Origin of the sequence: Streptosporangium sp. NPDC051023, assembly GCF_040689595.1 — a bacterium.
GTDB lineage: Bacteria > Actinomycetota > Actinomycetes > Streptosporangiales > Streptosporangiaceae > Streptosporangium.
In genome coordinates, this window is sequence record NZ_JBFBCE010000016.1 from 1 (window position 1) to 56,789 (window position 56,789).

Below are 56,789 nucleotides of genomic sequence, written 5' to 3' on the forward strand. Positions count from 1 at the left end.
TTGCATGTGTTAAGCACGCCGCCAGCGTTCGTCCTGAGCCAGGATCAAACTCTCCAAACAATGTTTTTTGAGTTCACCCCGGCTGAAAGCACCCAATTCACATGTGGGCACATCAACCAAAGGAATCCATCCCCCACACATCGTGTGGTTGGGACGGGTTGTGCTTCATGCACTGGCTTTTAACACACTGTTGAGTTCTCAAGAAACGGACGCGTTCACCATCCGCCCGACCAGATCAACCGGTCGGAGCTTCCGGGGCGCACACTTCCGTGTTTCAATCTTATCAGATCCGCCTAGTCCGTGTCAAACTGTCGCTTTTCGCTTCAGCCAACCCAAACCTGCCGGACCCGCTAGGATCTCGACTGCCCCGTCTCCGGAGCAACCCTTCCAACTTACTCTGACATCTGGCTTCTGTCCAATCCCTTGGATCTGCCAGATCTTCAGTGATCTTTTGGAGGGGTGTGCGGGATCTCGTCCCGCTTGAAGAACTCTAGCAGCCCACTCGGGCTGTCATGACCCACTTGCCGGTAACAACTAAGTCTTCCCTGGGTCACCGGGTTCCAAACGTAGGAGCCCGGGGTCAACGGACCCCGGGCTCCAGACAAACCACACGCGCGACGAACGAACCCTCGTAGGCGACGAACGCCTGCTCAGCCCGCAGGCAGCGCGGCGAGCTGAGCCGACAGCCTGGCGATGTCCTGGTCGGCCTGAGCCGCGCGGGCACGCACCTTGGTCACCACGTCATCGGGTGCCTTCGACATGAACTGCTCGTTGCCGAGCTTGGCCGCCACCTGGGCGGCTTCCTTCTGCGCCACGGAGAGGTCCTTCTCCAGGCGCTTGCGCTCGGCGGCCACGTCGATGGTCCCGGCCGTATCGATCTCCACCAGGATCCCGCCCACGTCTAGGCGCGCGGTCGCGGCGAACGCATCAGACGGCTGGTCCAGACGAAGCAGCGACCTGATCGCCCCCTCGTGCGAGGCGAGAGCCGTACCGGTGAGCGAGAGGCGTGCCGCGACCCGCTGGCCCGGCTTGAGACCCTGGTCGGAACGGAACCTGCGAATCTCGGTCACCAGCCCTTGAAGGGCGAGGATCTCCTCCTCCGCCGAGCGGTCACGCAACGACTCCTGGGCCACCGGCCAGGGGGCGACGACGATCGACGGACCTCCGGTCACCGCCCGCCACAGCTCCTCGGTCACGAACGGCACCAGCGGATGGAGCAGCCGGAGCAGCGCGTCGAGGACGTGTCCCAACACGAGACGGGTGTGCTCCTGCCCTGAGGCGATCTGGATCTTGGCGAGCTCCAGATACCAGTCACAGACCTCGTCCCAGGCGAAGTGGTACAGCACATCGGAGATCTTGGCGAACTCGAACTCCTCGAAGGCCGCGTCGACCGACGTGACGACCTCCTGCAGGCGGGAGAGGATCCACCGGTCGGCCGCGGTCAGACTCTCGACCGGCAGCTCGCCGACCGCGGCGCCGTTCATGAGCGCGAAGCGGGTCGCGTTCCAGATCTTGTTGCAGAAGTTGCGGGAGCCTCCGGCCCACTCCTCGCTGATCGCCACGTCGGAGCCGGGGTTGGCGCCGCGCAGGAGCGTGAAGCGGGTGGCGTCCGCACCGAAACGCTCGACCCAGTCGAGCGGGTCGACCACGTTGCCGAACGACTTGGACATCTTCTTGCCGTATTGGTCGCGGACCATGCCGTGCAGCGCGACGGTCTGGAAGGGAGGACGGCCCTCCATCGCGTAGATGCCGAACATCATCATCCTGGCCACCCAGAAGAACAGGATGTCGTAGCCGGTGACCAGGACGGAGGTCGGGTAGAACTTGGCCAGCTCCGGCGTCTTGTCCGGCCAGCCGAGTGTCGAGAACGGCCACAGCCCCGAGGAGAACCAGGTGTCAAGGACGTCCGGGTCCTGAACGTAGCCGGCGGGCGGCTCCTCGTCGGGACCGACGCAGACGACCTCGCCCGCCGGGCCGTACCAGACCGGGATCCGGTGCCCCCACCACAGCTGCCGCGAGATGCACCAGTCGTGCATGTCGTCGACCCAGTCGAAGTAACGCTTGGCCAGCTCCGGCGGGTGGATCCTCGTACGGCCTTCGCGGACCGCGTCACCCGCGGCCTTGGCCAGGGGGGAGACGTCGACGAACCACTGGAGCGACAGCCTCGGCTCGACCACGGTCTTGCAGCGTGAGCAGTGGCCGACCGAGTGGAGGTAGGGCCGCTTCTCCGCGACGATCCGGCCCTCCTGACGCAGCGCGGCCACCACGGCCGGCCTCGCCTCGAAACGGTCGAGCCCCTGGAACGGGCCGTGTGCGGTGATCACACCGCGCTCGTCCATGACCGTGAGGGACGGCAGCGAGTGACGGCGGCCGATCTCGAAGTCGTTGGGGTCGTGCGCCGGGGTGACCTTGACCGCTCCGGTGCCGAAGGCGGGGTCGACGTGCTCGTCGGCCACGACCGGGATGCGGCGCCCGGTCAGCGGGAGCTCGACCTCCCTGCCGATCAGGTGGGCGTAGCGCTCGTCGGAGGGGTGCACGGCCACGGCGGTGTCGCCGAGCATGGTCTCGGCGCGGGTCGTGGCGACGACGATCTCGTCCTCGCCGGAGCCGTACCGGATCGAGACCAGCTCGCCCTCGTCCTCGCTGTGCTCGACCTCGATGTCCGACAACGCGGTCAGGCAGCGCGGGCACCAGTTGATGATGCGCTCCGCGCGGTAGATGAGCCCGTCGTCGAAGAGCCTCTTGAAGATGGTCTGGACGGCACGGGAGAGCCCGGGGTCCATGGTGAAGCGCTCGCGGGACCAGTCGACACCGTCGCCGAGCTTCCTCATCTGGCCGAGGATCCGGCCTCCGGACTCCTCCTTCCACTGCCAGACGCGCTCGACGAAGGCCTCACGGCCGAGGTCGTGACGGGAAAGGCCGTCCTTGGCGATCTCACGCTCGACGACGTTCTGAGTGGCGATGCCCGCGTGGTCCATGCCCGGCAGCCACAGCGTCTCCTGGCCGCGCATGCGGGCCCTGCGGGTCAGCGCGTCCTGGATCGAGTGGTCGAGGGCGTGGCCGATGTGCAGGACGCCGGTCACGTTCGGCGGGGGCAGGACGATGCTGTACGGCTCGCGCTCGCTGCTCGGGTCGGCGGTGAAGTGCCCCTCAGACACCCAGCGCTCGTAGCTCCGGGTCTCCACGTCGGCGGGGGTGTACTGGGTAGGCAGCTCTGGCGTCGTCACGATGTCCAATTCTAGGGACGTCCGGGTAGTCGATGTCCCCAACTCCCAGGCTCTTGCAAGGTGTCTATACATCTTCTAGCCTATTCATACATGTCGCCCCTTTATCGGCAGCTCGCCGACGAGCTGCGCGCCCGCATCGCGGACGGGACCTATCCGCCCGGTTCCCGGCTGCCATCGGAGAGCGAGCTGGCGGAGCGCCACGGCGCCTCGCGGGGAACCGTCAGGCAGGCGTTCACGGTGCTGGCCACCGACGGGCTGATCTCCTCGCGCAAGGGGACCAGACGGCTGGTCCTGCAACCGGCGCTGGTGCAGAGCTTCAGCCAGCTGCACAGCTTCTCCCAGTGGGCGGCGTCGATCGGTGAGACTCCGGGCGGACGGGTGGTCGCGCTGGTCCGGCGCGAGCCGACGGACCTGGAGGCGGAGCGCCTCGACCTCGATCCCGGCTCCCGGATCTACCATCTGACCCGGCTCAGGCTGCTGTCGGGACGGCCCGTGATGGTCGAGCGCACCGCGTACGTCGAGCGGGTCGGCGCGCTCATCGGCGGGATCGACACCGACAACGAGTCCATCACCGTCCGGCTCCAAGAGCTGGGTGTGCTGTTCGCCCACGCACAGCACACCGTCAGCGCGATTCCCGCGGAGGCGGAGGACGCCCGGCTGCTCGGCGTCCGCCCCCGCACCCCCCTGTTGCGTGAGCTGCGCCGTACCACCGACCCGGAGAACCGGCCGCTCGAGTGGTCCGACGACCGTTACCTCGGCGACGCCGTCGCCTTCACCGTGCACAACTCAGTGCAGGCCAACACCCTCATCCGCTCCGCCTCCTAGGAGACCCAGGTATGAACGCCTCCCCCGCAGCACCGTCCCCTTCGGCGTTCCCCGCCGTCTGGCTGCGTGACAACTGTCCCTGCCCCGAGTGCCGTGACCCCCGCAACGGCCAGAAGCTGTTCGGTGTCACAGACCTGGATCCACGAATCGAGGTCGTCGGGAGCGACGGCTTCCTGGTGACCTTCAGCGACGGCCACGCGGCTCGGTTCGACCCCGCCTGGCTGGCCTCCCACGCGCTGGACGGCACCGTCCCCGACGACAGGACCGAGGACGCCAAGGCGTTGTGGGCCACGCTCACCCCGCCGGAGGGGAACTGGTCCCGTTGTCTCGCGGACCCCGCCCACATGCGGGAGTGCCTCAACGCGGTGCTGCGCACCGGCTTCGTGCTGCTGCGTGAGGTTCCCGTGGAACCTGGAGCGGTGCTGGAGGTCGCCGGAGCCTTCGGCTACGTCAGGGAGACCAACTACGGCAGGCTGTTCGACGTGCGGGTCGAGGCCACCCCGGTGAACCTGGCCTTCACCGGGCTGCCGATCACCCCGCACACCGACAACCCCTACCGTGATCCGGTCCCGACGGTGCAGTTGCTGCACTGCCTGTCCAACGCCGTTGAGGGCGGCGAGTCCGGGCTGGTCGACGGGTTCAACGCGGCCGCGCTGCTGCGCGCGGAGAACCCGGCCGCGTTCGAGCTGCTGGCCTCGACCCCGGTCACCTTCCGGTACGGCGACGCGAACACGGAGTTGACGGCGAGCCGCCCGATGATCGGTCTCGACCCGCTCGGCAGGATCCGCGAGGTGAGGTTCAACAACCGGTCGATGCAGCCGGTGCGGCTGCCGTATGAGCGGACCGAGGCCTTCTACGCCGCCTATCGCGCGTTCGCGGAGATCCTCAACAGACCGGACCTCCAGGTGAGGCTCCGGCTCGCTCCGGGCGACTGCGTGATCTTCGACAACACCCGGATCCTGCACGCAAGGACCGGTTTTACCGAGAGCGGGGACCGGCACCTGCAGGGCTGCTATGCGGATCTGGACGGTCTGGCGGGAAACCTCGCCGTGCTGCGCCGCAGGGAGGCGGTCGTGGATCACCTGCGGGCGTTGTTCGAGGGGCCGGGGGCGGACGACTATCTCGGTGAAGAGGTCAGCCAGGCGGCCCACATGCTCCAGGCCGCAGCGTGCGCGCTCAGGGACGGGGCCGCGCCGGAGCTGGTGGCCGCTGCGCTGCTGCACGACGTGGGGCACTTCACCGGGGAGATCAGCGGGCACGACCTGATGGGCGGCACGGACAACCGGCACAGCCACGTCGGTGCCGACTGGCTCGCACGGTGGTTCGGCCCCGAGGTGACCGAGCCGATCCGGCTGCACGTGGCGGCCAAGCGTTACCTGTGCGCGGTCGAGAGCTCCTACCACGACCTCCTGTCCGAGGCCTCGCGCTACACGCTCAGCGTGCAGGGCGGGCCGATGGGACCGGAAGAGGTGGCCGAGTTCGAGTCCGATCCGTACGCGCGGGACGCGGTACGGCTGCGCCGCTGGGACGACGAGGCCAAGGAGCCTGAGCGCGAGGTCGCGGGCTTCGGCGAGTACGAGGCGCTGCTGCACCGGCTGGTCCGGTAGGGCGCGGCGTCCCAAGGTCTTCCAGGGCGATCCTCCCGGGGTTTCCCAAGCGCATCCTGGTCCGCCGGCTCCGCGGTCCCGAACTCCCTGGATGAGCTCCGAACCTCCACAACGAGCTCCGGGGCCCAGAGCGGCAGAGGTCCGGCCCCAGAGCGGGGCCCGGGTCTAAGGCGAGATACCAACCTTCAGGACGAGCTTCGACCCAGACCCGCCGGATCCAGGCCGAGGTCTGGCCTCAGGCCGGAGTCCGGGGCCAAGGCAGGCTCTGGATCTTCAGGGTGACAGCTCTGGAGCAGCCGTCCCGGGACGACGACCGGAAAAACACGGAAACGGCGACGCCCCCGCGGGTTACCACCGCGGGGGCGTCGCCGTACAGACCGATCTATGCGGACTTCTCCCGCGGCGTGCGCTGCTGCTTGTTGAGCTGGTCACGCGGCACGAGAGTCGGGTTAACGTGTTCGAGCACCGACTCGCGGGTGATGACGACGCGCGCCACATCCTGCCGGGAGGGCACCTCGTACATCACCGACAGCAGGACCTCCTCCAGGATGGCGCGCAGCCCCCTGGCCCCGGTGCCCCGCAGGATCGCCTGGTCGGCGATGGCCTCAAGGGCGTCGTCCGTGAACTCAAGCTCGACGTTGTCCAGCTCGAACAGGCGGCGGTACTGCTTCACCAGGGCGTTGCGCGGCTCGGTGAGGATCTGGATGAGCGCCTCACGGTCGAGGTTGTGCACGCTCGTGATGACCGGGAGGCGGCCGACGAACTCGGGGATCATGCCGAACTTCAGCAGGTCCTCCGGCATGACGTCCCCGAAGATGTCGGAGGAGTCGATGTCGTCCTTCGAGCGGATGATGGCGTTGAAGCCGATGCCCTTCCTGCCGACCCGAGACTCGATGATCTTCTCGAGGCCCGCGAAGGCGCCACCGCAGATGAACAACACATTGGTGGTGTCGATCTGGATGAACTCCTGGTGGGGGTGCTTGCGTCCGCCCTGGGGCGGCACGCTCGCCGTGGTGCCCTCCAGTATCTTCAGCAGGGCCTGCTGCACGCCCTCACCGGAGACGTCCCTGGTGATCGAGGGGTTCTCACTCTTGCGAGCGATCTTGTCGACCTCGTCGATGTAGATGATGCCGGTCTCGGCCTTCTTGACGTCGTAGTCAGCGGCCTGGATCAGCTTGAGCAGTATGTTCTCGACGTCCTCGCCCACATAACCCGCCTCCGTCAGGGCGGTGGCGTCGGCGATGGCGAACGGCACGTTCAGCATCTTCGCCAACGTCTGGGCGAGCAGTGTCTTGCCGGAACCGGTCGGGCCCAGCAGCAGAATGTTGGACTTGGACAGCTCGATGCCGTCGTCACGCCCGCGCTCGCCGGACTGCACCCGCTTGTAGTGGTTGTAGACCGCCACCGAGAGCGCCTTCTTCGCCTGGTCCTGACCGATGACGTAGGCGTCGAGGAACTCGTAGATCTCCCTCGGCTTCGGCAGACTGTCCCACTTGAGCTCGGAGGACTCGCTGAGCTCCTCTTCGATGATCTCGTTGCAGAGATCGATGCACTCATCGCAGATGTATACGCCGGGTCCGGCGATGAGCTTCTTGACTTGCTTCTGGCTCTTCCCACAGAAAGAGCACTTCAGCAGGTCTCCCCCGTCGCCGATGCGTGCCACCCCAGATACTCCTTTGCGTGGGACCGCCCTGGCTGTCGCGGTCCGTTTCTTCCGACCGGCCCGATACCCGGTACGAAAAGTCATCCCGCTCAGGTTTCGACGTTACCGTCTTCTGAGCCCTCAGTGAGCCCCCTAGCGGCGAGTCGCACCGGAAGGTGCCCAATTGGGCACCGTTCCGGTGCGATGGGCCTCATTAAGAGGCTATGGCCTTGGCGAGCTTCTTGCGTGACGGGATGATGTCGTCGATCAGCCCGTACGCCTTCGCTTCCTCGGCATCGAGGATCTTGTCGCGCTCGATGTCCTTGCGGACGTCGGCGGCGTTCCTGCCCGAATGCCTGGCCAGGATCGACTCCATCTGCGAGCGCATCCGCAGGATCTCGCGCGCCTGGATCTCGATGTCGCTTCCCTGGCCACCGCCCTCGGTCGAGGGCTGGTGAATCAGCATACGGGCGTTCGGCAGGGCGAACCGCTTGCCCGGAGTGCCTCCGGCCAGCAGGATCGCCGCGGCCGAGGCCGCCTGACCGAGGCAGACCGTCTGGATCTCAGGCCGGACGAACTGCATCGTGTCGTAGATCGCCATCATGGCGGTGAACGAGCCGCCCGGCGAGTTGATGTAGATGCTGATGTCGCGATCGGGGTCGATCGACTCCAGCGTCAGCAACTGTGCCATGACGTCGTTGGCCGACGTGTCGTCCACCTGCACGCCGAGGAAGATGATGCGGTCCTCGAACAGCTTGTTGTACGGGCTCATCTCCTTCACGCCATACGACGTGCGCTCGACGAAGGAGGGAACTACATAGCGGCCGTTGATGTCTCCCGGCCGGATCAACTCACTCACCTTTTGCCCCTTCAGGAGACGGCGCCCGTTGAGGGCACCTGCCGAGCGCTGCGCACGACCTGGTCGATGAACCCGTAGTCCTTGGCCTCCTCGGCCGTGAACCAGCGGTCACGGTCGGAGTCGGCCTCGATCTGGTCGAGCGGCTGGCCGGTGTGGAAGGCGATGCGCTCCGCAAGAGTCTTCTTGACGTAGAGCATCTGCTCCGCCTGGATGGCGATGTCGGCGGCGGTGCCGCCGATGCCTCCGGACGGCTGGTGCATCATGATGCGGGCGTGCGGGAGGGCGTAACGCTTGCCCCGCTCGCCGGCGCAGAGAAGGAACTGACCCATGGAAGCGGCCAGGCCCATCGCGACCGTGCACACATCGTTAGGCACATATTCCATCATGTCGTAAATCGCCATGCCGGCGGTCACCGATCCGCCTGGCGAGTTGATGTAGAGCCAGATGTCCCTCTCGGGATCGTCCGCGGCGAGCAACAGCAGCTCGGCGCAGATTCGGTTGGCGATCTCGTCGTTGACCTGGGTGCCCAGCACGATGATGCGCTCACGCAGCAGCCGCTGGTAGAGCTGGTCTTCGAGCCTGAACGAGCCGTTCGGCTGGCTCATCGACTCGGGCCCGGAGCCGGTCGGCTGGTAGAAGGTCGGCGGGCTGGTCACAGCGTCACCTTCCGATGCGTCGTAATCGATTGGCTTTGCTTGTGACCTTAACGCGCGCCGCCTACCGGACATGCCCCCTCCACGTGCTGTTCGCTGACGGCGCATGCTCCCCGGAATGCTCCGGACCTCTTCCGCCAAGCCCGGGACCCGCTTCCCAGTCCCTGTCCACACGGCGTTTCCACGTCCGATCCCGCCGCGCGCCGTGACATCGGCGTCACGGGAGAGAGGTCCCGGGGCACCCGGGAAGTGAGGAGGCGGATGGGGCGTGTCCCAGAACGTGCGCGCCGTACGACCGGAGCACCCGGGAGAGCACTCTCGGAGGACCGCAACGAGAAGTCCGGCCGGAAAGAACTCCCAGGCAGGCAGGAGGACTATGCCGAGAAAACATGGAGCTCTGCCCAGGGCCCTGCGAGCGGGAGACCTGCCGGACACCTCACAGACCGATCCCGCTCTTCCTGCCGCGAACCCGCCACAACGTGCCGGGGCCGGCGTCTGCCCGCGTTCACGTGGGCGCTCAGCTCCACGCGACCGCTCATGAGATCGGCTTTTCAGCTCGGCGGGATCCGCGGGCCCGGGAGGAGACTCCGGCCGCCGGGAAACCCATGAGAGGCCGGGAAAAGACGACGCCTCCGCGGTGCCGGGCACCGCGGAGGCGTCGTGTGCGTCGCGGCGTGCCTTACTTGGCGGCCTCGTCGTCGGCCTTCGCGGCCTCGTCACCGGCGGTCTCCTCGGCGGAGTCCGCACCCTCCTCGTCCTCCTCGACGAGAGGCGCACCGTTGATCTCGGTGTAGATGGCCTTGAGGTCCACCTCTTCGCCCGCCTCGTCGGTCACCTTGGCCGCGTCACCCACGACGCTCTTGGCCTTGTCACGGACGATCTCGACCATCGCCAGCGTGAGCTGGTCGTTGTCGGCCAGGTGCTGGGCGAGCGTGTTGGGGGCGACGTTCATCTGCATGGCGCGGCGCACGACGAAGTCGGTCAGCTCCTGCTCGCTGACGCCGAGCTCCTCGGACTTGACGATCTTGTCGAGCACGAAGCCGGTCTTGATCGCCTTGGCGGCGCCCTCGTCGAACTCGGCGTAACGCTCTTCCTCAGTGGTCTGGTAGAGGCGGAAGTACGCCTCCTTGCTCAGGCCACTCTCGGCGATCTGGTGCTCGAGGTTGTGCTTGCGGTTGTCGACCTCCGCCTTGAACGCGCTGTCCGGGATCGGAATGTCGATCTTGGCGAGGAGGGCCTCCAGGGCGTTCTCGCGAGCCTGGACGACCTGGTCGATCAGCTTGGTGCGGCGCACCTGCTCGCGGACGCTGTCCTTGAGCTCGTCGAGGGTGTCGAACTCGCTGGCCAGCTGGGCGAACTCGTCGTCCAGCTCGGGGAGGACCTTCTCCTTGACGTTCTTGATGGTGATGGTCACCACGGCGTCCTCACCGGCGTTCTGGCCGCCGACCAGGCTGGTGGTGAACTCCTTGACGTCACCGGCGGCCATGCCGGCCAGCGCGTCGTCCAGGCCCTGCAGCACCGAGCCCGCGCCGACCTCGTAGGAGACGTCGTTGGCCTGCTGCTCCTCGATGTTCACACCGTCGATCGCGGCGGCCAGGTCCATGACGACGTAGTCGCCGTTGGCCGCGGGGCGCTCGACGCCGGTCAGCGTGGCGAAACGCTGGCGCAGACCGTTGAGCTGGGCCTCGACGTCCTCGTCGGACACCTGGGCGACCGGGACGGTGACCTCGATGCCCGCGTAGTCGGGGACGTCGAAGTTCGGGCGGACGTCCACCTCGGCGGTGAACTCGACCTGCTCGCCGTCATCGATCTTGGTGACCTCGATGTTCGGCTGGCTGACCGGGAAGATGTCGCTCTCGTCGACGGCCTGGCCGTACAGCTTCGGCACCGCGTCGTTGAGGGTCTCCTCCAGCACCACCGCGCGGCCGAAGCGCTGCTCGATGATCCGGGCCGGAACCTTGCCGGGGCGGAAGCCGGGGACGCGCACCTGCTGCGCGACCTTCTTGTACGCCGCCTGCAGGCTCTCGCCGAGCTCCTCGAACGGCACCTCGACAGTGAGCTTGACCCGGGTCGGGCTGAGCTCCTCGACAGCGGTCTTCACGGGGTGGTCTCCTTGATCAAGCTTCGAGTGATCGCGGGCGCGTCAAGTCGTACGGCTACCGCGGCAAGCTCGCGCGCCGCGCCCACATGAGCGGTACCGGGCACAGCCATCCAGACATGCGAGATTAGGGCATGCTCCGCTGTGGCGGGTGTCCAGCGCCGCTGGCCAGTCTAGGGCAGACCTGCACCTCGGAGCGACCGGCGCTTGTTCAGTTCTCCTTGATGATTCGTCGCAGGATGTCAGTCGTCTCCCCCGGAGTGGTGCTGACCGCGCACAACCGCTCCATGACCTCGCTGTAGCGGTCGACCTCTTCGCGTTTGTCCAGGTAGAGGGCGCTGGCGAGCTGCTCCACGTAAACCACGTCAGGAAGCTCGTTGTCCTGAAAGCGCAGCACGCTGAAGGCTCCGCCCTCAGCGCTGTGGCCGCCGAAACTGAACGGCATGACCTGAATCGTGATGTTGGGCTGGCGCATGAGGTCAAGCAAATGCTCCAGTTGCGCGCGTGCTACGTCCGCGCCGCCGATGGGGCGCCGTAGCGCGGCCTCGTCGATGACAGCCCAGAAGAACGGCCCGTCCGACCGTTCGAGAACCTGCTGACGCTGCATCCGCAGGTCGACGCGGCGCGCGATCTCCTCGGGGGAGATGCCCGCGCTGCCCGCGGTGATGACGGCGCGGGCGTACTCCTTCGTCTGGAGCAGGCCGGGCACGAACTGCACCTCGTAGGTGCGGATCCGGGAGGCCGCCTCCTCCAGGCCGACGTAGGTCTGGAACCACGAGGGCAGCAGGTCGTTGAAGCGGTGCCACCAGCCGGGCTCGTTGGCCCTGAGCAGCAGCTCCATGATGGCGGCCCTGGCCTCCTCGTCCTCGACGCCGTAGAAGGTGAGCAGGTCCGTGACGTCGCGCTCCCTCAGGCCGACCCGGCCGAGCTCCATTCTGCTGATCTTGGACTCGGAGCCGCGGATCAGATGACCCGCCTCCTCACGCGACAGGCCCTTGGCCTCGCGAAGCCGACGCAGTTGGGAGCCCAAGAGAATACGCAGAGCTGTGGGACCCGAGCCCGGTTGAACCTGCGTCACTTCGCCTCCCTCTGTACTTGGGCCAGCGCACACAGTGTCACCACTTCCAGGCGCCATGACAAGGTCTCAACTCCGTGTCCGGTTCGACAATCTCTCGTGGTAACCGCCCATGCGGCTGCACATTGCAACTGCACGTGCATTTGGGTCTTGCAGCAGACGTTCCGGTGACCCATGATGGCCTAGTGCATATTGGGCTTATGGTGCACAAGCTCTGAAAACTCACAACCGGCACGGAGACTCACGATGACAGCGGGAGGTACCGGCAGGATGGTGGAGGAGCCAAAATCGGCTGCCGGCTACCTGCAGGCGACTCGCGAGGTGAGCTTCGACGAGCTTCTCGCGGCCGACCACTCTGACGCCACGGCGTGTCCGCTGCCGCGTCAGGCGGACTCCGTGAAGACGGCCCGGGATGTGACCAGATCGACACTGAACGACTGGGGCCTGTCCGAGCTGAGCGACGACGCGGCGCTGGTGGTCTCGGAGCTGGTGACCAACGCGGTCCGTTACGCGCTGTGCCCGCCCAGCAAGGTCGAGACCAACCCGATCACCCTGGTGCTCCTTCATCTGTCCCCCCATGTGCTCCTGGCCGTCGCCGACCCCAGCGACGAGGTCCCGACCCCCAAGGAGCCGGACTTCATCTCGGAGAACGGCCGCGGGCTCTACATCGTGGAGACCTACAGCAAGTGCTGGGGCTGGGACCACCTCAACCGCGGCGGCAAGGCCGTCTGGGCCCTTTTCAGCGGCACCCCCTGATCGCAGCGGCGCACCGAGCCGCCTCCCGGCGCCAAAGCACCGTGGAACCCCGAGTTCCCGAATGATCCGGATGCAGCCTCCCCTTCGTTGAAGCCCCGGATCCACCTGTCACCGCGGCATGTGTGTCGCCCCCGCCTCTCAGCGCGGGCCAGGCCCTGCTCTCGGCGCGCGCCCCCGGCATCGCCGAAGAACGCTCCCTTGACATCCTCCCGGCCCCGAAAGGACCGGGATTCCCGGCCGAAACCGGGAGGTTCGCGGTTCACAGCCCCGCCCAACGGCTGGAGGGCTCCCCGCGCTGCCACCCCATGCCCTGGGGCGGTCACACAACGCCAGCTTGGTTATCACTGACTCACTCAACGTAACAAGTCCCGCCGAGAAAAACCGGAGAACACCATGAGGGACCGTCCCGCATTTCCCCCCCGTCCTGAAGGACGGGGCATCCATGCTGGAGAAACGTGGTGAAACAGAGCCGAGAAGGAAAGAGGCCGATCCAGGATCGGATCGGCCTCTGACCAGCGTCGGGGTGACAGGATTTGAACCTGCGGCCCCCTGCTCCCAAAGCAGGTGCGCTACCAAACTGCGCCACACCCCGTCCGTCGGGTGCGCGCACGCTCCGGATCTCCGGTACGCTTACGCCCTGACGACCGGATGAAGTCTAGACCAGACTGACACCGGCTCGCGCGGACGTAGCTCAATGGTAGAGCCCCAGTCTTCCAAACTGGCTACGCGGGTTCGATTCCCGTCGTCCGCTCAGATGACGAAAGGCCAGGTCATCCCACTCGGGAGGACCTGGCCTTTCGATCTTCAGAAAGATTTTTCGATCTCCCGTGCCACCCGCGTGCCATCGGCTCTTTTCGTGTCCTTCGTCACACCGTTCTCGCGTGCCCTGCCAAACCGTGATCGGCGAGTTCGCGCCCGACCCGATCCACGCGGGCAGGCTGCGCTACCCCGGCATGTCGCCCCTGCTGTCGCACATGTACGAGCTTGGTCTGTTCGAGGCGGTCGCGATGGGTCCGGCCGAACGCTTCGAGACGACCGTGCGTTTCACCGGGACTGAGAGGGGCGTCCCGGCGCCGGAGTCCGCCCACGCGCTGTGGTGCGGGGAGGCCGGTGAGCCGAAAGTCCCGCCGACCGCGCTGTGCGGGCACGGCCATTTCGACCTGAACGCCTGCGACCGCTACCTGTCTGGAAGGATGAAGGACTTCGCGCCGCCCCGCGACCGGATCGAGGCGGCGGCGGCCGGGCTGACCTGCCGGCAGGCGTCCCCTCCCACGGGACGAGCGGCACGAGGGCGTGAGGGCGCGGGAATCCGGCGGATACCGAGTTCGGAAACTTCCGGCACTGGGCTTACGCTGCGGAGAAATATCAAGAAATCTATGTCAAACGCGGATGCTAGATATAGATCATTCTTTACGATTCTCCATGAACGGCAGTCAAGTCACACCGGAGGGAACGTGGCGGGGTTCGACGGCGTCATCATCGGCCGCGCGAGCGGCCATCCCGGCGGATCGGGTCCGGTGACCTTCCGCCGCGAGGGCGCCCGCGCCACCGTAGGGAACCCGGGAGCCGCCGCCCACGGTCTGCGAGGCCAAGAGCTGTGGTGGAGCGAGTGAACCGCCGTTTCGTCGCCAAGGACCCTGCGTCGTCGACGCCCCGGATGAGCAGCCCCGCGACCATGCACGAACAGCTCTCGCTGCTCAACGCGGCGAGCAAGCGGATCGGCAGCACGCTGGACATGTTCGAGACCGGCAGGGAGCTGATGGACGTCGCCGTACCGCGCTTCGCGGACGCGGCGGGCATCCTGGTGCAGGACCGGCTGCTGGCCGAAGGGGAGTTCGCGCAGCGCAGCATCGACGGCTCCGCGATGGTGCGCCGGATCGCCGTCGGCGTCTCCAGCACGACGCCGGATGACTACGCCGACGCGTTCCCGGTGGACGAGGTCGTCAGCTACGCGGCGTGGACGCCGTACGCCAGATGCATGGCCACCGGCAACCCGATCCTCTACCCCCGCCTCGGCCGCAGGACCTCGGAGGAGATCGGACGGTCCTGGAAGCGCGAGTCGGTCTCCAGGGTGCTGGAGGACAGCTCGTTCCTGGTGGTTCCGCTGAAGGCGAGAGGTCGGGTGCTCGGCTTCGTCATCTTCACCCGCAGGCCGGACAGCGAGCCCTTCGACGAACAGGATGTGAACCTCGCCGAGGAACTGGCGGCCAGGACCGCGGTCTGCCTCGACAACGCCAGGCTCTACAACCGCGAGCGCCGTACCGCGCTGACCCTGCAGAGCAGCCTGCTCCCCGCCGACCTCTACCAGCCGCTCGGCCTGACGATCGCCTCCCGCTACCTGCCCGCGAGCGACCTGGTTGGGGTCGGCGGCGACTGGTACGACGTGATCCCGCTGCCGGGGTGCCGGGTCGCCCTCGTGGTCGGCGACGTGATGGGGCACGGCATCAGGGCCGCCGCGACGATGGGCCAGCTCCGCACGGCCGCCCGCACGCTGGCCAGCCTCGACCTCTGCCCCGCCGAGGTGCTCTTCCGGCTCAACCGGATGAGCCAGGACCTGGACACCACCCAGATCGCGACCTGTGTCTACGCCACCTACGACCCGGTCACGCGGGCCTGTGTGATCTCCTGCGCGGGGCACGTGCCCCCCATCCTCGTACGGCCGGGCGGCGAGACCGAGCTGCTCGAGCTTCCCCCCGGTCTCCCCCTGGGCATCGGCAACGAACCGTTCGAGAGATGCGAGCTGGTGCTTCCGCACGACTCGGTCCTCGCCTTCTACACCGACGGCCTGGTCGAGAGCCGCGAACGGGACATCGACGAGGGCATCGGCATGCTGCGCGATCTGCTCACCGGGGGGCGGCGGGATCTGGAGGAGCTCTGCGACCTCACGATAGGCGCGCAGCGCCCCGGGCATGAGCGCGACGACATCGCGCTCCTGCTGGCCAGGGTGCGTGAGCTCGGTGAGAACGACGTCGTCGACCTCCTGCTTCCCTCAGAACCCCGCTCCGCGGGGCGGGCCCGCGCCTTCGTGCGCGCCACGCTCGCCGAATGGCGGCTCGACGCGATCGCAGACACCGTCGAGCTCATGGTCAGCGAGCTGGTCGCCAATGCCGTCGAGCACGGCTCGGGCGGCGTCGGGCTGCGCCTGCTGCGCGGCCCGACGCTCGTGTGCGAGGTGACCGACTCTTCCTCGGTGCTGCCGGTCATGCGTGATGCGGGCAGCGAGGACGACACGGGCCGGGGGCTCAGCCTTATCAACTGGCTCGCCCACCGGTGGGGCTCCCGCCCGACCGAGAAGGGCAAGGTCGTCTGGGTTGAGCAGCGGTTACCGTGAAGGTCAGGAAAGCGCTCTGCGCCTGAGGGCGGGCAGCCGCTGGGCCGCCCTCAGGGCCGTTCTGAAGCCGCCCCTGGCTAGACGGCTCTCGTTGACGAACTGCCTGGCCGCCATGAGCGATCTGCGCACGGCGGCGAAGCCGTACTCGCGCATCTCGGCCTCGTAGCCCGCGATGGCCGTGACCGGGTCCCCTTCGCCGCTCAGCGCGCGGGCGAGCAGGCAGGCGTCACGCAGGGCGATGTTGGCTCCGATGCCGCGCATCGGGGTCATGCTGTGCACGGCGTCGCCGAGCAGGGTGATGTTCGTCGCGGGCCAGGGGGCGATCGGCACCGAGGTGCGGATCGGCAGCAGGGAGACCGTCTCCGGGGTCGAGTCGGTGACCAGCCGCCGCAGGTCGGGGTGCCAGCCCGCGATCATCCGGGCCACGGTGTCCCTGAGGTGCTCGCCGGTCATGCCGGAAAGGCCGTCGGGGAAACGTCCGCCCGCCGCACCGAAGACCCACATGACGTAGTCGCCGGTGTTGTCGAACAGCGCGCCCGGCTGCTCGGTGCGCCCGATCCCCGAGGTCGGGACCGAGCCCCCGAGGTACTTGATCTCCTCGATGTCGTTGAATTCCTGGGGCGCGGTGAACATGCCGCATCCTTTGGGAGGGATGACCATGTTCGGCCCCCGCCAGAGCCGGGGGGCGACCAGGTCGCGTGTCTCGTCGGTGAGCGGGAACTTGCCGGCGACGGTGAGGATGCCGGTGTCGATCCGCGGGGCGTGTGGGAGATATTGCTTCCTGACTCGTGAGTTGCCGCCGTCCGCGGCCACCACGATGTCCGCGGTCTCGGCTGTCCCGTCGGCGAAGTGCAGGGTGATGGTGCCGTCCTGCTCACGGGTGTAGCGCTCGTAGATCCTGCCGAACCTGACGACGTCCGAGAGCCCGGACAGCAGCACCTGGCGGAGCGTGATCCGACTGACAGAGTGGTGGTTGTCCAGCGGGTCGGGCCTGTGCGGGGTTTCGAGCAGCAGCAGGCGTCCCATCTTCTCGGTGAGGAAGCCGAAATCCTGCCCGCTCTTGCCCGCTGTCGCCAGGAACGCCTCCCACAGTTCTCGTGGCAGACACTCGTGAAGCGCGCGGGCGCCCGCGGGGTCGATGTGGATGCGGTAGCCCTGGAGCCGGTCGGCGGGGGTGCGGTCTCGCTCATAGACCGTCACGTCCACGCCCGCCCCGCGCAGCCCCTGCGCGAGACAGAGGCCGCCGATGCCACCGCCGATGATCGCCACTCGCGAGTTCGTCATACCTCACTATCGACCACTGCCGACCGGACGGGCGGCGGTAGCACTCCGCTCCCCTCCCCCGCCGCCCGTCCGCACGATCCGCGCCGCGGGCCGTATCGCCAGAGGCAGATGTACGGCGGCGCCACCCCCCTGAGCCGTTCCCTGGACTCGCGAAGAGCCGTGAGAGGACCGGGTGCAGGCGGGCATGGAGCACACAGCCGCGCACGCAGCCGCGCACACAGCCGAGCACGCAGCCGCGCACGCGGCAAAGATTCGTTTAGGCTCCTGCTCCCGGCGGGATAGGGGGCGCCGGGTAGGAGCCGGGCAACGCATGGCATGGCGGTGCGTCGCATGACATGGTCTGGCCGGGGGGACATGTGGGGGCGGCGAACGCACCGGGAGCGCGGGCCCTGCTGTCGCTCGTCCTGCCCGCGCTGGTGGTCGGCACGGCCTGCAGCCTGCTCCTGCTGGTGATCGACCATCTGTCGGAGCGGCTGCAGGAGGCCCTCTGGCAGGGCCTGCCTGCCCTGCTGGGCGTGGACGGCTCCACGGGGTGGTGGACGGTAGGCGTCCTGACTCTCACCGGGGTGGCCGTCGGCCTGCTGCTGTGGAAAGTGCCCTCGGGCCCCGATCCCGCGACCGAGGAGCTGATCGGGCGGCCACTGCCACCGGTCGTGGTACCGGGGATGCTCGTGGCGGCGGTGCTGACCCTCGCCGGAGGGGTCAGTCTCGGTCCGGAGAACCCGGTCACCGCGACCAACGTCGCGCTTGCGATCGCCCTGGGCACCCGGCTGCTGCCGGATGTCACTCATCGCGTCTGGCTGGGACTGGCGGCGGCGGGAACCGTGGGAGCGCTGTTCGGCACCCCGGTCGCCGCCGCGCTGCTGTTGTCAGAGGCGATGACCTCACCGGGCGAGGGGGAACTCTGGGACCGGTTGTTCGCACCGTTGGTCTCGGCGGGGGCCGGTGCGGTGACGACGGTGGTCGTCGCCAGCCCGACGATGTCTCTCGGCCTTCCCGACTACGCGGGCGCGCGTCTGACCGACCTGGTCACCGGGGCGGTCGTCGCGGTCTGCGGGACGCTGCTCGGCCTGGCGGCGGTCTACGCGTTCCCGCACGTGCACCGGTTCTTCCGTCTTCTCGGCCATCCGGTCGCGCGGCTCACCGCAGGCGGCCTGGTACTCGGCCTGCTCGGCGTCGTGGGAGGCCGGATCACCCTGTTCAAGGGCCTCACCCAGATGAAGGAGCTGACGGCGGACGTCGCCGCCTACACCGCCGGCGGACTCGCGCTGATCGCCGCCGTAAAGACGGTCGCGCTGCTGGTCGCCGCCACCTGCGCGTTCGTGGGCGGGCGGATCTTCCCCGCGGTGTTCGTCGGGGTCACGCTCGGGCTGCTGGCGAGCACCCTGGCCCCCGCGGTCCCGGTGACGCTGGCGGTCGCCTGCGCGGTCCTCGGCGTTGTGCTGGCGATCACCCAGCAGGGCTGGCTGAGCCTGTTCATGGCAGCCGTCGTGGCGGCCGACATCGACCTGCTGCCCGTGCTGTGCGTCGTCCTGCTGCCCACCTGGCTGATCGTGACGGGAAGGCCAAAGATGATCGTTCGCGAGCCCGCGTGACCCCCGGACCTCAGCCCCGGGCTATCCGCGGGTGGGGGCGTGCCCGCTGACCAGCGGGATGGCCCAGCGGGTCTCCGGGTCCGCGTCGATCAGCAGCGCGCGGGCGAAGGCGCTGAGCGGCACCGCCAGGATCGCCCCCAGGGCGCCGAGCACATAGACCCACACGAAGAGCGACAGCATGGTGATCGTGGTCGACAGGCCCGCGGACTCGCCCACGAACTTGGGCTGGATCAGCGACTGGATGACGAAGTTCAGCACCGAGTAGACGACCACGACGGCGAGCGCCGCACCCGGTCCCGAGTCCAGCAGCGCGAGCAGCGTTGGCGGGACGAGCCCGACGACGAACCCGACATTGGGGATGTAGTTGGTGATGAACGCCAGCAGTCCCCAGAGCAGCGGGAGCGGCACACCCATGATCCACAGTGCGATGGCGTCCAGGACCGCCACGATGAGCCCGAAGACGGTGGAGACGATCAGATAGTTGCAGGTTCCCCTGGCGAACCCGCCCAGTGCCTCGACCAGGTGGGGCCGCGCGGAGCCGAGAGCTCTGATCGCGTCGTGCGTCAGGGGCGCGTCGAGGCTCATCCCGAAGATCAGCAGCACGATCACGACGAACGCGGAGCCGATGCCGAGCAGGCCGCCGAGGAAGCCCTGCGCCAGGCCGATCAGCGAACCGAGGTCCAGCTTGCCGAGCATCGCGCTGACCTGCTCCTGGGTGATGCCCAGGTGGGCGAGTTGCCGGGTGATCGAGCCGATCAACTGCTGGTATCGGCCGGCGTAGGCCGGGAGCAGCGCCACGAGCTGCGCGACCGAGACGACCAGTGAACCGACCAGCACGATGAGCAGCAGGAGAATCGTCAGCAGCGGGACCGTGACCAGCACCCATGTCCTCGCGCCCCTGTGGCGCAGCCAGGCGCGCAGCGGGCTGACCGCGATGATGAGGACGAGCGCGAGGAAGGCCGGGCCCGCGATGCCGGCGACCGCCCTGACCCCGGCCAGTGCGACCACCGTGGCCGCCGTTCCGACCAGCAGTCTCAGGCCACGTGACGTTCCCGCACCCGCGGTCGCTTGCACCATGCTGACACTATGTCGCGACCTGCTCGCATGGAGTGCTCACCGCGCCGGAACGCCGCACGGCGGCCACAGCACCGCGCGGCACCGCGCTGCACCGAACAGCCCCGTACGGCACCGCCGAACACCACCCGGCGCCCCGATGCCCCGATGCCCCAGCCGTCCGGTACGGCCCGTATCGCCGGTCACGCCCTACAAGCGCGATGACTACTGGCCTCCCAGGAGTTACGGTCGAGATGAGGACCTGGGGAGGGCATGATGACCATCGACATACGCGAGGCCTACCGCCGTGCGCTGGACGATTTCGGCGCTCTCGTGCACAGGATCACCCCCGAACAGTGGCAGAACAGGACGCCCTGCGTGGACTGGGACGTACGCGCCCTGGTCAACCATGTGGTCGGCGAGAACCTATGGGCTCCCGAGCTGCTCGGCGGACGGACCGCCGCCGAGGTGGGCGACGCCTTCGACGGCGATCTGCTCGGCGACGACCCGTTGAAAGCGTTCGACACCTCGGCGGTCGCCGCCGTCCAGGCCGCGTGCGACGAGGGGGCCCTGGCCCGTGTCGCACGCCTGTCTTTCGGAGACGTTCCCGGTAAGGAGTATGTCACCGAGCTGTTCGCGGACGCCCTCATCCACACCTGGGACCTGGCCAGGGCGATCGGCGCCGACGAGCGGCTCGATCCGGAACTGGTCGAGGCCTGCGCGACGTGGTTCACGGGTGCGGAGCCCGGTTACCGCCAGGCGGGGGTGATCGGGGAGCAGCAGCCCGTCTCCTCCGACACCGACGCCCAGACCCGTCTGCTCGCCTCGTGGGGCCGCCGCGGCTGACGGGCTCGGGACTCCTCACCCCCGGGACGGTCTCGGCTAACGGGCCGTCGGGCGTTTGCCGTGGTTGGCCCTGCGCTTCCTGCGGGCACGGCTTTTGCGTGCTCGTTTGCCCATGCGCGCCACTCCTCTCACGGACCCGCCCGAGTTTTCCCGGGGTCCGGCTTTCACGTTCCTCCCGGAGCGGCTGCCGTACAAGGCCCAAGGAACGACGCCGTGCGGACGCCGGAGCACGGGCGCGGGGGTGCTTCTAGGCTTCCTTCGCATGAGCGAGAAGCTGATGGACCGCTGGCGGTCCCTGACCGGAGCCGAGGCGGACCACCTCGGCAGGGAACTGATCTCCCGGTACGGCGAGCCGCACCGCAGATATCACACGGCGACACACCTCGAGGCCGTGCTGGCCCACATCGACGCGTTGGCCGGCCACGCGGTCGATCCGGACCTGGTACGGCTCGCGGCCTGGTTCCACGATGCCGTCTACGATCCCCGGCGCGGCGACAACGAGGAGCGCAGCGCCAGGCTGGCCGAGCGCGCGCTCCCCGAGCTGGGGATGCCCGCGGAGGCGGTGGGCACGGTCGCCAGGCTGGTCAGGCTCACGCTTACGCACGCCCCTGAGCCGGGGGACGCCGACGGGGCCGTGCTGTGCGACGCCGACCTGGCGATCCTGGCCTCCTCCCCCGAGGACTACGCGGCCTACACGGCCGCGGTGCGCGAGGAGTACTCCTTCGTCCCCGACGAGGCCTTCAGGGAGGGCAGGGCCGCCGTGCTGCGCTCGTTGCTCGACCTTCCGGTGATCTTCCACATCGCCGACTTCGAGGCGCGGGCACGGGCGAACATCCACGCCGAGCTTGAGCGACTGTGAGCGATTATTCCCCATGAACCAACATCTCACCCAGGTTCTTCTGTGGTAATTTGCTGGAATCTGGTGGATTAAGGAGTGGGTCAATGCTCGCCCAGCAGCGGCAGCAGGCGATTCTCGAGCGGGTGCGCGGCAGCGGCGGGGTCAGGGTCGCCGACCTGGTCCGCGAGTTCGGCGTGTCCGACATGACGATCCGCAGGGATCTCGAGGTGCTGGCCGAGCGCGGCCTTGTGGAGAAGGTTCACGGCGGGGCAACGGCCGCGGGGCCCGGCTCGACCGAGGAGCCCGGATTCACCGCCAAGTCGGCGCGCCAGCAGCCGGAGAAGGAGGCGATCGCCCGGCACGCAGCCGGGCTCGTCAGGCCCGGCACGGCCATCGCGCTCTCCGCGGGGACCACCACCTGGACGCTCGCCCACTTCGTGGTCGACGTGCCCGAGCTGACCGTGATCACCAACTCGATCCGGATCGCCGAGGTCTTCCACCGCTCCCCGCGCGCCGACCGCACCGTGGTGCTGACCGGAGGAGTGCGCACCCCGTCGGACGCGCTGGTCGGCCCGGTGGCCGTCGCGGCCATCAGGGGGCTCCACGTGGACACCCTGTTCCTCGGCGTGCACGGAATGAGCGTCCGGGCCGGGTTCACCACGCCCAACCTGCTGGAGGCCGAGACCGACCGTGAGCTGGTCGCCTCGGCGCACCGCCTGGTCGTGCCCGCCGACCACACCAAGTGGGGGACGGTCGGGATCAGCACGATCGCCGCGCTGACCGAGGCCCACGTCCTGATCACCGACTCGGGCCTGGCGGAAGAGGCCTGCGACGAGCTCGCCGCCAGGGTCGGCGAGCTCGTCGTCACCGAGTCGCGGCGGGAGAGCGAGGCACAGGACCGATGAAACGCACGATTACCCGGCTGGCGGACGGACGCGAGCTGTTCTACTTCGATCGGCGGGACGACGCGGACCGCAGCGCGGCCGACGAGCGCGATCTGCCACCCCGCCCCGTCGCCTCCGAGCTGCGCTACGACCCGCTCACCGAGGAGTGGATCGCGGTCGCGGGGCACCGCCAGGACCGCACGTTCCTGCCGCCCGCCAGCGAGTGCCCGCTGTGCCCGTCCGCCCCCGGCCGCCCGACCGAGATTCCCTCCCCCTCGTACGACGTGGTCGTCTTCGAGAACCGCTTCCCCTCCTTCTCCGCGAACCTGGGCACGTACTCACAGGTCGGCGGCCTGAGCGAGGTCCGGCCCGGCGTGGGCAGGTGCGAGGTCGTCTGCTTCACCCCGGAGCACGACTCCTCCTTCGCCGAGCTCTCACCCGGCCGGGTCGAACTGGTGATGGAGGCCTGGATCGACCGTACGGCGGAGCTTTCCGCGACGCCCGGGGTCGAGCAGGTGTTCTGCTTCGAGAACCGCGGAGCGGAGATCGGCATCACCCTGGCCCACCCGCACGGCCAGATCTACGCCTACCCCTACGTGACCCCACGTACCCGGCTCTCCCTGGACGCGGCGCGACGCCACAGGGAGCGAACCGGAGGCAACCTCTTCGCCGACGTGCTCGCCGCGGAGCGGGAGGCCGGGATCCGCGTGGTCGCGGCGAACGAGCACTGGACGGCGTTCGTGCCCGCCGCGGCCCGCTGGCCGGTCGAGGTCCACCTCTATCCGCACCGCCAGGTGCCCGGCCTCGGCGCGCTCGACCGCGCGGAGCGCGCGGCGTTCGGGCCGCTCTACACCGAGGTGCTGCGCCGCCTCGACGGACTTTTCGGGGTGCCGATGCCGTACGTCTCCGCCTGGCACCAGGCGCCGGTGAACATCGGCCGGGAGCTGTCGTACGCGCACCTGGAACTGTTCAGCATCCGCCGCGCACCGGACAAACTCAAATATCTCGCCGGGTCCGAGTCGGCCATGGGGGCTTTCGTAAACGACGTCCTCCCCGAGGAGACCGCCCGGCGCCTGCGCGCCGTTATCACGAAATGATCACCACTTGGTCTCGTCTTGGGGTCGCATGACCTCTCATTTACCACTACTATCCTCACGCATCGGACAAACAGTTCGATATGCCTAATCTCAGGCGCCTCGCCTGAGAGCCGGGGACCCATGCATTTGGGGTGAACCACTTCGGTGGAAGGGCTTCCTCCAGCCCGAACCCGTCAGCTAACCCGGCCGGCGTGAGGAGAGGAGAGCTGTGGCGGCTCTGTCCCCCATGTTCCGTCGCCATGCGGTCGTGACCGTTTCCCTGGTCTCGGCCCTCACGTTCACCCTCGGCGCGGCGGGCACGGCCAACGCCGCGCCCAAGCCGAAGGAGTCCCAGCTCCGCACCGAGCTGGCCCAGCTCACCAAGAAGGTCGACAGGCTCATCGAGGCCTACGCGGCCAAGCGGGAGTCGCTGAGAAAAGCACAGAAAGCCGAGGAGGCCGCCAGAGCCGACCTGCGCAGAGCCGAGGAGGCCTACGCGGAGGCGGGCAGGCAGGTCGACTCCATCGCCCAGCTCCGCTACCAGAGCGGCACTCTCGATCTGCCCTCCATGCTGTTCGCCCCGACCATGGGCGGCGCCGCCGTCATGGAACAGCTCACCGCCCAGCAGAGTGCCTACCTGCAGGGTTTCGCCAGAAGCCGGGATCTCATGAAACAGGCCGCGGACAAGGCGGCCCTGCTCACCGAACAGATCGGACAGGAGGCCAAGGCGGTGCAGATCCAGCGTGCGGACGCGGAGAAGGTGATCCGCGCTATCGAGGACAAGCTCGACCAACTCGTTCCCACGGGCAGCGGGCGCCGCTCCGACGGCAGCTGGGCTCCCCAGCTGCCGACCGGCGAGGACAACATCACCGACCGCACGCGGATCATGCGCGAGACCATCGGACAGACCTTCAAGCTGCCCCACGAGGTGGGCTGTTACCGGGCGGAGAACGACGGTGGCGAGCACCCGCTCGGCCGCGCCTGTGACTTCATGATGAGCACCGGCGGCTCCCTGCCCACGGCGGACAACGTCAGGCTCGGCGACGAGATAGCCGCCTGGGCCCTCAAGAACAAGGACAGGCTCGGCGTCAAGTACGTGATCTGGCGTCAGCGCATCAACACGGGCTCCGGCTGGCGTGCCATGTCGAACCGGGGCGGCATCACCGCCAACCACTACGACCACGTCCACATCTCGATGTACTGACGCCGAGCGGGGAAGACCCGGACCTCCGCCGCCCTCGTCGCTCCCGTCGCCTCCGGGCTCCGGGACGAAGGGGGCGGGCGGTGACTGACGACGATCACATGCGCGCCCCAGCGGCTCCTCGGACAGGCGTCTCGGAGCACGAGGCGGGCGCAGGGCGGGCGCGGGGCGGGCGCGGGGCGGGCGCGGGGCGGGCGCGGGGCGGGCGCGGTAAAACCGCATGACAACGGTCGCGCCCCGGGACAGGATTGGATCCCGTGACCGATGACCGCATTGATCCGCCCTTCATCGCCGACGAGGCGACCATGCTGTACGCGTGGCTTGACTGGCACCGGGAGACCCTGGCCGTCAAGTGCGCCGGGCTGTCACAGGAACAGCTCAGCCTGCGCCCCTGCGCACCGTCGACGCTGTCCCTGCTGGGCCTGGTCCGCCACATCACCGAGGTGGAGCGCTATTGGTTCCGCAACATCCTCAACGGTGAGGAAAACCCGCCGCTCTACTGGAACGAACAGTATCCCGACGGTGACTTCGACCGGCTGGACTCCTGCACGGCCGAGGAGGCTCTCACCCGCTGGCGCGCCGAGATCGAGGGCGTCCGCGAGCTCTACACCGGGCTCTCCCTGGACACCCTGGGCGGGCAGCAGCGCGGAGGAGAGGACGTCTCGCTGCGGTGGATCCTCGTCCACATGATCGAGGAGTACGCCCGGCACAACGGCCACGCCGACATCATCCGCGAGCAGATCGACGGCGTCACTGGAGAGTAGTGCTCGCGGCCGTCTCCTCGATCGCCTCCGCGATGAGCCGGTCGAGGCCCGCCAGATCGGGCGGGCAGGCCGCACTCGCCTCGGCGAAGCGGGTGAGCAGCCTGGCGAAGGTCTCCCGATCCGCCTCGTCCCAGTCGGCGATCAGGCCGTCCACGTAGGTCCGCCGGGAGGCGACGACCACCTCCAGGACACGCCGTCCCCTCGGGCTCAGCCTCAGCCGGGCCCGTCTGGCGTCCACCTCGGACTCCTCTCGCTCGACGAACCCCGCGCCGATCGCGTCGTTGACCAGCCTGCTGGCGGTCGAGGGGTCGACGTCCAACTGCTCGGCGACCGCGCCGACGGTCACCTCGGGAACGTCCAGGCTCAGCTTGTGCACGGCGTGCACAACCATCACGTTCGACATCTGCACCGACCGCTGCGGGTCCGCGGCCTTGCGCGTGCGCAGCGGCCGCGCCCAGATCCGGCGCAGCCGGAACAGCGCCACGTCGATCGCCGCCCCCGGCGTCCCGTCCTTCACGGCGTAACCTTACCGGCGCGCGGCCTCAACGGCGGATATGGCCCGCACGGGCGCACGTGCCCTGCCCGCCGGGCTCAGCCGGACAGGCGGACCGGGTTGACCAGGTCGGCGTACATCAGCAGTCCCGCCATGATGACCATCACGAAGGCGATCGCGTAGGTCAGTGGAAGCGCCTTGGCGATGTCGACGTGCCCGGGAAGGGGACGGCGGGTCACCCGGGCGAAGGCGCGCTTGAGCCCCTCCCACAGGCCGCCCGCGATGTGACCGCCGTCGAGCGGAAGCAGCGGGACCAGGTTGAACAGGCCGATCGCCAGGTTGAACCCCGCGAGGAGGTTGATGAAGGTGACGATCTTGTTCTCCAGCGGGGCCGCGGAGGCCGCGATCTCCCCGCCGATACGGCCGGCGCCGATGATGCCGATCGGGCCGTTCTTGTCGCGCTCCTGACCGGAGAAGGCGGCGTTCCAGACGCCGACCATCTTCTCGGGGAAGCGCAGCAGCGAACCGGCGGTCGCCGAGGTGAGGTTCCACATCTGGGTGGTCACGGCTCCGAGGCTCTGCCGTTCGACGACCGTCGTGGGGCTGACCCCCAGGTAGCCGACGGCCTTGTCGATCTTGCCCGGCTCGTCCAGCGACTCCCGGTCCTGGGCGATGAGGGTGGCGTTCAGGGTCATCGGCTGCCCGGCCCGCTTGATCCCGATCGCGACGGTCCCCGCGCCGTGGCCGCGGATGGCCCGTGTCGCCGCCTCCCAGGTCGCGGTCGGCTTGCCCGCGACCGACACGATGACGTCACCCGGTTTGAGGCCGGCCGCCGCGGCGGGGCTCGGCTTGTCGGCCGAGGTGCACGTGGCGTTCTTGGCGTACTCGGCGGTGGTCTTCACGCACGCGGGGACCGAGGCGACCTGCGTCTTCTGCACGGCGACGCCGAAGCCCATCATCACGACGGCGAACAGGACGAAGGCCAGCACGAAGTTCATCGCGGGACCACCGGCCATGATGATGACCTTCTGCCACCACGGCTTGCGGTAGAAGACCCGGTCCTCGTCGCCCGGCTTGACCTCCTCGAGCGCCACCTCACGGGCGTTCTCGATCAGGGCCCGCCACGGGCCGGTCGAGACCGCGCGCAGCTTGTTGGGGTCGTCGGTCGGCCTGGGCGGAAGCATGCCGATCATCCGGATGTAGCCGCCGAGCGGGATCCACTTCACGCCGTACTCGGTCCCGCCCTTGTGACGCGACCACATCGTCTGGCCGAAACCGACCATGTACTGGGTGACCTTGACGCCGAACAGCTTCGCCGGCACCAGGTGACCCACCTCGTGCAACGCGATCGACGCCATCAGCCCGAAGAAGAAGACGGCGATCCCGAAGAACCAGCTCACAGGTTCATCCCCCCGGTCGCGGAGCCACGGACAACGCCCCTAAGACATTAGCCGAATTATCGCGGGCCCAGGCTCGGTGAGAAGTACGCCTTCCCGAACGGCCACTTGCGCGGGCTTTGCCGAACAGACAGACTTCGTTGACAGTGAGCGACCATTTGGTGACCCAGTGAGAAAGCGGGGACGGAAAGAACGTGATCGGGATCCTGGTTGCCGAGCACCGGCCCGTGGTCCGTCGAGGCCTGGTGGCCTCGCTGGAGTGCGAGGCCGATCTGGAGGTCGTCGCCGAGGTCGGCGACGGGGAGGCCGTCGTGGCCGCTGTCCTGGAGCACGAGCCGGAAACGGCGGTCATCGACCTGGACCTCCCGGGCGCCGACGGGTTCACCGTGGCGCTCAGGTTGCACCAGGACGCCCCCGGCTGCGGGATTCTGCTGATGGCTCACCGCCCGAAGCCGAGCCAGGTCCGCAGGGCCTTCGCCGTGCACGCGCTCGGGTTCATGAGCCTGAGCGTCAGCCCGGAGCAGCTCTCCGCGGGTGTCCGCAGGGTCGCGGCCGGGCACAGGACGGTGGATCCCGAGCTCGCCGTCGCCGCCCTGGAGCTCGCGGAGAACCCGCTGACCCGCAGGGAGATGGACGTGCTCAGACTGGCCGCCCTGGGGGCGCGGTCCAACGAGATCGCCGACCAGCTCTTCCTCTCCGTTGGAACGGTCCGCAACCATCTGTCGCGGATCATGTGCAAGACCCAGGCCCGCAGCCGCCTCGACGCCGTGCGCATCGCCAGCGACTCCGGGTGGCTTTGACGGCCTCCGCCGGGACACACCGTCCGGGGAGGCCTGATCGTTCAGGGACGCCAGATGAGGATCAGCGCGCAGTCGTCGTTGTGCCCGGCGGACATGGAGGCGACCAGGTTGTGAGCGCCGCTGCGGAAGCCCGAGGGCAGCAGTCGCTCCGCCTCCCCCAGCAGCCGGTCGAGGCCCGAGTCGATGTCGCGGCCCGGCTGCTCGATCAGCCCGTCGGTGTAGAGCATGAGCGCGTCGCCCTTGCGGAGCATCCCCCGGTCCGGCTCGCAGTGCAGGTCGGGGACGACTCCGAGGACCACGCCCTTCGCCGGTGAGACCCGCCAGGTGCCCGCGCCCGACTCGAACTTGACCACCGGCGGGTGCCCCGCCGAGGTGATCACGTATTCGCCCGTCGCGAGGTTGAGCCGCACGTGGACGGCCGTGACGAAGCCCTCCGCTTCGCGCTGGCGGTGCAGATAGGTGTTGCAGGCGGCCAGGAAGTCGGAGACGGAGCCGAGCAGGCCACCGAAGGTCCCCGACAGCATCAGCGCCCTGGTTCCCGCGTCGACCCCCTTGCCTGAGACGTCGACGAGGGCGAGCTCGACCGTGTCGCCCTCGCGCATGGAGACCAGGAAGTCTCCGCCGAAGGAGGACCCGCCCGCCTGGTTCAGGACGACCCGTGAGTCCCAGTCCTTGGGCAGCCTGGGCAGCTCGCTCTGACGCTTGAGCCGGTCGCGCAGCTCGAGCAGCATCACGTCGCCGCGCAGGCCCTGAACGCCGAGCTTGCCCCTGGTTCGGGCCATCAGCGCGGCGAGCACGCTGGTGAACCCGAAGGTGGCGAGCAGACCAGGGCCGATGTGCCCGATCCCGCGCGTGATCCCCACGTAGAGGAGGGAGACGGCGACCGCGCACAGCAGCTTGGCCAGGCTGCGGAGCCTGAGCTGGAGTCCGCCGACGAGGGTGATCGGGATCATGAGCGCGGGCGAGAACCACTCCGCCGAGACCCTGGCGGCGAGTCCGCCGAGGACCAGGGTGAGCACGATCAACGTGATGAGCAGATTACGGTCACGGGCCAGCGGCCCGCGGCGCAGGAAGCGTACGACGGGCACCAGGAAGGGCACCCGCACCAGGAACGCACGGAGCGCCGGAGGGATCAGCGGCACCGGACGGGAACTCATGATGCGCTCGACTGTATCGGTCTATCCCCCGTTTGGGCAGCCCACTTGACCAATGCCTTGATCATTAAGGGCGGATATTGAATGGCCGGGATGGTTTGCCCCCTCTACCGTAGGAAAAATGAGTCTTAGCCTGCGCCCCTTGACCGAAAACGACCACTCCACCTGGATAAAGGTGGACGAGGAGGCTTTCGGTCATCCCATCCCTCCGGAGAGGACGGAGCTCGTCAGGGGGCTGGTGGAGTTCGACCGCACGCTCGGCGCATTCGACGGCCACCAGCTCGTAGGCGCCACCTGCGTCTGCAGCTTCACCATGACGGCGCCCGGCGGGCCGATTCCGGTCGCGGGCGTCACCGCGGTCGGCGTGCTGCCCTCACACCGCCGCAGGGGCATCCTGTCCAGCCTCATGACCCGCCAGCTGAACGACATCCGCGAGCGCGGCGAGGCGGTCGCCGCGCTCTACGCCTCCGAGGCGGCGATCTACGGCCGTTTCGGGTACGGCAGGGCCACCGACAACCTCTTCTTCGACATCCCCACCCACGGTTCCGCCTTCGTCAAGCACGCTCCCACCGACCCCTCGCTACGGCTGCGCGTCGTCAGCCCCACCGAGGCCAGGAGCCTCTTCGAGAAGATCTTCGAGGCCGTGCTCGACAGCCGTCCCGGGCTCTACGCTCGCACGCAGGCCCGCTGGAACGTGGTGCTGGCCGACCACGAGTCGGACCAGGGCGGCGCGGGGCCGCTACGCGCCGTGGTCGTCGAGGACGACGAGGGTCCCCGCGGCTACGCGCTCTTCCGGATCAGGTTGAGCTTCACCGCTCACGACGTGCCGGACAGCGAGCTGCGGCTCAAGGAACTGTTCGGCCTCGACCCCGCCGCCTACGCCCTGCTCTGGCGGCACGTGCTCGACCGCGACCTGGTCTCCAGGGTCAAGGTCGCACAACGGCCCGTGGACGACCCGCTGATCCACCTGCTCGCCGAACCGCGCCACCTCAACGCCGGTTGGGTCGACGAGTTGTGGATCCGTCTGGTGGACGTCGAGCGGGCGCTCGCCTCGCGCCGCTACTCGGCGCCCGTGGACGTGGTGATCGAGGTCGAGGACACGGTCTGCCCGTGGAACGCCCGCCGCTGGCGGCTTTCCGCGGACACCTCGGGCGCCCGGTGCGTCCCGGCGGACGAGGCCGCCGCGGACCTGACCCTGCCCGTCTCCGTGCTGGGGGCGGCCTATCTGGGCGGTCGTCCGCTCACGGCGCCGCAGGCCGCGGGTCTGGTGCGCGAGTCACGCGCGGGGGCGGTCAGGGAGCTGTCGACCGCGATGTCCTGGGCCCCCGCCCCCTGGGCCGGTCTGGTCTTCTGACCTGACCTCCCGTCCTCGAAGACGGGTTCCCCGCGCGTTCCTTGCCGCGCGGGGACCGCGGGTTATGGTGAGGCATGGCACTGCAGAGCTTGCAGATCAACGCGATCATCGCGATGCGGGCCCGGGACGTCTCCCGGCCGACGCAGGAACAGCAGGATGCCGCCGACAGGCGGCCCCTGCGGGACGAGACGCAGCGCAGGGAGGCCCCGCGCCGTAAGCAGCCTTAGGGACTCAGCCCCTAGGGCAGCGGCGGGAGCTGGCCGATCGTCTCGTAGGAGGTCAGCTGCGCGATCCTGCGGTTGTGCCGCTCGGCACCCGAGTAGGGGGTGCTCAGGAAGAGCTCGACAAAGCGGACGGCCTCGTCCTGCGTGTGCATCCGCGAGCCGACGCTGACCACGTTGGCGTTGTTGTGCTCGCGGGCGAGTTTGGCGGTGTCCTCGCTCCAGGCCAGGGCCGCGCGGATCCCGCGCACCTTGTTCGCCGCGATCTGCTCGCCGTTGCCCGAGCCTCCGATGACGATCCCCAGGCTGCCGGGGTCGTCCGCGACGCCCTCCGCCGCGCGCAGCACGAACGGCGGGTAGTCGTCCTCTGCGTCGTAGACGAACGGTCCGCAGTCCGTCACGTCGTGACCGTGCTCCTTGAGCCAGGAGACGATGTGGTTTTTGAGCTCATAGCCGGCATGGTCGGCACCGATGTAGACACGCACCCGCCCAGTTTCGCAGGTGTGAGTGGCCGTCTCGACCCCCACCCCGGCTAAAGTAATGGCCACTTTGTTATCTCGGCCCTTACAAGAGAGAGACCACATGCGTGACATCCGAGTGGTCGGAGATCCGGTCCTGCGCACATCCGCGGAGCCGATCGCCGACTTCGACCGCGAGCTGCGCCGCCTGATCGACGAGATGTTCGACGCGATGTACGCCGCGCAGGGCGTCGGCCTGGCCGGGCCGCAGATAGGCGTGTCGAAGCGGATCTTCGTCTACGACTGCAGCAACCGCAAGGGGCACGTCATCAACCCCGTGCTGACCGTCGACGACGACACGGAGGTCCTCGACGAGGAGGGCTGCCTGTCGATCCCCGGGAGGGAGAGCGGCACCCCGATCTACGCCAGCACCCCTCGCGCGGCCGGGGTCACGGTGCGCGGCCTCGACCGTCTGGGCCGCCCGGTCCAGCTCAGGGCGAGGGGCCTGCTCGCGCGCTGTTTCCAGCACGAGACCGATCATCTCGACGGCATGCTCTACGTCGACCGCCTCGCCAAGGACACCGCGAGGAAGGTCCTGCTCCAGGCCCGCTGACCGCCTCACGGCGGGGGCGCGGGAGGCCTATCGGGTTGAGGGTTCTGCAGGCTCCGCGGGTTCCCGGGACGCGGAGGTCGCCGGGGCACGCCGCCGCAGGCGGGCCAGCGGCCTGGCCACGAGACCGAGACCGGCGATGAGCAGCAACACGACCACGATCCACTCGTTGGAGCCGCCGGGACCGTACACGTGGCCCTGGCGGCCGGTGTCGAACGCCCTGACGCTCTGGCCCGGAGTGAAGGTCTCCCGGTCACCGCCGTAGAACCCCACCTCGGGGCGGACGACGCGGCCACCTCTGAACTCCCCGAGCCAGGTGCACTGCTCGTGACCGGGATGCTCGACGCACTCGACCCGCCGCGCGGTGAAGGTGCCCCAGGTGCCGACCCCGCGGAACGCGGCCACGGCCGGCCCGAGGTTCTGTACGGCCAGCAGCACCAGCAGCAGCCCTCCTGCGGCGATCACCAGGTCGAACGCGGTCAGACGCGTGGTGCCCAGTTTCATGCGACGCCCTTCGGCAGAGGCAACGCTTTCCTTACGAGTCCTTACGGGGCCTTCCAGAGGGTTTTACCCAGAACGTTAGGCAGTGACCATCCGAAGCCGGGATCACGGCCCTAAAGCTGGACCGACTTGATCTCCAGGTACTCCTCGAGCCCGAACTCGCCCAGCTCGCGGCCCACGCCCGACTGCTTGTATCCCCCGAAGGGGGCCCGCGGGTTGAACCGGCCTCCGTTGACGGCCACCTGGCCGGTGCGCAACCGCCGCGCGACGGAGAGCGCGCCTTCCTCGTCGCCCGCCCACACCGCGCCCGCGAGGCCGTACGGGGTGCCGTTCGCGATGGCGACGGCCTCGTCCTCGCCCCGGTTGTAGGGGATGATCGTCAGAACCGGGCCGAAGATCTCCTCTTGCTCGATCACCATGCCGGGCTCGACCCCGGCGAACACGGTCGGCCTCACGTAGAAGCCCCGCTCGCGGGGGTTCTCCGTGCCCCCCGCGACCAGCCTCGCCCCCTCCTCCTGGCCCCGGTTGATGTAGCGGACGACCCGGTCGCGCTGCGCCGCGGAGACCAGGGGGCCGAGCCGGGTGCGCTCGTCGAAGGGGTCTCCGACGGTGTACTCGCCCGCGGCCTCGACCGCCAGCCAGACGGCCTCGTCGTACTGGTCCCTGTGGACGATCATGCGAGTCCACGCGGAGCAGGTCTGGCCGGAGTTGAGGAAGGCGTTGGCCACGGTCGCCCTGGTCGCGACCGCCAGGTCGGCGTCCGGCATGACAACGCTGGCCGATTTGCCGCCGAGTTCGAGGGCGACGCGCTTGACGGTCTCCGCGGCGAGCGCGGCGACCCGCCTGCCCGCCCTGGTCGAGCCGGTGAACGAAACCATGTCCACGTCGGGGTGGGTGACCAGTGCCTCCCCCACCCCGGGGCCGTGACCGCTCAGCATGTTGAAGACCCCGGCGGGCAGCCCGACCTCGTCGAAGATCCCGGCCAGTGCGAAGGCGGCGAGCGGGGCGACCTCGCTGGGCTTGAGCACCACCGTGCACCCGGCGGCGAGCGCGGGGCCGACCTTGCACACGATCTGGTGGAGCGGGTAGTTCCACGGGGTGATCGCGGCGACGACCCCCGCGGGCTCCCTGAAGATGCGGGAGTTACCGACCCGCCCGCCCTCGAAGTCGTAGGTCTCGGCGAGCTGGGCGTAGGAGGCGAGCACCTCGGCGGGCATCAGCGTCTGCACCCGCGTCGCCACGCCGTAGGGGGCACCCATGTCGGTGGCGATGATCCTGGCGATCTGATCGGAACGGTCCCGGATCAGATCGGCCGCCGCGGCGAGGATGCGGCCTCGCTCGGCGGCGGCCGTACCTGACCACGAGGGCAGGGCCGCGCGGGCGGCGGCGACCGCGACCTCGGCGTCGGCGGGCGACCCCGCGGGCACCCGGTCGATCGTCTCCTCGGTCGCGGGGTTGACGACGTCGACGCCCTCACCGGACGCCGACGGCTGCCACGTTCCGTTCAGGTAAAGGTGCCGCATGCCTCTCATCCTCGCGCGCGGATCGTCATAAGGCGAAGGCCCCGCAGGTCATCGGGGTGCCGTCGCGTCGCGTGAGGGGTCGCGGCGCGACCGGTGCTCTTCTCCCGCCTTCGCGGGCACTCGGCCGCCTTCGTGACGAGCGTACGGGGAGGCACTCCCGTAAGCGGTAAATTACTGAGATCCTTAAAAATTCGTAATATCTGGAGCGATCGGCCGGCCCGCCCGGCCCCGCTCCGGGCGGCCTGGCCGTGGGACGAACCAGGGGGATCAGTCGAAGATCGGGGGCCGGGTACGGGAGCGCTTGAGCTCGAAGAACCCGTCGATGCCCGCGACCAGCCTGACGCCGTCCCAGAGCTTGGCGGCCTCCTCTCCCTTCGGCGCGGGAGAGATGACCGGGCCGAAGAACGCGACCCCCTCCACGGCGATCACCGGGGTGCCGACCTCCTGGCCGACCCGGTTGATGCCGTCATCGTGCGAGGCGCGCAGGATCTCGTCGAACTCCTCCGAGTCCATCGCGTCCGCGAAGTCACGCTCGAGTCCCGCGGCCTCGAGCGCCTCCTCGACGGTCTCGCGAAGCTTGTCGAGCTCCTCGAGCCTGTTCTGGTTGTGGAAACGGGTGCCGAGCTCGGTGTAAAGCCTGCCGACCGTCTCCGAGTCGTACCTTTCCTGCACGGCGGCGACCACGCGAACCGGCCCGATGGCCTTGGCGATCAGCTCCCGGTAGGCGTCCGGCACATCCTTGTCCTTGTTCAGGATGTTGAGGCTCATGATGTGCCAGCGCGGCTCGATGGGCCGCACCTTCTCCACTTCCAGCAGCCAGCGGGACGTCATCCACGCGAACGGGCAGAAGGGGTCGAACCAGAGATCGACCGGTGTGCGCTCAGTCATCGTTCAGCTTTCTGATCGTGAGGTTCCTTCGCAGAGCGACAACCCACAACCCGGAGTTTCCTATTCCTATAACGGGTTATTACCTTGACCGGCATCTTTATCCTCGAACGTGGCCGACAGTCGACTCTCCCGCCTCTGGGGGCGACGATCCAGGGCCTCACGTGGCAGGATTCAGGCACCCCTTCGCAACGAAGCGGGGGAATTTGTTGACGAGGGAGCGGTAGTGGCAGGCAATCTGACCCGTGAAGAGGCGCGTGAGCGCGCACGGCTGATCAGTGTGCAGTCGTATGTCGTGGAGCTCGATCTGACCGAGGGTGAGGAACGCTTCGAAAGCGTCACCACGGTCCGCTTCACCGTCGCCCGTGCGGGCGCGGAGACATTCATCGACCTCGCGGGTGCCAAGGTGCGCAAGGCCGTGCTGAACGGCACGGAGCTCGACGTGAACTCCTACGACCCGGAGACCGGGCGGCTGCCGCTGCCGAACCTGGCGGAGAGCAACGAGCTGCGCGTCGACGCCGACTGTTCCTACATGCGCACCGGCGAGGGCCTGCACCGTTTCGTCGACCCGGTCGACAAGAGCGTCTACCTGCACAGCCAGTTCGAGACGGCCGACGCCCACCGGATGTACACCTGCTTCGACCAGCCCGATCTGAAGGCCACCTTCGAGCTGACCGTGCTCGCACCCTCGTCCTGGGAAGTGATCTCCAACGCGGCTCCCGACTCGGCCGAGGAGCTCCATGAGCACCAGGGCCGCCACGGCACGCTCCAGGCCGCGAAGCGCTGGCGCTTCCCCGCGACTCCGGTGATCTCCACCTACATCACCGCCCTGTGCGCGGGGCCGTACCACAAGGTGACCTCGGAGCACGACGGCATCCCGCTCGGCCTGTACTGCCGGGCCTCGCTCGCCGAGCACCTCGACGCGGACAACCTCTTCGAGGTCACCCGGCAGGGCTTCGACTTCTTCCACAGGGTCTTCGGCATCCGCTACCCGTTCGGGAAGTACGACCAGCTGTTCGTGCCCGAGTTCAACGCGGGCGCGATGGAGAACGCGGGCTGCGTGACCTTCCTCGAGGACTACGTCTTCCGCTCCCGCGTCACCGACGCGATCATCGAGCGCCGCGCGGAGACGATCCTGCACGAGATGGCGCACATGTGGTTCGGCGACCTGGTGACCATGCGCTGGTGGGACGACCTGTGGCTGAACGAGTCGTTCGCCACCTACGCCTCCGTGCTCTGCCAGGCAGAGGCGACCCGCTGGGGCCAGGGCGCGTGGACGACGTTCGCCAACGTGGAGAAGGCCTGGGCCTACCGCCAGGACCAGCTGCCCTCGACGCACCCGATCGCCGCCGACATCGTCGACATGCACGCGGTCGAGGTGAACTTCGACGGCATCACCTACGCCAAGGGCGCCTCGGTGCTCAAGCAACTCGTCGCCTACGTCGGCCTCGACAACTTCCTGGCCGGCGTCCGCGACTACTTCAACGAGCACGCGTGGGGCAACACGACGCTCGCCGACCTGCTCGGCGCGCTCGAGCGCACCTCGGGCCGCGACCTGTCCTCGTGGTCGAAGGAGTGGCTCGAGACCTCCTGGGTCAACACGCTGCGGCCGTCCTTCACCACCGACGCCGAGGGCCGCTTCCTGGAGTTCGACGTGCTGCAGGAGGCCCCGGCCGACTACCCGACGCTGCGCTCGCACCGCATCGCCATCGGCCTGTACTCCCTGCGGGAGGGCGCCCTCGTCCGCACCAGGCGGGTCGAGCTCGACGTGGTCGGCGCGCGCACCGCGGTGGCCGAGCTGGTCGGCGAGGTCCAGCCGGACCTGGTCCTGATCAACGACGACGACCTGACCTACGCGAAGGTCAGGCTCGACGAGCGTTCGCTGCAGACCCTGGTCGACGGTGGCATCGCGAAGTTCACCGAGTCCCTGCCGCGCGCCCTGTCCTGGTCTGCGGCCTGGGACATGACCCGCGACGCCGAGATGTCCACCCACGACTACGTGGCGCTGGTGCTCTCGGGTGTCTCATCGATCAAGGACATCACGGTTGCCCAGACGGTGCTCCGCCAGGCCCGCCTGGCCGTCCAGCAGTACGCCGACCCCTCGTGGCGTGCCGAGGGCCTGGCCCTGCTGTCCTCCCGCCTGCGCTCCCTGGTGGCCGATGCCGAGCCCGGCTCCGACTACCAGCTCGCCTATGTCAACGCCCTGTCCGCCGTCGCGTCCTCCGACGAGGACGTGGCGTTCCTGAAGGGCCTGCTGGACGGCTCGGCCGTGCTCGAAGGTCTGACGGTGGACGCCGACCTGCGCTGGACGCTGGTCCACGCCCTGGTCTCGACCGGTGTGCTCGGCGAGGAGGACGTCGCTCAGGAGCTGCTGCGCGACGCCACCGCGACCGGCGAGCGCTCCGCCGCCCTCTCCCGCGCCGCGATCCCGACGCCCGAGGGCAAGGCCACCGCGTGGGCCGCCATCACCGAGGGCCGGCTGAGCGGTGCCCTGTTGCGCTCGACGATCCTCGGCTTCATGGACCCGCGTCACCCGGATCTGCTTCAGCCGTACGCCGCGCGGTACTTCGACGAGGTCGGCGGGATCTGGAAGTCCTGGACCTCCGACAGCGCCCAGAACTTCGCCAACGGCTGCTACCCCGCTCTGGCGATCTCGCCGGAGACGGTGGCCAGGACCCAGGACCTGATCTCGGAAAGCCAGCCCCCGCAGGCGCTGCGGCGGCTGCTGGTCGAGGGCGCGGACGGCATCAGCCGTGCCCTTCGGGCCCAGGCCAAGGACGCCTCGACGGCCTGACCCCGCCAGGAGCCGACCCGGCGGCGGCTCCTTTTCGGACCCGGTCTCGTGGTCCGGCGCGAAACGCCCCTCACCGTTCCGGTGAGGGGCGTTCGGCGTCTTCGGGTCTTTTCCCTCCAGGTCCCTCCAGGCCCCTCCCGGGACACGCCGTCACGACAGGGTGCGGCTCCGCGTCTCAAGCAACGCCAGGTGCTCGGTCGTCACCAGGTCGTGCCGCAGCGCCAGGGAGACGAGCGCGGCGCGCTGCCAGTCCGACTTGCCCGGCAGCTCCGGCGTTTTCACACGGAGTTTCATCCTCGCGAGATAGTCGATGTGGAAGTTGACCGCCGAACGGCCGAGGCCGAGGTGGGCGAGACGGATGATGATCTCCGGAACGGTCGGGATGACGCTGGAGAACGGGTCGCGCAGCCGGGGTTCGCAGAGGGCGACCAGGATCAGGAAGTACTTCGCGGTGACGTCCAGCGGGAAGGTCGGCACGGTCTCCTGCCCGTTTCTCGGGGCGTCCGGGTGGAGCAGGACGTGTTCCGGGGCGAACACCAGGAACGACACCCTCTCCGAGGGAAGCCGTACCCTGGCCAGCTCGAAGGGGATCGGGGCGCGCACGCGTCCCGGCGGGACCTTGACGAACTCGCCGCCTCCCTCGGGGTTGTCCACCACATAGGTCGAGCGGCGGCTCAGATTGGAGATCATCCAGTAGTCGTCGACCGCGTCGATCCGCCCGGCGAGCCGGGAGACCGAGAGGTCGGGCAGCACCAGGTCGACCGGCCCTCTGCCGAAGGTGACGTGCTCGCCGGGAGCGAGCTCCAGCACCTGCTCCCCCCTCTGAATGATGATCCCTGAAAGCTTACAGATACTCACAGCGACGATCCTTGCGCAGGATGTGACCATCCGCAGAGAAAAGAAAGGGAAAGGAAGAGCACGATGCGCATCACCACCGTCGCCACCGCGGCCACGGCGTTGCTCGCCGGAGCGGCGATCGTTCTGGCCGCCCCCTCGGCCCAGGCGGAGACCAAGTACCGGGTGGACACCTTCGCCACCGCGACCGGTTTCTACCATGGGGGTTTCCTCTACGCGGGCAGGAACTATGTGTTCTGCAAGCGCTGGGGCGACCGGGTCGGCACCAGCGGGTCCCACAACCACTGGTGGCTGCTGACCGACATGGACACCGGGGGCCGCGACTACGTCTCGGCGTACTACCTCAGCCGCTGGGGCAACGACGAGGCCAGGGACAACTCCGGCACGGAAATCCCCAACTGCTGACACAGAGTCACATTCACGTGACGATAGGTGCATGGAAGTCCCCCTCAAGATCGGCCGCTACCGCGTCGAGCGGCTTCTCAGCCAGGGCGCGTTCGCCACGGTGTGGCTCGCGCACGACGACGATCTGAGCGCCCCCGTCGCCGTGAAGGTGCTGGCCGCGCACTGGGCGGGCCACCGGCGGATACGCAGGCGGTTCGCCCAGGAGGCCAGGATGATCCGCAGGGCGGAGTCCCCTCACGTGGTACAGGTGCACGACATCGGCGCGCTACCGGACGGACGGCCGTTCTTCGTGATGGGGTACGCCGACCGCGGCACCCTGCGCGACCGCCTGGAGGGTGGCCCCGTGCCGCAGGCGGAGGCCGTGCGCCAGGTTCTCGAGATCGCGGCGGGCATCGCCACGCTGCACGACAACGGCATCGTCCACCGCGACCTCAAGCCCGCCAACATCCTGATCCGTTCCCTGCCCGGCGGCGGAGAGCGGCTGATCGTCGCCGATCTCGGCATCGCGGGGGAGCTCGCCCAGACCTCCGGTTTCACGATGCCGGGCGGCACCCCCGGCTACATGGCGCCCGAGCAGCTACGGCCAGGCTTCTCCACCGACAGACGCGCCGACGTGTACGGCCTGGCCGCGGTGGCCCACCACCTGATCACCGGCCGGCCGCCGGGCGGCTCACGGGCGCCGATCCCCTCCCCCACCGGCGCGGTCGTCGCCCGTGGGCTGGCCGACGACCGCGAAGCGCGGTGGCCGGACGTCCGCTCCTTCGCCGCCGCCCTGGCGGAGGCGACGGGCGAGGGGACGGCCGAGTCCGCCGGCCGGCCCGCGCGCGGGGCGGGAGACAAGGCGGTCTCCCGCGGGCGCGGGCTCACGGGGACGAAGGAGCGAAAGCGGCGCGTGCCCGCGACGGGAACGGGACGCGCGCTGGCCGTGTCCGCCCTGGTCCTGGCCGTCGCGGGCGGAGGCGTCGTGGGGGCCCCGCCCCGCGGACGGGGGGGGGGGGGGGGCTGGGGGGGGCGGGGGGCCCCCAAACCCCCCGCGGGCCGCGCCGCGCGCGGCGCGGGGTGGCCGTTTCCGACCTGGTCCTGGCCGTCGGGGGCGGCGGCGACGTGCTCGCCGTCACACGTGACGGCGAGCGGTTCGGGCGATGGCTGCGGCCGGGCACCGACATCCCGGCGGAGTACCGCGCCGCGATCGTCGAGGCGGGCACCTGGTGCACCGACGTTCCCGGCCTGAGCCCCGCGCTCATCGCCGCCATGCTCAAGGCTGAGAGCGGGTTCGACCGCGACCTGGCCGACGACGTGGCGAAGGAGTACGGCATCGCCCGCTGGACGCCGGAGGTCCTGGCGCCCTACCTGCCCGCGAGCTACTCACGCTCGCCGAGGGCGGGGGCGATGGAACCCGAGATCGCCATCCCGGCGATGGGCAGGTTCCTGTGCACGCTCGGCCCCAAGGTGGGGACCGTACCCGGCGATCCCGCGCTCAACCTGGTCGGCGTCTACCGCAGCTCGGCCGCCACGGTACGGCAGGCCGGAGGGGTCCCGCCGAGGTGGCGAGAACACGCGGCCAAGGTCCGCGCCTATCTGGAGGCCTACCGCCCCCGGCAAGGCTCCTGATCACCGCGAATACCTGCTCCGTCGCCAAAAAGTGATAAAAATAGGCGCCGCCTGGGAGAACGTCACAAAACCACACTTTGTGCAGGCCGACATCTCCGTCGTTCACCGACCGTGAAAGGGTGATCAAGTGGAATCGGCACGTGATCTGCTCATCTCCCTGGCACGAAGGCACGCCTTCGCCGACGTCGGAGCGCTCGCCGCGGACGTCGTGGACAGGACGGACGAGATCGAGGCGGTGTGCGAGTTCGGGCAGCGGCTGCTCTCACTGGATGCCGAGGACTTCGCCGCCGAGGCGCGGGCCGTACCGGCCGACCTGAGACGGCGGGCGCGGGCGTGCACCATGCCGCAGACGCCGAAGGAGCAGCCACGCGGGGCGCTCGAGTCGCTGCGGCCCGCGTACGCGCTGCTGCTCGAGGTGATCGCGATCCGGTGGCACAGGCGCGAGCTGAGCCCGATGGTCGCCGCGCTGCACATCGCCAGCGAGTACCTCCCGCTGCTCGCCTTCGAACCGGTGCTCGGCAACGCGGGCGACCCGGTGCGCTGGCCGCGCGGCCTGGCCGCGCCGGGCAGCCGCTTCGGGGTCATCGGCGAGCGCGAGTGCGACCACACCAAGGCGGAGCAGTCGGCGGCCAACCGGACCCTGCGCGTCGCGGGGGAACCCGCGGAGGGATGGCGAGCCTACTTCGACCGTCAGCACAGCCAGGTTGCGGGCGCGCTCGCCACCTGTGTGGCGAGCTGCCGCACCCCGTGCGCCGCGATGGACTGGATCGAGCCCGCCCGCCGCGAGCGTCTGGCCATGCGCGCCAGGGTCGCGCTGACGTTCGCCGACACCCCCCTCGTACGGCTGCGCCACGCGGCCCCCGTCGGCCACGGGTTCGGTGTGCCCTCCCCCGAGGAGGTGCTCGACGCCTGGGAACGCAGCCGGACGATCCTGGGCAAGAACGAGGTGGGCAACGCGGCCACGAAGGACGACGGCTTCCCGCTTCCCGGCCTGCCCAGCCTGTTCTCCGCGATCGCGACCGTCTCGATGACGCCCTCGACGCTCCTGGCGGACATCACCGCCCATCTGGTACGGCTCCTGGAGCGCTGAGCCCACGCCACAGGCCGCCCTCTCTCGTCCGAGCCTAGGCGTCACCGGAGGCGCGGAAAGGACGCTCAGGGCATCTCAGCCGTGTCTCGGCCCTGTCTCAGCCGCCGAGGAGGGCCTGGCCGATGGTCACGGAGAGCAGGCAGCAGACGGCGGCGACCAGCAGCAGGAGCAGCCCTCTGCGGATGTAGCGGTTCTTGGCGTGCGCGACGGCACTGAGCCTCCTGATCCGCAGCACGAGCATGTCGGCGCTGATCCGGGTGTCCTGGCCCCTCATCCTGGCCCTCAGCTCGGCGAGCGCCTCCTCGGAGAAGGCTCCGCGCGACCTTCCGCCCTGGGCGACACCCGCGTCGGCGTCCGCCGCGGGCGGCCTCCAGGCGTGCAGGCGGCCGGCGTACGAACGGCGGCGCTCAACGGTCCTGCCCGCGAACCCGGCGCTGAGCGGGTGAAGCGCCGCGCCGAACATCAGGATCCCCATCACGCAGAAGAACCCCCCGGTCCACCACAGCCACTCCACCTGGCTCGGCAGCTCCTGAGGCTTCCACATGCCAGCGGCGACCGCGCACAGGACGGCCGCGACCAGCAGGCCGATGGCCTTCCTGTCCGCCCTGCCGTTGGCGCCGCGCGCGTCCGCCAGGACCTCGCCGAGGTAGGAGAGCACCTCATCCTGCTCCTGCGGCACCGCGCCCTCCCGCGAGCCATGGGCCGACGGCGTACCCCGCACGATCTTCAGCACGCCCCGCATTATCCGAGAAGCTCACCTCCGGCGGGAAGCCAGATCCGCGAGCAGCCACATTCCGGTGACGAGTCCGCCCACGAGGTTCCCGCCGTCGAAGGCGGTCGCCATCGAGACAGCGGCGACACGACACTCTCCGTCGGAGAGCCTCAGCCTGGCCGCGGGGCCGGTGACGACCTCGACCGCCCTGCCGCCCGGGTCGACGAACACGAGCACGGCGGTGTCCGCCTCCTCTCCCAGCGCGGCGTGCAGCCGTTCGGAGAAATGGCGGCACGGGCCCGCGGCCGGACCGAGATAGACGGCGAAGCGGAGACCACTGCGGCGCTCCGCCGCGCACACCGCCTGCCGGATGTCGCGGACCTGCGTCGAGGTGAGGGTCCCGGTCATCGTCACCATCTCGCCGACGCTCCTCCGACCCGCCGTCCAGGCTCGGCGAGCTCGGCCAGGGCGACCCAGTCGACCTGCGGCGCCGGCTCGGAGACCGCCGGTCGGCCGACCAGGACCTGGTCGGAGACGCTCGCCTCCCGCTCGCAGCGGAACGGGCCGCCGAACCACACCGCGTCCGCCGAGACGGTCCTGGCCGCTCCCGCGCGCATCCTGCCCGGGAGCACCACGACGGCACTGATGAGCAGGAACAGGCCCGCGGAGGCTCCGATCAGCAGCTCCAAGACCTGAATCCCGTTCACACCTCCACGGTAGATCCGCACCGCCGACTCGTCGAGACCCACCGCTGAACAGGCGGGAGTCCCGGGAAACGGGCTGCCGGGAGGCTTTCCCCGCGTTCCCCGGATGAGGCGCCCCCGGGACGGTAAGATCGCCGCTGCGGGCCGGAGTTCTCTAGAGAGAAACAGAGAACGTACCCGGTTCAGGTGAACGTCAAGCGGATGGCGGCGGTCACAAAAGTATGAGAAACGCAATACTAGGCACCCTCATGGACGTCAGCTACGGTGAGTTACGTGGACTCCGGTCAGGCACCAGAAGACGGTAACACTACGTCACCTATTTGGGTCAGCGACCGAACGGCCGAGGACAGGCCGCCGTCTCGACCCGCCACGCCCGCGTCTCAGTACGCGCCCGTCGAGCGCGCCTCGCTGCGCGCTCTGCTCGACGATCCCAAGTACGGTCACCTCAGGCGACGCGTTTTGGTCGCGGTCGCCGCCGGGGTGGTCGGGGGCATTCTGTTCTCCAGCGTGCGACTCGGCCTCACCTGCATGGTGCTCGGCGCGATCGTCGACGCGGTGCTGCGTGCCCGCACGCACTCGACCGTGCCCGCCTGGCGGCGCGCCTCGGTCGCGGAGCGCCAGACCGAGGCACAGCTCAAGAGGCTGGAGCGGGGCGGCTACCGCAGCCTGCACGCGCGCGCGATCCCTGAGAGCGAGGCCCAGATCGACCACCTGGTCGTGGGCCCGACGGGGATTTACGCCGTCGACTCGGAGAAATGGGACAAGCGCCTGCCGGTCCGCATCCAGTCGCATCGCAAGCTGTTCCACGGTCCGTTCAACCAGAAGCCCCGACTCGACGAGGCACGCTGGGAGGCGTCCAGGGCCTCCGAGCTGATCGGCGAGGCACTCGGCCGCGAGGTCACGATCATCCCGTCCCTGGCGATCTACGGCCCGGCGATCCCGTGGAAGGTCCTCACGGTCCGCGATGTCGATGTCTTCGACGGCAGCCGTGTCCGTAAATGGATCACCAAGCGGGAACGATCACTCACCGACATCGAGATCGACGAGATCTACGAGGCGGCGGAGCGGGTCCTGCCCGCGCGCTACCCCGAGCCCTGATTCAGGCGACGCCCGCAACGGCCGCGTGGAGAGCAGGGTCCCGCCGCGATCCCGTCCGGAGTCCTTTCCGGCCTCGTTCCGTCCCTCTTGCCTGGTCATTGGGGTTCCGTCTCGTGCGATGGACACACGTCTCACGCACCGGGCGATGGCCGTACCATTTGAGGACACGGTTTCGATGATGGGAGAAGCCTCATGCCCGCCCTCAGGTCTCGTACGGTCACTCACGGCAGGAACATGGCCGGAGCCCGGGCCCTGCTCCGGGCGACGGGCGTAGCGGGCGGCGACTTCGGCAAACCGATCATCGCGGTGGCCAACAGCTTCACCCAGTTCGTCCCCGGACACGTCCACCTCCGCGAGGTCGGCGACGTGGTCGCCGGGGCGATCAGGGAGGCGGGCGCGATCCCGCGCGAGTTCAACACGATCGCGGTCGACGACGGCATCGCGATGGGCCACGGCGGCATGCTCTACTCGCTGCCCAGCCGCGAGCTGATCGCGGACGCCGTCGAATACATGGTGAACGCGCACTGCGCCGACGCGCTGATCTGCGTCTCCAACTGCGACAAGATCACTCCGGGCATGCTGCTCGCCGCGTTCAGGCTCAACATCCCCACGGTCTTCGTCTCCGGCGGGCCGATGGAGGCGGGCAAGACGCCGGGCCGCAAACTCGACCTGATCGACCCGATGATCGCCGCCGCCGACGACAACGTCTCCGACGCCGAGCTGCTGGAGATGGAGGAGAACGCCTGCCCGACCTGCGGCTCGTGCAGCGGGATGTTCACCGCCAACTCGATGAACTGCCTTGCGGAGGCCATCGGCCTGGCACTGCCCGGCAACGGCACGATCCTCGCCACCCACAAGGCGCGCAAGAAGCTGTTCCAGGACGCGGGACGGCAGCTCGTGGAGATCACCCGCCGTTACTACGAAGAGGACGACGAGACGGTCCTGCCGCGCAGCATCGCGACCAAGGACGCCTTCGAGAACGCCATGGCGCTGGACGTGGCGATGGGCGGCTCGACCAACACGATCCTGCACATCCTCGCCGCGGCTCGCGAGGCCCGCGTCGACTTCGGCCTCAAGGAGATCAACGAGATCTCGCTGCGGGTGCCGTGTCTGTGCAAGGTCGCCCCCGCGACCGCGAAGTACCACGTGGAGGACGTCCACCGCGCGGGCGGCATCCCGGCCATTCTCGGCGAGCTCGACCGGGCGGGCCTGATCCACCGTGACGCGCACACGGTCAACGGCGGCACGGTCGGCGACTACATCGACGCTTGGGATCCCTGCTCCGCGAGTGTGCTGCCCGAGGCGGTCGAGCTGTGGCACGCGGCCCCCGGCAACGTCCGCACCGTCAAGCCCTACTCCCAGGAGGCCCGCTGGGACTCCCTGGACCTCGACCGCTCCGAGGGCTGCGTGCGCGACTCCGAGCACGCCTACACTCGCGACGGCGGGCTGGCCGTCCTCTACGGCAACATCGCCACCGAGGGCTGCATCGTCAAGACGGCAGGGGTCGACGAGTCGATCTGGACGTTCTCCGGGCCCGCCGTGGTCTTCGAGTCCCAGGACGACGCGGTCGAGGGCATCCTGAACAACAGGGTCAAGGCCGGGGACGTCGTGGTCATCCGCTACGAGGGCCCGAAGGGCGGGCCCGGCATGCAGGAGATGCTCTACCCGACCTCGTTCCTGAAGGGCAAGGGCCTGGGCAAGGTCTGCGCGCTGGTCACCGACGGTCGTTTCTCCGGTGGCACGAGCGGGCTCTCCATCGGCCACGCCTCTCCCGAGGCGGCGGAGGGCGGCGTCATCGCCCTGGTCGAGGACGGCGACCTCGTCGAGATCGACATCCCCGGCCGTTCGATCAGCCTGAAGGTCTCCGAGGAAGATCTCGCGGCCCGGCGCGAGCGACTCCTGGCCGAGCTCGGCGGCTACCGCCCCCGCGACCGTCACCGCCCGGTGAGCGCCGCGCTGCAGGCCTATGCCGCCCTGACGACCTCGGCCTCGACCGGCGCCTCGCGGGACCTGTCCCAGCTCTCCCGCTGACCCCTGTCACCTCGCGCTTCCCCGCCGGGTACGGCCTGCCGTATCCAGCGGGGAAGCCTGCTGTATCCGACAGGAAGTTCGAAAAATGTCAGTGGCCGTCGATACCATATGACTATGGCCAACGTCATGAAGCCCTCCAGCAGCCCGTTGACGACCGCCGAGATCGCCGCCCTCGCCCTGTCCCTGGCACACCTGGGCTCGGGCCCGCAGGCCACGACCGCCCGCAGCGGCCTGCGTCACGCGTTCGAGCACATGGAGCTCGACGACGAGATCATCTCCACCACCCTCACGACCCTGACCGAGCCGATGCCCGCCCCTGTCGCCGACCGGGCCAGGACCATCGCCAACGCCATCACCTCCCGCCTCGTCGTCCGGCTGCACTACCGGGACGTCTCCGGGCGGGTGACCGTGCGCGACGTCGACCCGGTGACGTGCATGGTGCACCGCGACTACTGGTACCTCGTGGGAATGTGCCGCCTGCGCGGCGCGATCCGGGCTTTCAGGTTCGACCGGATCGTCGCCACCGAACCGACCTTCATCGCCGCCCGCCCGCACAGGGCCGACAACTTCCTGCCCTTCCAGGGCAAACGCGCCACCCACCGGGGCCACGTGGCAGCCGCCTAGTTGTGGTGTATTGACGGCGACTCATGGCGCCGGTACGGCAAGCGGTAGCGCGACCCGGACCGGCGCCTGTGCTCGCCCTCTCCCCGCCGGGGACGGAAGCTCGGGGGGAGGGGAGTCGCCTACCCTGGGCTATCCGCAGCAGCCGCCTCCGCAGCAACCTCCACCGCCACCACCGGCTGGGCGAGGCGCAGAGGCGCTGGAGCCGCCCGTCACGGCGACCGTGGACAGCAGCTTGACGGTGTCGTCGTGGCCCTGCGGGCAGAGCGCGGGGTCACCGGAGTGAGCCATCGGACGGGAGAGTTCGAAAGTCGATCCGCAGGCACGGCAGCGGAAGTCATAGCGCGGCATGGAAACAGGTTACTCAGCCGCGGGCGGTGCGGGCGCGGTCTCCCCGGCCGCAGACGCCTCGGGCGCGGTCTCCCCGGCCGCAGACCCTCGAGTGCGGTCTCCGCTCAGCCGAAGGTGATCGAGGCGTAGTCCGTGACGGGACGGTAACCGATCGCCTGGTAGATCGAGTTGGAGGTGGGGTTGGACAGGTCGGTGAAGAGCAACACCTCCGTGGCGCCCTCCGCCTGTGCCCTGGCCGTGGCGGCGTGGGTCACCGCCGTGCCGTACCCCCTTACGCGTGCCTGCGGAGGCGTGTAGACAGGGCCGACCCGTGACATGCCCCCGATCGGCGCCGAGACCCCGGCGTACGCCACCGGGCGCCCCTGAGCCTCCCACAGGACCAGCTCACGCCTGCCTATCCTGCTGGCGATCAGCGGGGTCAGATCGGCCTGCGGGCGTATACCCGCCTCCGCCTGGAACGCCTGGCTCCAGGCAACCAGCAGTTCGAGGTCCTGGGCGCCCGCCGTACGGGCGGCTCCCTCGGCGGCGGGGTCCGGCGGGACGAGCGTGCCGAGGCGGTAGAGACGCTCGCAGCGCCGCTCCGCCTCGGGGCGCCACCAGGCGGCGGCGAACGTCTCGGCGAGGGCAAGCGGCCCCCCGACGCCGGGAATCTCGCGCTCGGCCTCGATGAGCACGGTGGCCAGCTCACGGACGGCCTCGGCGGGCATGTCCGCGAGCAGCAGGAAGTGAGGAGGCGTGTGGAGGACCGCGGCGACGGTCTCGCCGTCGTGGACCGCCCATCCCATGAGCACGTCCTCGCCCCACAGTCCGCCACGGATCGCGCGCAGAATCGTGAGCAGGATCGTGTTGTGGACCGGGTCACGCAGCAGCCACGGCTCCGCCGCCCCGGCGTACACCTCGGGATCGGAGGTGAAAGTCCATTTCATGCACCGATTGTGCAGACACGGACCGCGCCGGGGCGAACGAATATCACGCCGTGACGGTCAGGCGGCGCTCTCCTCGAGGTAGGGCGCCCACTGGGGATCTCCGACGTTGTGCGCGCCGATCAGACGCCAGTGGACGCCCCGTGGCACCACGGGGGCGACGCTCAGCGTCCATCCCAGCTCCTCCAGCATCCGGTCCGCCTTGCGGTGGTTGCAGGGCGTGCAGGAGGCAACGCAGTTCTCCCAGGTGTGAGGGCCTCCCCTCGACCGCGGAATGACGTGGTCGATGGTCTCGGCCCGCTGGCCGCAGTAGGCGCACCGGTAGTCGTCCCGGCGCATCAGCGCGGTCCTGGTCAGCGGGATTCGTGACCGGTAGGGGATGCGAACATATCTTCGCAGCCTGATCACCGATGGCACGTCGAGCGTGCGGGTCGCCGAGCGGAACACGGCGCCCCGCCCATCACGGTGCACGACATCCGCCTTCTCTCTGAGCACGAGCACGACCGCGCGGTGCAGGGAGAGGGTGGTCAGGGGTTCGTAGGTTGCGTTCAGCAGCAGGACTTGGCGCATCAGCGTGCCTTCCCCGCCGTGCGACGCGTCATCTGAGGGGGTACGCAGACGCGTACCCCGATTGGCGGCCCCTCCTGGGGCCCGGATGCTTCCGTCACAGGGACCTCCGCCGGACGGCCCAGCGGATGGTCACCACGGCACCGTCCTCCACCAAGTTTGGCTTCTGCATCGTCGTTCCCGCCACCCATAAATAACTGGAGGGACGCCTGGTACGTTTTATGCCCGCATTACCAGTTCTTAACTCCTCTCTTCAAAGATCGAATACGCCGCCCGCGCAATGGCTCCGACTTGCCTCTTCCAGGTCGTAGGGTTCCTGCCATGACCCGACAGCCATACCCGCCCGCCGGCCGTGATGACCTCGTCGAAGAGCTCCACGGCGTCCCCGTCGCCGACCCCTACCGATGGCTGGAAGACCCGGGGAATCCGGCGACCGAGGAGTGGCTGGCGGCTCAGGAGAAGCTGTTCTCCGTCGAGCTGGAGACACTCCCCGGCCGCGACGCGTTCAAAGCGCGGGTCACCGAGCTGCTCAGGTCCGGCTCGATCGGCACACCGGTCTGGCGCGGCGACCGGCGGTTCTTCATGCGGCGTACCCCGGACCAGGAGCACGCCGTCCTCTACACCGTCGATCCGGGCGGCGCGGAGCGCGCTCTGCTCGACCCGATGGCCCTCGACCCGACCGGGCTGACCACACTCGACTCCTGGCAGCCCGACAAGGAGGGCAGGCTGCTCGCCTACCAGGTCTCGGTCGGCGGTGACGAGGAGTCCAGCCTCTACCTGATGGACGTCGCCTTCGGCGACCGGATCGAGGGGCCGATCGACCGCTGCCGCTACTCCCCTGTGGCGTGGCTGCCCGGCGGCAAGGCTTTCTACTACGTGCGCAGGCTGCCCTCGACCGAGGTGCCCGAGGGCGAGGAGCAGTTCCACCGCCGGGTCTACCTGCACCGGGTCGGCACCTCGACCGAGGAAGACGTGCTGATCTTCGGTGACGGCATGGAGAAGACCAACTACTACGGCGTCGCGGTCTCCCGCGACGGCCGCTGGCTGCAGATCTCCGCCTCAAGAGGGACGGCGCCGCGCAACGACCTGTGGGTGGCCGACCTGTCGGGCTCCTCCCCCGAATCCCCTGACCTGGTCGTCGTCCAGGAGGGCGTCGACGCGCAGACCGCGCTGCACTTCGGCCGCGACGGCAGGCTTTACGTCTTCACCGACCGCGACGCCCCCCGCGCGCGAGTCTGCGTCGCGGATCCGGCCAGGCCCCAGGCGGAGCACTGGCGTGACCTGATCCCGCAGGATCCGCAGGCCGTGCTGACGGATTTCGCGATCCTCGACGACCTGGACCGCCCCGTCATGCTCGTCGGCTGGACGCGCCACGCGATCAGCGAGATCTCCGTCCACGACCTGGCGACCGGCGAGCGTGTCGGAGAGGTTCCCACGCCGGGGCTGGGCACGATCGGCGGCATCGTCGAGCGCCCCGAGGGGGGTCACGAGGCCTGGTTCGGTTACACCGACAACACCACCCCGCCGACCATCCAGCGCTACGACGCCCGCAGCGGTGAGACGACCCTGTGGGCCGCCTCCCCCGGCGCCGTCGAGGTGCCCGCCGTCGACACCGCGCAGGTGACCTACCGTTCGGCGGACGGTAGCGAGGTCCACATGCTGGTGATCACCAAGCCGGGCGCCGAGGGCCCGCGCCCCACCATCCTGTACGGCTACGGCGGGTTCGGCATTTCGATGACGCCCGGCTACTCGGCGTCGATCCTGACCTGGGTCGAGGCGGGCGGCGCGTACGCCATCGCCCAGTTGCGCGGCGGCGGTGAGCAGGGCGAGGAGTGGCACCGCGCGGGGATGCTCGCCAACAAGCAGAACGTCTTCGACGACCTGCACGCCGCGGCGGAGCACCTGATCGCCACCGGTGTGACCACCTCCTCGCAGCTGGCCATCTCCGGCGGCTCGAACGGCGGCCTCCTGGTCGGCGCCGCCCTCACCCAGCGCCCCGAGCTGTACGCCGCGGTCGCCTGCTCCGCGCCGCTGCTGGACATGATCCGCTACGAGCTGTTCGGCCTGGGCGCCACCTGGAACGTCGAGTACGGCTCGGCCGAAAAACCCGAGGAGTTCGCCTGGCTGCAGGCCTACTCGCCCTACCACCATGTCCGCGAGGGTGTGTCCTATCCGGCGACGCTGTTCACCGTCTTCCAGTCGGACACCCGGGTCCACCCGCTGCACGCCTGGAAGATGTGCGCCGCCCTGCAGCACGCGCAGGCCGCCGAGCGGCCGATCCTGCTGCGCAACGAGGCGGAGGCGGGCCACGGTGCCCGCGCGGTCAGCAAGTCCGTCGAGCTCGCGGCCGACCAGCTCACCTTCCTCGCTCACCACACGGGTCTGACCGCCTGACGGGGTCCCGGCGAGGACGCCGCCACGCGGGGCCGCCACAACGGCCCCGCGTGAGCGGGCGGCCAAGGACAACGGGGACAACGGGGACAACGGGGACAGCGAGGTCAGCGAGGGAACACGATGGTCTTGTGGCCGTCGAGGAGGACACGCTGCTCGGTGTGCCACCGGACGGCGCGGGCCAGGGCCTGGCACTCGACGTCGCGGCCGATGGCGGCCAGATCCTCCGCGGAGTGGGTGTGGTTGACCCGGGCCACCTCCTGCTCGATGATCGGACCCTCATCGAGAGCCGCGGTCACGTAGTGGGCGGTCGCGCCGATCAGCTTCACACCGCGCGAGTGGGCCTGATGGTACGGCTTGGCCCCCTTGAACGACGGCAGGAACGAGTGATGGATATTGATCACGTTTCCGGCGAGCTTGACGCAGAGGTCCTCCGACAGCACCTGCATGTAGCGGGCGAGCACCACCAGGTCGGCCTGGTAGTGGTCGACCAGGGCGAGGATCTCCGCCTCCTGCCTCGGCTTGGTCTCCGGGGTGACCGGCAGGTGGTGATAGTCGATGCCGTACGACTGGGTCAGCGGCCGCAGGTCGGGGTGGTTGGAGACCACGCCGACGATCTCGATGTCGAGCAGGCCTGAACGCGTCCGGTAGAGCAGGTCGTTGAGGCAGTGGCCGAACTTGCTGACCAGCACCAGCACCCGCTGCCTGACCGCGACGTCCCGCAGCTTGAAGTCCATGCCGAAGTCGGGGGCGAGCGCGGCGAAGGCCTCGCGGAGGGCGGCGTCGGGAAGCGGCGAGGAGAACTGCACGCGCATGAAGAACCGCTCGGAGTCGGGATCCCCGAACTGCTGGCTCTCGATGATGTTGCAGCCCCGCTGGGCCAGGAGGCCGGAGACCGCGGCCACCACACCGGGACGGTCCGGACAGGACAACGTCAAGACGAACTGGGCTTCGGAGCTCATCCGATCTCCTCGCTCAGCCGCTGGTAGCCCACGCCGGGCCTTCTGACTCGCTCTTTCATGCCTTCACTCTCGAAGAGGTCGGATCATACGGCGCCTTCACACCGACCTGGGCAGAGTACAGCGAGTCACCCACCTCCACCTGCACCGTGCCCCTCGCCAGGCCTCCCGTCGTGTCCACCACACGCTCGCCGGCGAAACCGAGGGCGACCGCGCGGCCGAGCGTGGGACCGTAGGCGGCCGAGGTGACGTAGCCCGTGGGGACACCGTCGGCGAGCAGTCGCTCGCCGCCCCACAGACGCACGCCGGGATCGTCGACGACGATCGAGACGACGCGGCGGGCGGGCGTGTCCAGGGCCGCCGCCGCCCCGCGGAAGGAGCCGTCGGCGCGGCAGGCGAACGTCAGGCCCGCCTCGGCCGGGGTGACGTCCGGGCCCAGCTCGCGGCCCCAGGCCCGGTAGCCCTTCTCCAGGCGCATGGCCTCGAGGGCGTAGTAGCCCGCCTGGGTGACGTCGCCCGCGGCGAGCAGCGTCTCGTAGACGGTGACCGCGAACTCGGCGGGAACGTACAGCTCCCAGCCGAGCTCGCCCACGTAGGTGATGCGGGTCGCGCGGACCGTGGCGTACCCGATGTCCACCGTCCGCGAGGAGCCGAACGGGAACGCGGAGAAGTCGGCCTTCGAGACGCGGCTCAGAAGTTCCCGCGACTTCGGGCCCATGACGCCGAAGACCGCGTACCCGCCGGTGACGTCCACCAGTTCGGCCCGTGCCCCGCCGATCCCCCTGGAGATCACGTCGAAGTCGCGGACGCCCTGTGCCGAGCCCGTGACGAGCAGGTATTCGTCCCGCGCGACCCTGGTCACGGTCAGGTCCGACTCGTATCCCCCTCGCTCGTTGAGCATCCCGGTGTAGACGCACCGTCCCGGCTCGACGTCGACTTCCGCGGTGCAGAGCCGGCTGAGCACCTCGCAGGCGTCCCGCCCCTTCAGGGTGAACTTCGCGAACGACGTCTGGTCGAACAGCGCGACCCCTTCGCGGCAGGCCCGCACCTCGGCCTCAACCAGCGGCTCCCACGCGGGCCTTGCGAAGGTGTACGGCGCGGCGGCCCCGAAGTAGTTGACGCGTTCCCAGCCCATCTTCGCCCCGAAGCGGGCGCCCGCCTCGCGGAGCAGGTGATGGACCGGGGAACGACGCAGCGGCCTGGCGCTCTCCAACTCGCGGTTCGGCCAGGCCATGGCGTAGTGCAGGCCGAGGGTCTCCTTGACCCGGTCGTGTAGCCAGGTGTCGTTGCCCGCCCACGGGGCGAAGCGCCGTAGGTCGGCCGCCCACAGGTCACGGGCAGGCTCGCCGTTGACGATCCACTCGGCCAGGGCCATGCCCGCGCCGCCCGCCGAGGCGATGCCCGCGGAGTTGAATCCCGCGCCGACGAAGAAGCCGCGCAGCTCGGGGGCCTCGCCGAGCAGGAACATGTTGTCGGGGGTGAAGCTCTCCGGGCCGTTGTAGAACATCCGCACCCCGGCGTCCTCCAGGGCGGGGACGCGGTGGATCGCGTTCTCCATGAGGATGGCGAACTGGTCCCAGTCCTCCTTCAGGAGCTGGAACTCGAACGGCTCGGGGATGCCGTCCATGCCCCACGGCTTGGCGTCCGGCTCGAACCCGCCGACGGCCAGGCCGCCGACCTCCTCCTTGTAGTAGGTGTAGCCGTCGGGGTCGCGCAGCACCGGCAGGTCGGGGTGCACCCCGGCGATCCGCTCGGTGACGATGTAGTAGTGCTCGGCGGAGTGCAGGGGCACGGTCACCCCGGCGAGCCCGCCGACGGCCTTGGCCCACTGTCCCGCGCAGTTGACGACGACCTCGGTCTCGATGTCGCCCCGGGTCGTCCGTACCCCGCTGACCCGGCCTTCCCGTGTCGCGAACCCGGTGACCTTGACGCGTTCCACGACCTGGACGCCGCGCCGCTGGGCGCCCCTGGCGAGGGCCTGGGTCAGGTCGGAGGGGTTGGCCTTGCCGTCGCCCGGCAGCCAGACCGCGCCCACCAGGTCGTCGGTGCGCATGGCGGGCCACAGCTCGCCCGCCTCCCTGGGCGAGATCAGCTCGCACTCGACGCCGAAGCTCCGCGCCGCGGCCGCGGTCCGCCTGAGCTGGGTCATCCGCTCGGGAGTCCGGGCAACGCTGACGCTGCCGCACCGCTTCCAGCCGGTGCCGAAGCCGGTCTCCCGCTCAAGGCGAGCGTACAGCTCGGTGCTGTAACGGATGAGGCCGGTCATGCTCTCGGTGCCGCGGAGCTGGCCGACCAGCCCGGCGGCGTGCCACGTGGTGCCGCAGGACAGCTGTCCCTGTTCGAGCAGCACGACGTCGGTCCAGCCGAGCTCGGCCAGGTGGTAGGCGACGCTGCAGCCGACGATGCCCCCGCCGACGACGACCACCTGGGCGCGTGCGGGAAGTGCTCCGCTCACCGGGCGTCCGCCCCGTGGCGGGGTTGGCTGCCTGTCAAGAGATGCTCCTCAGACGGTTCTGTCCCGGCCAGCTGCGCACGCCGCGCAGCAGGGTGATGAAGGCCTGCTCTGCCGGGCCGAGCAGGCGGTCCCTGCGGTGGGCGAGCACGATCGGCCTCGGCTGGGGGGCGGGGGCGATCTCCAGCACGGCCAGCCGCCCGTCGGCCAGCTCGCGCTCAACGCAGTGCTCGGAGACCAGCGAGACGCCGAGTCCCGCTGCGGCCGCCTGCTTGATCGTCTCCGGCCCCCAGATCTCGGTACGGCGCGCCTCGTCGAGCGCCCACGTCTCCAGCGCCTGCTCCTGCAGCTCCCTGGTGGACGAGCCGGGCTCACGGAGCAGGAACCGCTCCCCGGCCAGCTCGGACGGCTCCGCCGTACCCGCCTGGGCGAGGCGATGGCCGGGCTCGGTGATGAGCACCAGCCGGTCCTGGAGGATCGGCTCGCTCACCAGCTGGGCGGCACCGGGCTCGCCCGCGAGCACGGCCACGCCGATCTCGCCGTCGACGAGCTGCTTCTCCACCTGCTGGCCGTTGCCCACGTAGATGCCGACCTCGATGCCGGGGTGCCGCTCGCGGAAGACGGCCAGCAGCGGCGGCAGCAGGTAGGTGCCGACCGTGGTCGTCCCGCCCGCGACCAGGGTGCCGGTGTGCAGGCCCGAGACCTGCCGGATCGCGCTGACCGCCTCGTCGGCGAGGAGGAAGACCCGCTTGGCGTAGGCCAGCATGACCTCGCCCTCCGGGGTGAGCCGGATCCGCGCGCCGCTGCGGTCGATGAGGGTCGCCCGTAACGACTGCTCAAGCTGCCGGACCTGGTGGGAAACCGATGGCTGGCTCAGGTAGAGCTTCTGTGCGGCGGCCGAGAAGCCCCCACACTCGACAACGGTCATGAAAATCCACAGGCGATGCAGATTGAGCTGCAACGTCGTCCTCCCTCACCCCGGTGACGGGGGCTGTCACACGCCGCGAGCGGCGTCTATCGACGCGCGGAGCGCGTCCTCGAGCTGTTCCAGCCGGTGCCAGGGGATCTCGCCCATCGTGCAGATGCGGAAGAAGTCCGCGGAGAGCCTGCCCTGACCGGCGTAGATAACGTAGCCGCGCTTCTTCAGCTCATCATGAAGGGCTGCGTACGTGACGTTGTCCGGAAGGTGAATCATTGTGACGGTATTTGAACGATATGGATCATCAACGAGCACCTTCAGGCCGAGCCGCTCGAACTGGCCGCGCACCAGAGCCGCTCGCTCGCGGTAGAGCCTGGTCCTGGCCGGGAAGCCGCCGCTCTCCTCGAATTCGGCGATGGCCTCGTCCAGGGCGTAGCAGACCTGAACGGCCGGGGTGAACGGCACGTCGCCCTTGCGCTGGCCCTGCAGGTAGCTGGCCGCGTTCAGGTAAAGGGACCTGACCGGCACCTCGGTGATCCGCCTCAGGGACCTCTCGCCGCACAGGATGAACGACATGCCGGGCTGGCCGTGCAGGCCCTTGTTCGCGGTGCCGCAGATGACGTCGCCCGCGACCTCGGCCAGGTCCTGGTCCTCGATCGCGGTGCCGCTGATCGCGTCGATCACGAACAGGGCATCGGTGCGCGCCACGATCTCGCCGATCTCCCTGATCGGGTTGATCAGGCCGGTGGTGGTCTCGTGGTGGACGCAGACGACCGCGTCCACGTCGTCGTGCTCGGCCAGCGCGACGCGGACGGCCTCGGGGTCGGCCGGGACCGTCCACTCGGCGCGGACCTCGTGGAACGGGATGCCGTGCGCGGCCGCGATCTTGATCATGCGCTCGCCGTAGACGCCGTTGTTCACGATGAGCACGGAACGGCCCTCGCGGACCGAGCTGATCACCGCCATCTCCATGGCGGCGGTCCCCGAGCCCGTGACCAGCAGCGCCTCGTGGGTGCCCGCCAGGTTCAGACAGCGCGGGAGCCCCTCCCGGATGCGGGACAGGAGCTCGGTGAACTCGGGCTCGCGGTGGCACAGGTCCCCGCGCAGCAGGGCGTCCTTGACCCGCTGTGAGGTGCACGCCGGTCCTGGGTTCAGCAGAATGAGCTCTTCGTCCATCATCCACTCGATCTTTGGGTAGGCATGTCCGTATCGGTGCACTGCGGACGCTACCCGGGGAGCCCGAACGGTGGCAGCCGTCATTCGCCTATGGACCCCATAGCCGAACCGGCCTTGTCG

Annotated in this window: 51 protein-coding genes, 2 tRNA genes, 1 rRNA gene and 1 riboswitch; of the genes, 26 read left to right on the top strand and 28 right to left on the bottom strand. The window is 69.1% G+C overall.

The genetic code is table 11. From position 1 onward, the window contains the following. Both AB0395_RS12975 and AB0395_RS12980 read right to left on the bottom strand, forming a co-directional pair. Positions 1-60, bottom strand: a 16S ribosomal RNA gene (locus AB0395_RS12975); the annotation flags it as partial. A gap of 590 nt (positions 61-650) precedes the next feature. Beyond that, on the bottom strand, positions 651-3,236 hold the full coding sequence (locus AB0395_RS12980; RefSeq protein WP_366280135.1) for a valine--tRNA ligase: 2,586 nt from the start codon (positions 3,234-3,236) through the stop codon (positions 651-653). An 81-nt stretch (positions 3,237-3,317) separates the two neighbouring features. Between AB0395_RS12980 and AB0395_RS12985 the strand changes: the two genes are divergently transcribed. Together AB0395_RS12985 and AB0395_RS12990 are read left to right on the top strand one after the other, a co-directional pair. Continuing rightward, positions 3,318-4,052, top strand: coding sequence for a GntR family transcriptional regulator (locus tag AB0395_RS12985; protein WP_366280137.1), 735 nt, complete (start codon positions 3,318-3,320; stop codon positions 4,050-4,052). Positions 4,053-4,063: 11 nt separating this feature from the next. Further along, the gene (locus AB0395_RS12990; RefSeq protein WP_366280138.1) at positions 4,064-5,659 is read left to right on the top strand and encodes a TauD/TfdA family dioxygenase; all 1,596 of its coding nucleotides are present in this window, start codon (positions 4,064-4,066) and stop codon (positions 5,657-5,659) included. Positions 5,660-6,041: 382 nt separating this feature from the next. Here AB0395_RS12990 and clpX read toward each other — a convergent pair whose 3' ends face one another. From clpX to AB0395_RS13015, 5 genes are all read right to left on the bottom strand, one after another. Continuing rightward, entirely contained in the window at positions 6,042-7,322 is a 1,281-nt protein-coding gene (gene clpX / locus AB0395_RS12995) for an ATP-dependent Clp protease ATP-binding subunit ClpX (protein WP_366280140.1), read from the bottom strand. A 193-nt stretch (positions 7,323-7,515) separates the two neighbouring features. Then, positions 7,516-8,160 (bottom strand): ATP-dependent Clp protease proteolytic subunit, encoded by a 645-nt coding sequence (locus AB0395_RS13000; protein WP_366280141.1) that lies wholly within the window; start codon positions 8,158-8,160, stop codon positions 7,516-7,518. A gap of 11 nt (positions 8,161-8,171) precedes the next feature. Then, a complete protein-coding gene (locus AB0395_RS13005) occupies positions 8,172-8,765 on the bottom strand; it encodes an ATP-dependent Clp protease proteolytic subunit (protein ID WP_366280401.1) in 594 nt (197 codons plus the stop codon). Positions 8,766-9,492: 727 nt separating this feature from the next. Then, the gene (gene tig, locus AB0395_RS13010; protein ID WP_366280143.1) at positions 9,493-10,914 is read right to left on the bottom strand and encodes a trigger factor; all 1,422 of its coding nucleotides are present in this window, start codon (positions 10,912-10,914) and stop codon (positions 9,493-9,495) included. A gap of 208 nt (positions 10,915-11,122) precedes the next feature. Further along, positions 11,123-11,989, bottom strand: a complete 867-nt coding sequence (locus AB0395_RS13015; RefSeq protein WP_366280146.1) for a helix-turn-helix transcriptional regulator — start codon at positions 11,987-11,989, stop codon at positions 11,123-11,125. Between the two features lie 243 nt (positions 11,990-12,232). On the opposite strand from AB0395_RS13015, the gene AB0395_RS13020 reads away from it, so the two are divergent. Then, entirely contained in the window at positions 12,233-12,742 is a 510-nt protein-coding gene (locus tag AB0395_RS13020; RefSeq protein WP_366280148.1) for an ATP-binding protein, read from the top strand. A gap of 518 nt (positions 12,743-13,260) precedes the next feature. On the opposite strand, the gene AB0395_RS13025 is transcribed toward AB0395_RS13020, so the two are convergent. Beyond that, a tRNA-Pro gene (locus AB0395_RS13025) sits at positions 13,261-13,334 on the bottom strand. Positions 13,335-13,422: 88 nt separating this feature from the next. Between AB0395_RS13025 and AB0395_RS13030 the strand changes: the two genes are divergently transcribed. The 3 genes from AB0395_RS13030 (at position 13,423) to AB0395_RS13040 (ending at position 16,073) form a co-directional block, all read left to right on the top strand. Then, positions 13,423-13,493: transfer RNA gene (locus AB0395_RS13030), tRNA-Gly, on the top strand. Positions 13,494-13,623: 130 nt separating this feature from the next. Next, positions 13,624-14,355, top strand: coding sequence for a hypothetical protein (locus AB0395_RS13035; RefSeq protein WP_366280150.1), 732 nt, complete (start codon positions 13,624-13,626; stop codon positions 14,353-14,355). Further along, positions 14,352-16,073: a SpoIIE family protein phosphatase gene (locus AB0395_RS13040; RefSeq protein ID WP_366280151.1), complete on the top strand. Its 1,722-nt coding sequence runs from the start codon at positions 14,352-14,354 to the stop codon at positions 16,071-16,073. Before AB0395_RS13035 ends, AB0395_RS13040 begins: the two co-directional genes overlap by 4 nt. Before the next feature lie 3 nt (positions 16,074-16,076). On the opposite strand, the gene AB0395_RS13045 is transcribed toward AB0395_RS13040, so the two are convergent. Further along, entirely contained in the window at positions 16,077-17,357 is a 1,281-nt protein-coding gene (locus AB0395_RS13045) for an NAD(P)/FAD-dependent oxidoreductase (protein ID WP_366280153.1), read from the bottom strand. A 335-nt stretch (positions 17,358-17,692) separates the two neighbouring features. On the opposite strand from AB0395_RS13045, the gene AB0395_RS13050 reads away from it, so the two are divergent. Beyond that, complete coding sequence (locus AB0395_RS13050) at positions 17,693-18,952, top strand: ion channel protein (RefSeq protein ID WP_366280156.1); 1,260 nt, start codon at positions 17,693-17,695, stop codon at positions 18,950-18,952. 21 nt (positions 18,953-18,973) lie between these two features. Here AB0395_RS13050 and AB0395_RS13055 read toward each other — a convergent pair whose 3' ends face one another. After that, positions 18,974-20,029 carry an AI-2E family transporter gene (locus AB0395_RS13055; protein WP_366280159.1) on the bottom strand — a complete coding sequence of 352 codons (1,056 nt, stop codon included), beginning with the start codon at positions 20,027-20,029 and terminating at the stop codon, positions 18,974-18,976. 249 nt (positions 20,030-20,278) lie between these two features. On the opposite strand from AB0395_RS13055, the gene AB0395_RS13060 reads away from it, so the two are divergent. The 6 genes from AB0395_RS13060 (at position 20,279) to AB0395_RS13085 (ending at position 25,614) form a co-directional block, all read left to right on the top strand. Further along, positions 20,279-20,851 carry a TIGR03086 family metal-binding protein gene (locus AB0395_RS13060; RefSeq protein ID WP_366280162.1) on the top strand — a complete coding sequence of 191 codons (573 nt, stop codon included), beginning with the start codon at positions 20,279-20,281 and terminating at the stop codon, positions 20,849-20,851. A 262-nt stretch (positions 20,852-21,113) separates the two neighbouring features. Continuing rightward, the gene (locus AB0395_RS13065; protein WP_366280165.1) at positions 21,114-21,710 is read left to right on the top strand and encodes a metal-dependent phosphohydrolase; all 597 of its coding nucleotides are present in this window, start codon (positions 21,114-21,116) and stop codon (positions 21,708-21,710) included. 83 nt (positions 21,711-21,793) lie between these two features. Continuing rightward, positions 21,794-22,594 (top strand): DeoR/GlpR family DNA-binding transcription regulator, encoded by an 801-nt coding sequence (locus AB0395_RS13070; RefSeq protein ID WP_366280166.1) that lies wholly within the window; start codon positions 21,794-21,796, stop codon positions 22,592-22,594. Continuing rightward, complete coding sequence (gene galT, locus AB0395_RS13075; RefSeq protein WP_366280169.1) at positions 22,591-23,670, top strand: galactose-1-phosphate uridylyltransferase; 1,080 nt, start codon at positions 22,591-22,593, stop codon at positions 23,668-23,670. The genes AB0395_RS13070 and galT overlap by 4 nt, the downstream gene beginning before the upstream one ends. 71 nt (positions 23,671-23,741) lie before the next feature. Beyond that, a riboswitch (cyclic di-AMP (ydaO/yuaA leader) is annotated at positions 23,742-23,876 on the top strand. 41 nt (positions 23,877-23,917) lie between these two features. Continuing rightward, entirely contained in the window at positions 23,918-24,853 is a 936-nt protein-coding gene (locus AB0395_RS13080; RefSeq protein ID WP_366280172.1) for a hypothetical protein, read from the top strand. 254 nt (positions 24,854-25,107) lie between these two features. Next, a complete protein-coding gene (locus AB0395_RS13085) occupies positions 25,108-25,614 on the top strand; it encodes a DinB family protein (protein ID WP_366280175.1) in 507 nt (168 codons plus the stop codon). Here the strand turns inward: AB0395_RS13085 and AB0395_RS13090 are convergent. Together AB0395_RS13090 and AB0395_RS13095 are read right to left on the bottom strand one after the other, a co-directional pair. Next, positions 25,601-26,131 (bottom strand): MarR family winged helix-turn-helix transcriptional regulator, encoded by a 531-nt coding sequence (locus AB0395_RS13090; protein ID WP_366280177.1) that lies wholly within the window; start codon positions 26,129-26,131, stop codon positions 25,601-25,603. The two genes, AB0395_RS13085 and AB0395_RS13090, sit on opposite strands and share 14 nt — an antisense overlap. Positions 26,132-26,205: 74 nt before the next feature. After that, entirely contained in the window at positions 26,206-27,507 is a 1,302-nt protein-coding gene (locus AB0395_RS13095) for a site-2 protease family protein (RefSeq protein WP_366280180.1), read from the bottom strand. Between the two features lie 191 nt (positions 27,508-27,698). Between AB0395_RS13095 and AB0395_RS13100 the strand changes: the two genes are divergently transcribed. Beyond that, the gene (locus AB0395_RS13100) at positions 27,699-28,304 is read left to right on the top strand and encodes a response regulator transcription factor (RefSeq protein WP_366280183.1); all 606 of its coding nucleotides are present in this window, start codon (positions 27,699-27,701) and stop codon (positions 28,302-28,304) included. Between the two features lie 41 nt (positions 28,305-28,345). On the opposite strand, the gene AB0395_RS13105 is transcribed toward AB0395_RS13100, so the two are convergent. Beyond that, entirely contained in the window at positions 28,346-29,461 is a 1,116-nt protein-coding gene (locus AB0395_RS13105; protein WP_366280186.1) for a PP2C family protein-serine/threonine phosphatase, read from the bottom strand. A 118-nt stretch (positions 29,462-29,579) separates the two neighbouring features. Here AB0395_RS13105 and AB0395_RS13110 point away from each other — a divergent pair, with 118 nt between their 5' ends. Next, the gene (locus AB0395_RS13110) at positions 29,580-30,812 is read left to right on the top strand and encodes a GNAT family N-acetyltransferase (RefSeq protein ID WP_366280189.1); all 1,233 of its coding nucleotides are present in this window, start codon (positions 29,580-29,582) and stop codon (positions 30,810-30,812) included. A gap of 74 nt (positions 30,813-30,886) precedes the next feature. Continuing rightward, positions 30,887-31,039 carry a hypothetical protein gene (locus AB0395_RS13115; RefSeq protein ID WP_366280192.1) on the top strand — a complete coding sequence of 51 codons (153 nt, stop codon included), beginning with the start codon at positions 30,887-30,889 and terminating at the stop codon, positions 31,037-31,039. Between the two features lie 11 nt (positions 31,040-31,050). Here AB0395_RS13115 and AB0395_RS13120 read toward each other — a convergent pair whose 3' ends face one another. Continuing rightward, a complete protein-coding gene (locus AB0395_RS13120) occupies positions 31,051-31,518 on the bottom strand; it encodes a ribose-5-phosphate isomerase (protein ID WP_366280195.1) in 468 nt (155 codons plus the stop codon). 97 nt (positions 31,519-31,615) lie between these two features. On the opposite strand from AB0395_RS13120, the gene def reads away from it, so the two are divergent. Continuing rightward, positions 31,616-32,104, top strand: a complete 489-nt coding sequence (gene def, locus AB0395_RS13125; RefSeq protein WP_366280198.1) for a peptide deformylase — start codon at positions 31,616-31,618, stop codon at positions 32,102-32,104. Between the two features lie 27 nt (positions 32,105-32,131). Here the strand turns inward: def and AB0395_RS13130 are convergent, their stop codons facing one another. The 3 genes from AB0395_RS13130 to AB0395_RS13140 form a co-directional block, all read right to left on the bottom strand. Then, entirely contained in the window at positions 32,132-32,605 is a 474-nt protein-coding gene (locus tag AB0395_RS13130; RefSeq protein WP_366280202.1) for a hypothetical protein, read from the bottom strand. Positions 32,606-32,715: 110 nt separating this feature from the next. Further along, entirely contained in the window at positions 32,716-34,125 is a 1,410-nt protein-coding gene (locus tag AB0395_RS13135; RefSeq protein ID WP_366280205.1) for an aldehyde dehydrogenase family protein, read from the bottom strand. 267 nt (positions 34,126-34,392) lie between these two features. After that, positions 34,393-35,013, bottom strand: a complete 621-nt coding sequence (locus AB0395_RS13140; RefSeq protein ID WP_366280208.1) for a disulfide bond formation protein DsbA — start codon at positions 35,011-35,013, stop codon at positions 34,393-34,395. Positions 35,014-35,236: 223 nt separating this feature from the next. Between AB0395_RS13140 and pepN the strand changes: the two genes are divergently transcribed. After that, positions 35,237-37,804: an aminopeptidase N gene (gene pepN, locus AB0395_RS13145; protein WP_366280211.1), complete on the top strand. Its 2,568-nt coding sequence runs from the start codon at positions 35,237-35,239 to the stop codon at positions 37,802-37,804. 150 nt (positions 37,805-37,954) lie between these two features. On the opposite strand, the gene AB0395_RS13150 is transcribed toward pepN, so the two are convergent. Continuing rightward, positions 37,955-38,662, bottom strand: coding sequence for an FHA domain-containing protein (locus AB0395_RS13150; RefSeq protein ID WP_366280214.1), 708 nt, complete (start codon positions 38,660-38,662; stop codon positions 37,955-37,957). A gap of 63 nt (positions 38,663-38,725) precedes the next feature. Between AB0395_RS13150 and AB0395_RS13155 the strand changes: the two genes are divergently transcribed. The 4 genes from AB0395_RS13155 (at position 38,726) to AB0395_RS13170 (ending at position 41,765) form a co-directional block, all read left to right on the top strand. Then, on the top strand, positions 38,726-39,064 hold the full coding sequence (locus tag AB0395_RS13155) for a hypothetical protein (protein WP_366280216.1): 339 nt from the start codon (positions 38,726-38,728) through the stop codon (positions 39,062-39,064). A gap of 31 nt (positions 39,065-39,095) precedes the next feature. Beyond that, complete coding sequence (locus AB0395_RS13160; protein WP_366280219.1) at positions 39,096-40,295, top strand: serine/threonine-protein kinase; 1,200 nt, start codon at positions 39,096-39,098, stop codon at positions 40,293-40,295. A gap of 20 nt (positions 40,296-40,315) precedes the next feature. Beyond that, positions 40,316-40,675, top strand: a complete 360-nt coding sequence (locus AB0395_RS13165; RefSeq protein ID WP_366280222.1) for a hypothetical protein — start codon at positions 40,316-40,318, stop codon at positions 40,673-40,675. A gap of 127 nt (positions 40,676-40,802) precedes the next feature. Next, positions 40,803-41,765, top strand: a complete 963-nt coding sequence (locus AB0395_RS13170) for a hypothetical protein (protein ID WP_366280225.1) — start codon at positions 40,803-40,805, stop codon at positions 41,763-41,765. 97 nt (positions 41,766-41,862) lie between these two features. Here AB0395_RS13170 and AB0395_RS13175 read toward each other — a convergent pair whose 3' ends face one another. Genes AB0395_RS13175 through AB0395_RS13185 form a run of 3 tightly spaced genes read right to left on the bottom strand, consistent with a single transcriptional unit; the run spans position 41,863 to position 43,184 of the window. After that, positions 41,863-42,498, bottom strand: a complete 636-nt coding sequence (locus tag AB0395_RS13175; RefSeq protein ID WP_366280228.1) for a hypothetical protein — start codon at positions 42,496-42,498, stop codon at positions 41,863-41,865. Between the two features lie 21 nt (positions 42,499-42,519). Beyond that, a complete protein-coding gene (locus tag AB0395_RS13180; RefSeq protein ID WP_366280231.1) occupies positions 42,520-42,894 on the bottom strand; it encodes a DUF5130 family protein in 375 nt (124 codons plus the stop codon). Then, positions 42,888-43,184 (bottom strand): hypothetical protein, encoded by a 297-nt coding sequence (locus AB0395_RS13185; RefSeq protein WP_366280234.1) that lies wholly within the window; start codon positions 43,182-43,184, stop codon positions 42,888-42,890. The genes AB0395_RS13180 and AB0395_RS13185 overlap by 7 nt, the downstream gene beginning before the upstream one ends. A gap of 270 nt (positions 43,185-43,454) precedes the next feature. Here AB0395_RS13185 and AB0395_RS13190 point away from each other — a divergent pair, with 270 nt between their 5' ends. From AB0395_RS13190 to AB0395_RS13200, 3 genes are all read left to right on the top strand, one after another. Then, positions 43,455-44,279 carry a nuclease-related domain-containing protein gene (locus AB0395_RS13190; RefSeq protein ID WP_366280237.1) on the top strand — a complete coding sequence of 275 codons (825 nt, stop codon included), beginning with the start codon at positions 43,455-43,457 and terminating at the stop codon, positions 44,277-44,279. 192 nt (positions 44,280-44,471) lie between these two features. Continuing rightward, positions 44,472-46,310 carry a dihydroxy-acid dehydratase gene (ilvD, locus tag AB0395_RS13195; protein WP_366280239.1) on the top strand — a complete coding sequence of 613 codons (1,839 nt, stop codon included), beginning with the start codon at positions 44,472-44,474 and terminating at the stop codon, positions 46,308-46,310. 114 nt (positions 46,311-46,424) lie between these two features. Beyond that, the gene (locus AB0395_RS13200; RefSeq protein WP_366280241.1) at positions 46,425-46,934 is read left to right on the top strand and encodes a WYL domain-containing protein; all 510 of its coding nucleotides are present in this window, start codon (positions 46,425-46,427) and stop codon (positions 46,932-46,934) included. 129 nt (positions 46,935-47,063) lie between these two features. Here AB0395_RS13200 and AB0395_RS13205 read toward each other — a convergent pair whose 3' ends face one another. The 3 genes from AB0395_RS13205 to AB0395_RS13215 all read right to left on the bottom strand — a co-directional run bounded on the left by AB0395_RS13205 (position 47,064) and on the right by AB0395_RS13215 (position 48,775). Further along, positions 47,064-47,282: a zinc ribbon domain-containing protein gene (locus AB0395_RS13205; protein ID WP_366280244.1), complete on the bottom strand. Its 219-nt coding sequence runs from the start codon at positions 47,280-47,282 to the stop codon at positions 47,064-47,066. Positions 47,283-47,386: 104 nt separating this feature from the next. Continuing rightward, positions 47,387-48,208, bottom strand: coding sequence for a GNAT family N-acetyltransferase (locus AB0395_RS13210; protein WP_366280246.1), 822 nt, complete (start codon positions 48,206-48,208; stop codon positions 47,387-47,389). 57 nt (positions 48,209-48,265) lie between these two features. Next, positions 48,266-48,775, bottom strand: coding sequence for an HNH endonuclease (locus AB0395_RS13215; RefSeq protein WP_366280248.1), 510 nt, complete (start codon positions 48,773-48,775; stop codon positions 48,266-48,268). Between the two features lie 318 nt (positions 48,776-49,093). Here AB0395_RS13215 and AB0395_RS13220 point away from each other — a divergent pair, with 318 nt between their 5' ends. Further along, positions 49,094-51,166 carry a prolyl oligopeptidase family serine peptidase gene (locus AB0395_RS13220; protein WP_366280250.1) on the top strand — a complete coding sequence of 691 codons (2,073 nt, stop codon included), beginning with the start codon at positions 49,094-49,096 and terminating at the stop codon, positions 51,164-51,166. Positions 51,167-51,270: 104 nt separating this feature from the next. Here the strand turns inward: AB0395_RS13220 and purU are convergent, their stop codons facing one another. Genes purU through AB0395_RS13240 form a run of 4 tightly spaced genes read right to left on the bottom strand, consistent with a single transcriptional unit; the run spans position 51,271 to position 56,672 of the window. Then, positions 51,271-52,125, bottom strand: a complete 855-nt coding sequence (gene purU / locus AB0395_RS13225) for a formyltetrahydrofolate deformylase (protein WP_366280253.1) — start codon at positions 52,123-52,125, stop codon at positions 51,271-51,273. 55 nt (positions 52,126-52,180) lie between these two features. Beyond that, entirely contained in the window at positions 52,181-54,577 is a 2,397-nt protein-coding gene (locus tag AB0395_RS13230; RefSeq protein ID WP_366280254.1) for an FAD-dependent oxidoreductase, read from the bottom strand. Positions 54,578-54,611: 34 nt separating this feature from the next. Then, positions 54,612-55,535 (bottom strand): LysR substrate-binding domain-containing protein, encoded by a 924-nt coding sequence (locus AB0395_RS13235; protein WP_366280256.1) that lies wholly within the window; start codon positions 55,533-55,535, stop codon positions 54,612-54,614. Positions 55,536-55,568: 33 nt separating this feature from the next. Then, positions 55,569-56,672 (bottom strand): aminotransferase class V-fold PLP-dependent enzyme, encoded by a 1,104-nt coding sequence (locus tag AB0395_RS13240; protein ID WP_366280259.1) that lies wholly within the window; start codon positions 56,670-56,672, stop codon positions 55,569-55,571. Positions 56,673-56,789: the final 117 nt, after the last annotated feature.

What these genes read in the sequence shown, in the direction of transcription:
- AB0395_RS12985 (WP_366280137.1), top strand. Translation starts at nt 3,318, where the DNA reads ATGTCGCCCCTTTATCGGCAGCTCGCCGACGAGCTGCGCGCCCGCATC.
- AB0395_RS12990 (WP_366280138.1), top strand. Translation starts at nt 4,064, where the DNA reads ATGAACGCCTCCCCCGCAGCACCGTCCCCTTCGGCGTTCCCCGCCGTC.
- AB0395_RS13005 (WP_366280401.1), bottom strand. Translation starts at nt 8,765, where the DNA reads ATGAGCCAGCCGAACGGCTCGTTCAGGCTCGAAGACCAGCTCTACCAG.
- AB0395_RS13020 (WP_366280148.1), top strand. Translation starts at nt 12,233, where the DNA reads ATGACAGCGGGAGGTACCGGCAGGATGGTGGAGGAGCCAAAATCGGCT.
- AB0395_RS13045 (WP_366280153.1), bottom strand. Translation starts at nt 17,357, where the DNA reads ATGACGAACTCGCGAGTGGCGATCATCGGCGGTGGCATCGGCGGCCTC.
- AB0395_RS13050 (WP_366280156.1), top strand. Translation starts at nt 17,693, where the DNA reads ATGGTCTGGCCGGGGGGACATGTGGGGGCGGCGAACGCACCGGGAGCG.
- AB0395_RS13055 (WP_366280159.1), bottom strand. Translation starts at nt 20,029, where the DNA reads ATGGTGCAAGCGACCGCGGGTGCGGGAACGTCACGTGGCCTGAGACTG.
- AB0395_RS13060 (WP_366280162.1), top strand. Translation starts at nt 20,279, where the DNA reads ATGATGACCATCGACATACGCGAGGCCTACCGCCGTGCGCTGGACGAT.
- AB0395_RS13065 (WP_366280165.1), top strand. Translation starts at nt 21,114, where the DNA reads ATGAGCGAGAAGCTGATGGACCGCTGGCGGTCCCTGACCGGAGCCGAG.
- AB0395_RS13070 (WP_366280166.1), top strand. Translation starts at nt 21,794, where the DNA reads ATGCTCGCCCAGCAGCGGCAGCAGGCGATTCTCGAGCGGGTGCGCGGC.
- galT (WP_366280169.1), top strand. Translation starts at nt 22,591, where the DNA reads ATGAAACGCACGATTACCCGGCTGGCGGACGGACGCGAGCTGTTCTAC.
- AB0395_RS13105 (WP_366280186.1), bottom strand. Translation starts at nt 29,461, where the DNA reads ATGAGTTCCCGTCCGGTGCCGCTGATCCCTCCGGCGCTCCGTGCGTTC.
- AB0395_RS13110 (WP_366280189.1), top strand. Translation starts at nt 29,580, where the DNA reads ATGAGTCTTAGCCTGCGCCCCTTGACCGAAAACGACCACTCCACCTGG.
- AB0395_RS13115 (WP_366280192.1), top strand. Translation starts at nt 30,887, where the DNA reads ATGGCACTGCAGAGCTTGCAGATCAACGCGATCATCGCGATGCGGGCC.
- def (WP_366280198.1), top strand. Translation starts at nt 31,616, where the DNA reads ATGCGTGACATCCGAGTGGTCGGAGATCCGGTCCTGCGCACATCCGCG.
- AB0395_RS13130 (WP_366280202.1), bottom strand. Translation starts at nt 32,605, where the DNA reads ATGAAACTGGGCACCACGCGTCTGACCGCGTTCGACCTGGTGATCGCC.
- AB0395_RS13135 (WP_366280205.1), bottom strand. Translation starts at nt 34,125, where the DNA reads ATGCGGCACCTTTACCTGAACGGAACGTGGCAGCCGTCGGCGTCCGGT.
- AB0395_RS13140 (WP_366280208.1), bottom strand. Translation starts at nt 35,013, where the DNA reads ATGACTGAGCGCACACCGGTCGATCTCTGGTTCGACCCCTTCTGCCCG.
- AB0395_RS13155 (WP_366280216.1), top strand. Translation starts at nt 38,726, where the DNA reads ATGCGCATCACCACCGTCGCCACCGCGGCCACGGCGTTGCTCGCCGGA.
- AB0395_RS13160 (WP_366280219.1), top strand. Translation starts at nt 39,096, where the DNA reads ATGGAAGTCCCCCTCAAGATCGGCCGCTACCGCGTCGAGCGGCTTCTC.
- AB0395_RS13165 (WP_366280222.1), top strand. Translation starts at nt 40,316, where the DNA reads ATGCTCAAGGCTGAGAGCGGGTTCGACCGCGACCTGGCCGACGACGTG.
- AB0395_RS13180 (WP_366280231.1), bottom strand. Translation starts at nt 42,894, where the DNA reads ATGGTGACGATGACCGGGACCCTCACCTCGACGCAGGTCCGCGACATC.
- ilvD (WP_366280239.1), top strand. Translation starts at nt 44,472, where the DNA reads ATGCCCGCCCTCAGGTCTCGTACGGTCACTCACGGCAGGAACATGGCC.
- AB0395_RS13200 (WP_366280241.1), top strand. Translation starts at nt 46,425, where the DNA reads ATGGCCAACGTCATGAAGCCCTCCAGCAGCCCGTTGACGACCGCCGAG.
- AB0395_RS13205 (WP_366280244.1), bottom strand. Translation starts at nt 47,282, where the DNA reads ATGCCGCGCTATGACTTCCGCTGCCGTGCCTGCGGATCGACTTTCGAA.
- AB0395_RS13210 (WP_366280246.1), bottom strand. Translation starts at nt 48,208, where the DNA reads ATGAAATGGACTTTCACCTCCGATCCCGAGGTGTACGCCGGGGCGGCG.
- AB0395_RS13215 (WP_366280248.1), bottom strand. Translation starts at nt 48,775, where the DNA reads ATGCGCCAAGTCCTGCTGCTGAACGCAACCTACGAACCCCTGACCACC.
- AB0395_RS13220 (WP_366280250.1), top strand. Translation starts at nt 49,094, where the DNA reads ATGACCCGACAGCCATACCCGCCCGCCGGCCGTGATGACCTCGTCGAA.
- purU (WP_366280253.1), bottom strand. Translation starts at nt 52,125, where the DNA reads ATGAGCTCCGAAGCCCAGTTCGTCTTGACGTTGTCCTGTCCGGACCGT.
- AB0395_RS13240 (WP_366280259.1), bottom strand. Translation starts at nt 56,672, where the DNA reads ATGATGGACGAAGAGCTCATTCTGCTGAACCCAGGACCGGCGTGCACC.